This window comes from uncultured Cyclobacterium sp. (assembly GCF_963977555.1).
Classification (GTDB): domain Bacteria; phylum Bacteroidota; class Bacteroidia; order Cytophagales; family Cyclobacteriaceae; genus Cyclobacterium.
On the sequence record NZ_CAXBPD010000003.1, the window covers coordinates 1 to 57,671 of the forward strand.

Genomic DNA, 57,671 nt, shown 5'->3' on the forward strand with positions numbered 1-57,671 from the left:
GTTAATTGTTAATTGTTAATTGTTAATTGTTAATTGTTAATTGTTAATTGTTTTTTAAGGTTTATACTTCAAGAATCTACTACCGGCGTTTAAGCTTTTTAAAGCGCCAGTACCTGAGCTTGTCGAAGTCACTGGAATTTTTAACCGAGAATCCAATTGTTTAATCACTTTAGTGTTCAGGCTGGGCCTGACACTAAAGTGAACTGGAAAAGTCAGGATTTAGTCTCAAAGACTAAGTATGGCTGTATATTCCCCCATTTTCTAGGCTTGCAATCGGTCAATGCAAACGTATAATTCTAACTGTCTGAAAAAGCCTAGAGGTCTTCAACAATAATAAACATGGGTGAAACCCGTGGGCTATAAGAATGCTTCTACTTGATTTTGGCGGTATTGTTGCTCTTTTCTCTGCAACAATGCTGACAAAATCATATCGCAATCAACTAATGTTTTGAAATCATCCCAATCTATTTAGATTTTGAAGGTTGTATTACAAATTTAAACATTAAGGCATAAGTTAGAGGCCATTTTAGTCATTCCAACAAGCCGAATTAGCAGAAGAATGGCATTCGAGCAAATAAGAAATTTACGGTATAAGTGAACGGAAATGCAGAAGCCTAGAGGGCTTCAACAACAATAACCACGGGTGAAACCCGTGGACTTTAGACGTGCTAGTCCTTGATTTTGGCGGTATTGTTGCTTTTTTTCTGCAACAATGCTGACAAAATCATATCGAAATCAGCAAATGGACACTTCTTTTTAATGTATTCAATCCTGTTTATACAATAATAATTAACCATTTAACAAAAAGACAACATTTTATCAAAGGGCAGACAACCTTCCACTCAACCGATTTTTATATATTTATCAATCGGGAAATACCCTTTCAAAATACGAATCTTCGCAAAAAAGCCAAGCCCCATGAGAACAACCAAGTCAACCCTGCTCCTCCTTTTATTTTCGCTGTTGTTTTCATTCAGTTGTAAGGAAAAAGCGCCTGTGGCCAAACGGGTGATCATGCTGGGCATTGATGGATTTAGCTTGGAAGGGTATCAAAAAGCAAAGACGCCAAATATCGATGCGTTATTTGCGGATGGGGTGATTTCTACCAGTACCAGAACAGTAATGCCCTCTGTTACCATGCCCAACTGGACCAGTCACCTCACCAGTGGTGGACCTGAGCAACATGGTGTATTTGGCAATGGATGGGAAAAGGAAGAACACACGATTCCTCCTCAAGAGATGGATGAAGAAGGCTATTATCCTTCTATCTTTAAAATCGTAAAGGACCATGTGCCCAACGTTAAAACCGCTTTTTATTTTAACTGGAAAAGTCTCATCAAACCTTTCAATAAGAAATACCTTGATGAACATAGGTTTGAAGAAGACGATCGCTACGATCAAAATTACCAAGCCGCTCTAGACTTTCTTATCAGGAATCAAAATGTACCGACTTTAACATTCCTTTATTCGGTACATGTAGACCATGCGGGGCATGGACACGAATGGATGTCGCCGGAATTTATTACTGCCATTGAGGAAATTGATGTGAAAATGGGTGAGTTTGTAAAAAAACTTAAAGCCGAAGGTTTGTATGAAGACAGCAATTTCTTGCTCTTCACTGATCACGGTGGTATTGGCAAAAGTCATGGTGGCACATCAGTTGACGAAATGATTGTCCCATGGATGATCAAAGGTCCTGAAATTCAAAGTGGGATTGAATTAGAATCTCCCAATTCAAATGCCAACACTTCCGCTGTAGTGGCCAGGTTGTTTGGAATTGCTGACACCCCAGAATCCTGGATTGGTAAGGTTCCTTCAGGCATATTTAGTGACAAAAATTGATGCGATTCAATTCTGCGTAAGCGGCTGCTTTTTTCCAGTGGTATTTAGGTGTTGTCGCAACTATTGATAGCCAAAAAGGAATTTCCAAGGATTTACTAAGGATATATAAATATTTTGTTGAAACCAAAATGGGTAATAAGCGGATAATCTCATTTTATAATTCTTAGATTGAAAATTGAAAACTTTCGCTATTGTTTGGTCCAAGTTACGCTTTGCTATACTTGGTCCAGACAACAGAAATAAATGATAATATGGAATGTGGCATTGTTTCTTTTTAACTTTTATAAAAAATATACATCCATGCTATAATGGGAATCTAAACAGCTTCTTGAGTTTTTAATTATGAGTTTTACCAAGAAAAGAATTTTACCTTTTGTAACGAAGCCCATTTTTTAAGTTTAGGTTTAGGGTAGGTTTCTTTTAAATTCCAAAGTAGAATAAAAACCAGCAGAACAATTAAAGCGCCGCTCCCAAGGTTTAGCCAAGTGAAAAATTCAACCCAAGAAGAGGAAGTATATAAAAATTCTTTATAGATCAGAATCCCCACACTGGCCAAATAGCCTAGCGCATCTGCCACATAAAATAAAAATCCCACCGTCCCTTTGTATTTCAAAAAGGCCATTAACCTTTCAAACAAAAGACAATGAAAAAGTATATAGGGCAGGTAAACACTGAAACCCGAACTTATCATCCAAAAAACTGGATCAATAGACCCTTGGGTAAATAGAAAAGTGGTAAGAATCATAAGTACCGCACTGACAATGGTGGCGAAAATACCTAAAAGGAAAGCTTTTTTATTGTCCAGAATCAGAATACCTAAAGAACAAATAACCAAAACCAATAAAGCGATAGGAACCTCTGTAAGGGTTATCAATTCCGGCTTTCCCGACAGGTTAAACTCGGCCCAAAATTCCACAATAAAATTATCTCTGAAATCTCTAACCACTGTCAGCACCACATAGATCAGTACAAGACCTAGAAATACTAGCCCATGTTTTTTCATAAAATCAATTCTAGCTTTCTTGTCCATTGGAAGGCGTTCTGTACGCAGTTCTTTGTCAATAACTGTGGGCCCATTGCTTTTACTCAAGCCATAAGCAGCCAGCACCAGTATTGGAAAGAAAATTAATCCTGTAACAAAAGGCATCATCAATTCACCTACATAAAAATTCTGCATCAGCCATATACCTGTTGATTTTATCAGGCCCGTCGAAAAAATAAAGGTAGCACTCAATCCTGCCACCAACAGTTCAGAATTTTTTCTGCCTTCCAAATAAACGAGTACAAGGCCAAAAATCATCCCTAAAGGCAAACCGTTCAAAAACATGGCCAAAGGTTTGAATGGTAGGGGTACATAAGCAAAAGCCAAAAGCATTAATAGCCCAAAACCTACCAAACCTACTATAGCTCCAAAACGCTTGTAAACCGGGATTTCCGGTACAAGTTTTATTCCAATGAATTTCGAAAGCATGTAACCCAATACCTGACTTATTATCAATAAGGTTTTAAAGTGAAAACCATTTAACAGCTCCATATCTTCATATTGACCTGCTAAAAAAGATTTTCTAACCGCATACATTCCTGTATAAGCCATAAATGCTGTACAAACCAGTAACACATCAGTTTTGGTAATTGAAACCCTATTGAATATGGACATAAAAAAGGAGTGATTTTAATCAGTTTGAGGGGCTTACGAAATTATCAAGTCACTTGTAAAAGTAGGTTTTAAAAGGAATTCGAAGCGAAATTCTTATGTTAATAAAAAAATAATTTTTCGTTAAGAGAAATTAATTTTTCTTATAAAGAAAATTTTTTGAATTTCGTCTTACTTACATTTACCTATATAGGTTTAAAGCCACCAAAAAAAAAGCTTGCCATCAATGGATAATTCAGCCTACCTCAACACTTGGATTGGTTCCAAAATAAAGGAGATCAGAAAATCAAAACATTTAAAATTAGGCGATTTAGCAGATAAATCCGGAATAAGCATCGCTATGCTTTCAAAAATAGAAAACGGAAGGGTATTCCCAACCTTCCCCTCATTGATCCAAGTACTCAATACCTTAAATGTAGATTTAAATGAATTTTTTGCAGGCCTACAAAGTGAAAAAGAATTTCCTGGATATCTTTTAAAAAGGAAAAACGAATATACCTCCATAAAGAAAGAAGAGGAAGCCATTGGTTTTGATTATCAATTGATACTCAATCACAAGCTAGAAAGGTCCTCTATGGAAATTTCCTTGTTGACCATTCAAAGTCAGGCACAAAGGGAGCCTGTAACTACGGATGGATACGAATACCTCTATGTATTGAATGGACAAATCAAATATGAATTGGGGGAAAATACATTTGATCTGGAACAAAGGGATTCTCTTTTATTCGATGGTAGAATTCCTCACCTCCCTATCAATATCCAGCAAACAGATGCCATTCTTTTGGTCATCTATTTCATAGAGATCAGATAAAACCCTTAAAAAATGACAAAAGAAGCTATAGCCAAGGTTTTTATGGAGCCAGAGGCACCTTTTTCTACATCCACTATTGCTTTCCCAACCTTGGCCCAAGGTGAAATTCTGGTGAAAAACAATTTTTCTACCATTTGTACAAGTGACTTACACACCTTCTATGGCCGAAGGCATTCTTGTAGCCTTAGTGTTTTAGGCCATGAAATTGTCGGTACCATTGAAGCAATGGCATCAACTGAAATGAAGGATTATTATGGTGAAAATCTCCGCATAGGCGATAGAATTACTTGGACCATATATGCACATGACCCTGATGCAGAGAATGCAAAAAAGGGCTATCCACAAAAGTCGGAAGGATTGTATAAGTATGGCCACGAGCAAATGAACGATGCTTACCAGCTTAATGGAGGTTTTGCAAGCCACTGCCACCTTAGGAAGAACACGACCATTTTCAAATTACCTGAAAAACTAAACCAAGCAGAAGCCGCTCCATTGAACTGTACCCATGCTACCATAGCAGGGGCTTTAAGACTTGCGGGGAACATCCAAGATAAAAACGTATTGGTTAATGGGGTAGGAATGCTTGGTCTTTCTTCCTGTGCTATGGCCAAAGAATTTGGCGCTTCAAAAGTATGGGCCCGAGATATAGATAAAGCCAAAGCCGAACAGGCTTTAAAATTCGGTGCTGAGAAAGCATTTATTTTTGGCGATGCTGACCTAAAAAACATTAGCCAAAATGATGGTGGAATTGACCTTATAATCGAGACTTCCGGAAACCCAAATGCCATTGAGGATTGTTTGAAACAACTTACCATTGGTGGCACATTGGTAATGGTAGGTGCTGTATTTCCACAAAGAGACCTATCCATCAATGCCGAATACATGGTGAGGAACCTACTCTCCATAAAAGGGCTGCATAATTACAAGCCTGAGGATTTGGCCAATGCAATAAAGTTTTTGGAAAAAGTTCATGAAAAGTATCCCTTTGGAAAACTTGTAGGACTCACCTTCAATCTGGAAGCATTGGATGAGGCTTTTGCTATGGCAAATAAAGGGAATTATTACAGGGTAGGTATTCATCCATAATAACATAAAGACTTTAGATAATCTTAAAATTTAACAACCAATCATGTTTGACCTAACAATAATTGGAGGCGGTGTTTTAGGGGCTTTTCATGCCTATCATGCCCTAAATAGCGGACTAAAAGTAGCCTTGGTGGAAAAAGGCAACAGGCCCCAAGGCGCTACTATTCGCAATTTTGGTCAAGTTATACCCTCCGGAATGAATGCCAGGTGGCAATCTTATGGACGAGAAAGTTTGGCGATTTATAATGATATTATGGGTAAAATTGACCTGACGGTAAGAAAGCAGGGAACCGTTTATCTGGCCTCTGACGCTGAAGAAATGCAGCTGATAGAAGAATTACATTCAATCAACGTGTCCAGAGGCTATACTGCTGACTTGGTTTCTAAACAAAACTGCTTAAAAAAGTATTCAGGATTAAGGGCCGATTATATTGAAGGTGGTTTATTTTTTCCTGAGGAGCTCACTGTAGAACCTCGCGTCATGATTTATCGGCTATTGGATTATATGGTAAATGAATTAAGCTTGACTTATTATCCATCTACAACCGTCATCGCTTGCGAAAACAATGGATCTGTTATAACAACAACTTCTGCTTGTGGGAAAAACCTCAAGTCTGACAAAGTCATCCTATGTAATGGAAGTGAATTTAAGACCCTATATCCTTCAGTTTTTAATAAAAGTGGAATGGAAATTTCTAAATTGCAGATGATGCAAACCAAACCACAGCCGAAGTCCTATCATTTGCCTGGCTCTATATTGACCGGAGGATCCATCCGAAGATATGAGGCTTTTCAGGAATGTCCTTCCTATGGACCTATAAAAAGGAAAGAGGCCAATGATACGCTTGAGAAAAAATGGGGTGTCCATATTCTTTTCAAACAAGCAATGGACGGTTCGGTCATTATAGGAGACTCTCATCAATATGCGGACGCGAGAAATAGTGAGGAATTGGGATTTGATCTAGACATGGATATTGATCAATTTATGCTTCAAAAAGCCAAAGAGATCATTAACCTTCCAACCTATAAAATTGCCTATCGCTGGTACGGCACCTATGCCCAATGTAAAAATGGGGAATTGTATAAAAAAACAATCGATGAAAATATTCATATTGTCACCGGAATTGGTGGAAAAGGAATGACGGGAAGCCCTGCATATGCTAAAGAAAACATTGAAAAACTATTTAATTTATAAAAATGAAAAACATTAAGCTAGTGGTACTTGATATGGCTGGAACTACGGTAGATGAAGACAATGTAGTTTACAAAACCGTTCAAAAAGTAATCAATGACAAAGGTTTTAACGTTTCTTTGGAGGAGGTATTGGCACATGGAGCAGGTAAGGAGAAGCATCAGGCCATTACAGATGTTTTGAAAGCCTGCACCTCTTCTACTGATATTGTCAACATAGCCTCTGAAGCATTCGCCAATTTTAAACCTACCCTCAAGCTCACTTATGAACAACTTGAGGTGAAGTCCTTTGAGGGGGTAAAAGAAATGATGGAGGGTTTAAGGGCTCGAGGTATTTTTGTGGTACTTAATACAGGTTATGATAGAAAAACAGCTTCTTCCCTACTGTTAAAATTAGGTTGGGAAACAGGCAAAGACATTGATGGATTGGTCACTGCTGATGACGTCACCAATGGCAGACCACAACCGGACATGATTCACAAAGCCATGGAGTTATGCGGCATTACAGATCCAAAAGAGGTGCTGAAAGCTGGAGATTCTACCATTGACATTGAAGAAGGTAAAAATGCCAATTGTGGATTGACAATAGGCGTATTGACCGGAGCTCAAAAAGAAGTGCAACTAAAAACCGCTCATCCAGACTTTATTTTGCCTAGCCTGGCTTCTCTTGCAGAAGCATTAGCGAATAAACCATGATAAGGTGCTAATCCAATGAGCCTACCTCAATTTCCTTTACATTGACATGGGTAATGGGGGACATTGTCTAATAAAAAAAGTCGCTGGAGTGATTTAAAAATTTATTTTAAAGTGTAAATCAATTTTATCAGGACAAATACACTTTTTATATCGTACTGATCTTGAAACTATCATTTACTCCAACTTCTTCTTTACCATGACAAGAAACAGACTTAATTCCTTTTTAACCAGTAGGTCTCCAATCAAAAAAGCAAAGTATGTGACTCGCCTTTGGACGCTACTCCTATCTCCATTGCTCTTATTTGGCTGTTTAAATGACAATGAATTAGAGCCAGAAATCATTACTGAACCGCCCTATAGTTCTTTAATAGCTACAGATACTATTAGTTCTGGGGGTTACAAAACTTTTTCTGTAGGCTCCTCTTCTGAATCCACCTATGAAGCAGTCAATCTATTAAAGGGTGACATAGGGCTTGAATACATAAATATCGTTTCAAATATTTATGAAGGGGTAGCAGCGCTAGAAAACAAATTACCACTGTACCATTATATTTTTATGGATGAAAAAGCAGGAACTTCTTCAGGTGTACAAATAGGGATAAAAGAGGATCGCATTGCAAGCATTTTTTTAGGTAGCGGTGAGGAATTAGATAAATGGCCTAAAGATTTGTCACAATCTGCTATTAATAAAGGAGATGCCGTTGGGGTTTTGTATGATAAGCTAAAAACCATCAGCGAAAATGAAAAGTATAAAAATAAGTTTGAAGCCATTAATTTACTTACCAAAGACCTTTCAAAAATATATGACACCCAAATGGAAAAATCACCTCAATGGTACTTTGGCCATACTATAGAGACAAATAAAATGGACGTAGTCAAACTTAATTTTAAGGAAGGAATCCTTGAAAATATTGTTATCGATCACTATCAGACTTACTAAACAGTACTCAATATTTTATTAAAAAACGACAATAACCTATGGCAGCTTATTCAAGCAAGCTTACACAGGTTATTGTCGAAATATTATGAATAGGCCTTTAGGAGGCCGTCTCTGTAATGTTTTGTTTGTGCGTTACTGGATTGGCATACATTGCCAAAAAATTATGTACTGCCACTTCATTGTCCATGTCTATACCTTTAATCATTCTTTCCTTGAAGGCTTCTTTTTCCTCAACGGAATAGTGAGCAGTATATTTATTGGTATCATGCATTAGGTCCAAGGCAATATAATTGGTAGGCCATAACTGATAATTCTGGACAATTACTCGATCCAATTCCTCAGCAAGTAATTGCAATTGCTTGTTTATGGAACCATCAGCACCAAGAATCTCTCCAATTTCTTCGTCTAACACTTTTCCAACCGAAATGTGAATACGTTTTTTTTGCCCTATAATTCCACTGACTAAAGTTTTAAAGTCTTCATTTTTCTGCTTCACATAAATTTCCTCCCTGGCCTTGGCCAATAACTCAGGCATTTTGAGGACATCCGTGGGATCATTTTCGTAAGAAATAGAAACAGGAACAATTTTTAATTGCTGAAAATATTCTTTCAAAGGTGTATCTTCACTGGCCAACGCCAGCATTTTTAACATTCCCTTTTGGGTAAGGTCCATACCATCCTTGGTCCTGCCTTCTCTTTGAGCGATCCAAACGGATCTATTTTCTGTCAGTATAGCTTTCCTTATATACTCCGAATTCAGCTTGGAATTTTCAAACATTGCCTTTGGACTCAGCCCTCTAAAAACGACAAAATTACGTGTCAGCCTAGAGAGTGCTTTTAAAAATGGCTTTTTCACCAAGTTATCCCCTATAGCTGAAGTAGTCATCACCAAGTTATTTTCGAACAAAGTGGCATTCAGCAAAGAGGTATCTAGAATAATATCCCTGTGATTGGAAATAAATAAATAGGAAGTATTTGGCTTCAAGTTTTCAAACCCAGAAGTAGACAGACCATCAGAGCTTAATTCTAAAACTCTAAGTACGGCATCATATATAATTTTTGTTTGAAAGTCTCTGATTGAATGAATAGCTGAAAACACTTTCTCCCATTCGGCCTCTGATCTTTCAGGAAAAGTGAAATTCATTATGGCCTTCATCATAGGATGCTGGGCATATTCATTCAGTGCCTGATTGACTTCATTATCATAAAAAGGTCTTATCGGATCAAATTTGGACATATATTATTATTTTCTAGGGCGCAAATTACTAAAAATGCCTCAAAGGTTGGTTCCTTTTGTCAAACAATAGTAACCGAACACAAAAAAGCCCCATTGAAGGGGCTTTTTATCCAGTTTTATTGTACGAATTTTTATGCAAGTTGTTTTAAACAGCCTGCTTATAATTCTTTAACTTTAATATCTTTCCACGAAATCTTAAGGCCACCACCACTATGTATCTGAAGTGCCAACTGACCTTCGCCTTCACCAATTTTAGGATCGGAATAATCAATCATTTCTACACCATTCAACCAAGTAGTCACATGATCATCAACCACAACGATTTTAATGTCATTCCACTCACCGAATTTAAGGTTTTTGTCTTTCTCTGGGTCTGGCTTGATCAACCATCCTCTTCCGTAAGATTCATATACCCCTCCTGTATCATTGCCTGGAGGTGCTACTTCTACCTGCCAACCAGAAACTTTGGTACCTTCAAAGTTTGAACGAAAGAAAATCCCACTATTTCCGTCTTCGTCTTGCTTGAATTTAGCAGTCAATTCAAAGTTTTTGTAGTTTTTCTCTGTGCCTAAATAACCATATTCACCGTCAGGACCGCTTTCAGATACCAAAATACCATCTTCAACATACCATTTTTCAGTACCATATACCGTCCAGCCAGTAAGGTCTTTACCATTGAACAAATCAGTGCCATCAGAAGCGCATGACATAACAAGGACTGCGGCCAACATTAAGGCGCTTGTTTTAATAAGTGTTTTCATCATTGGTTTTAAATATTAGATTTAATTATACTAGTTTCATATTCCCAAGAACCTCTGCTGTTCTTTTCATTAGGACAAATAACTTACACTCAGACCCTGCAAATGCTTCAAGATGAAATTGTTTTAACATTTCCGTCACCCCAATTTGTTTAAAAATTCCGCCTGTTATTCTTCCTATTATTCTAAATTGATATGCTAAATAAGAATTAAATATAAGAAAATATTAAATCATAATTTTAAGCATCCCAATAAACTTAATATATTTTTTTATTTAATACCTAAAGACACCTACCCTTATAATCAAAAATAAGGGCCATCCTTAAAAATTAAGGTGGCCCTTGGACTCCTTCCAGAATAATTAAATGTTTAAGTACATTAGATTCTGGCGATTGTGATCATTGTAGCTATGCGCTATCAGTTTGGGTTGTTTTGCTGTGGATACCTATTGCCATTTCCGTTAGAGTTGTTGTAATTTGGATTATTTTCATCCATATATCTCTGAGCGGGCCATTGAGGAGTCAATTCCATTTCCTCAAGATTTGTTAGGGTATCGTTTTCAAAAGTCACCAATAGGTAAAATCGATCCCCATTATTGACCCTATACACTTTTTTGTCAGCACTTATTTGACTAATGACTGCGTCTTTATTCTGCCTAAGAAACTTACTTTCAGACATACCCAGCTGATATGGAATCCGTGGTTGGATGAGTGCACATGAACTCATTATAAATACCAAACTTAAAATACTTAATATCTTTTTCATATCTAAAAACTATTATGCTTACAAAGCACCGAAAATTTAACTTAATTTCTAAGAAAGTGGTATCAATAATATTGCCAGATATTTTTTTCTTTGATTATAAAGGGGTTAGAGCAGAGTGAAAAAAATATTTTGTACGTGAACCGAAATTAGTTACCTTTGTTCCAAGCGGCACGACCAGCTCCCGCTCAATCCCCCAGGTCCGGAAGGAAGCAAGGGTAGGCGGTCGTAGCGGTGCGATGCCGCTTATTTTTTTGTCCTTTTCGTACACAAGCCCCTACTTTTTGTTAATTTTGGCTTAAATTTACCGGTACAAATCAACAAACCTAAAAACAAGCATGAAATTCTTTATTGATACTGCGAATCTCAACGAAATAAAAGAGGCCTATGATCTGGGCGTATTAGATGGGGTTACTACTAATCCTTCTTTAATGGCTAAAGAGGGAATCAGTGGTGACGAAAATGTCATCAACCATTATAAGGCGATCTGCAACATAGTAGATGCCAATGTAAGTGCAGAAGTAATTGCTACAGATTTTGAAGGAATCATTAAAGAAGGTATGGAACTGGCCAAGCTTGACGACAAAATCGTTGTAAAAGTTCCAATGATCAAAGATGGAATCAAAGCCATTAAATATTTCTCAAGCGAAGGAATCCGTACCAATTGTACTTTGGTCTTTTCTGCAGGGCAAGCGATTTTAGCGGCCAAAGCGGGTGCGTCATACCTTTCCCCTTTTATTGGAAGACTTGATGACATAGGTTTTGACGGATTAGACTTGATCGGTCAAATCGTACATATTTATCAAAATTATGGCTACGAAACTGAAGTCCTTGCGGCCTCTGTTCGCCACACAATGCACTTGATAAAATGTGCTGAACTTGGTGCTGATGTGGTAACTTGTCCACTTAAAGTGATTACAAGTGTATTGAACCACCCACTTACAGACAAAGGATTGGCTCAATTTTTGGCAGACCATGCCAAGGCTAGCAAATAAATTTCAATGGGGCAAGCTTGAATACTTGCCCCGTTTTGAAAACTATTGCCCAGCTATAAGGTTTTCATTTAAAAACTACCGGATATGTACATTATCAAAGTGAAGGGAAAGGCAAAAATCCCTGATTATATACAGATCAGGGATGAGAATTTTGTACTTGTGGCTTATTTCAGGGCAGACAGGCCACTTAAAAAAATTGAAAAATTTGGCTTAGGCGGTAAAGAAGAAGCCCTTGAAAAGCTCATCAAAGAACTTCCTTTCGGTAAACTTAAAAAATTAGATCTCTGATATGGTTTTTTCCAATGAGCCTGTGGTCAAGGTAGAAGACGCTTGTATTTTTCAAGGCATCAATACCATTTTGAAAAATGTAAACTTCGGCATTGAAAAAGGGGAATTTGTATTTTTAATTGGGCGAACTGGAAGTGGTAAAAGTTCTCTGTTGAAGACACTTTATGCAGATTTGCCATTGATTATGGGAAAAGCCTCAGTTGCTGGCTACCCTATCCAAGACATCAATAAAAAAGACATCCCGTTCCTAAGAAGAAAATTGGGTATCGTTTTTCAGGATTTTCAACTTTTCCCTGATAGAACAGTAGCCGAAAACCTCTATTTTGTATTGCGGGCCACTGGCTGGAAGGACAAACTCAAAATGAAAAACCGAATGATAGAGGTTTTAATGGGTGTAGGTCTTGGGGGTGCAGCTACTAAAATGCCTCACCAACTTTCAGGTGGTGAACAACAGCGTGTGGTTATCGCCAGAGCACTATTAAACGAACCCTCTATTCTTTTGGCAGATGAACCTACTGGAAATTTAGACCCAGATGTTTCAGACGGTATTTTCAAACTTTTTCAGGAAATCAATAAAAGAGGTACAGCCATTCTGATGGCAACACATAATTATGAACTGCTAAAGAAATACCCTTACCGCATTCTTAAATGTGAAAAAGCGGAAGTTTTGGATAGCAAAAACGCGCCAATATCACTTTCAGGAAGCGGCCTGTAAGTCAAACCCCAACTTTTGTGCAATACTTCTCTAATTGCTTCTTCAAAGGATTTGCCTACCAATAACCATCATTCTATATTCCACAACATTAATCTTTACTTTGAAATCAGAACGAATCACAGTGATTTAGGGCGTTGTGTATAAACTCCATTTCAAAAGAAGATCGTTTTAATCAAAAAATGCCATTTTTTACTTATTGCTATGAATAAGCTTTTGCACTTAGCCTTAAGTGCTCTCTTGTAATCAAACAAATTAAATAGATTCCTCAAAACACAACTTTGTGAAATCAATTTCGCTATAACTGATAGAACCAATACTGATTCACTATGGAATTAGAACATTATTTCCAATGCCCCTATTGCCTGGCAGAGATCTCAATGCTTTTGGATCCTAGTATAGCTGAGCAAAATTATATCGAAGACTGCGAAGTTTGTTGCAACCCCATACAGATTAGCTATCAAATTCGAGAAGGTGAATTGGAAAGCTTTGAGGCTAGCGACATAGAACAGTAAAATTTCCGGCTATTTAACTTGAATTTTCTGTACTAAAACCTATTTTAGCTGTTAAATAAAATAGGTTATGGTTAAGAATTTTTTATGCTATCTTTTTGTATGTGCTTCTCAATTTACCTTGACGGCAGAAGCACAGGTTAAAGGAGAAATTAAAACAGCAGGGCAAATATATGCTTACGCTCAAATTCAGGGAGATTACGAAATCCTTTTGGATTTCACCTACCCCAAATTAATAGAAAGGGCTGGCGGCCGTATCGCCATGAAAAACATCCTCAAGCAAATTCAGGATACTAAAATTAACAAAGGGCAAAAGCTTACAGCCTTGGAATTTGGAGATGACATTCAATTCACCACCAATGCTACAGAAGTTCATGCTGTAGTGCCTTTCATTACAGTAACAAAAGTTCCTGGAGGAACGATTACCTCCGAGAGCAATCTCATAGCCGTGGGTACGGAAAGCAGGGACAATTGGTACTTCATTGAAACCACCTCCATTAATGAGGAAAACATAAGTAAAGTACTTCCTTCATGGGACAATAGTCTGGAATTGCCCTATAAAAAGCCGCCAGTTTATAAAGAAGATCCACTTCAATAAATCATTTCAAATCCATCTAATTTCTAAGTTTGAGAAAGCGCACTTGGCCTCATTCCTTTTATTCAGCGCATTACTTTTTCTTTCTTTTTTCCTCCATAGCATCCCACCACTCTGGTTTGATAGCCCTGAAGCCATTAAACTGTCCAGCCCCCTGCAACCACTCTCCGCCATCAATGGTGATTATTTCCCCATTGATATAGGAAGAAAAAGGAGATACCAGGTATGCTGCCAGATTGGCCAGTTCTTGGTGCACCCCGACCCTTCCAAGAGGGACTCTTCGGGATGGATCAAATTTTTCTGCCAATTCACCAGGCAGCAAACGTTCCCAGGCCCCAGCAGTTGGGAAAGGCCCCGGTGCGATGGCATTGGATCGGATACCATGAGGAGCCCACTCTACCGCTAAAGACCGAGTCATCGCTAATACACCTGCTTTGGCAGCAGCGCTTGGCACTACATAAGCAGATCCAGTGAAAGCATATGTAGTAACTATGTTTAAAAACGTGCCAGCAGTCTTTTCTTTGATCCAATTTTTCCCTGCAATTAGCGTCAAGTTGGCTGTACCTTTCAATACAATGTCTAGGATTGTATGAAAAGCATTTGGCGATAACCTGTCTGTAGGGCTGATAAAGTTGGCTGCGGCGTTGTTGACCACAGCGTCTATTCTACCAAAGTGAGCTAAAGCCTGTTCATACATTTTCTCCACCTGATCATAGTCCCTCAAATCACAAGCTATAGGAAAAACCTCTCCTCCAGTTTCTTTCTCCATTTCGCTGGCAGCATTTTTCAAAACCGAATAATTCCTGCTACATATCACCAATTTGGCACCAAGGGTTAAAAAGTACCTGCCCATGGCGGCTCCTAAGCCAGTACCACCTCCAGATATCATAACGACATGACCTTTTAAAGCATCAGCAACGAGCATACCTTCTTGATATTTCATTTTTTTCAGTTATTGTTATCTAATATATTTCAAAGTACATAAATTTCAAAGGATTGAAATGTTTGGGAGAAAGTTTATTTATCTTTGATTAATTTAACGGGAACAATGTAAATAACGCATAAAATGAAGCAATATATCCCACTGGTTTTTTTGATTTGTCTTTTCTCCTGCAACCTTGATACTAACAAGGATTTGCAGATTGACCAATCTTTCGAAGGCGAGGAAGCTTACTGGGTTTCAAAGACCTTAGACGAACATTTTTACCTGGCATTCTACAATGCTTCAGTCTTTTCCAATGCTGCTTTTACAGATAGCCTTCCTGGATGTCCTAAAGTTACTGTCGGTGGGGACAATCTTACGGTGACCCTGGATTATGATAGCCCAAAATGCGAAGCAGCATCCACTGACCGTAAGGGAAAACTAATGCTCCAATACAGCAGCAGTTCCAGCAACGTCGAAGATTCAATAAAAATCTCTTATGACAATTATCAATACGATAACAGTAAATTTGAAGGACATAGGTTGTTCTATGTAGCGCAAAAAATTAGCTCTAGTATACTTTTAGAGGAATTTTCTGACTCGCTTCTATTAATAGATGAAAATGAATCAAGCACAAGACTTGTCATGGATTTAGAACATCAGGCCAAAATCCAATCGCAAATACTTACTGAAATAAGTAGCACCGGAACAATGACAGGAAGAAACTGGGGCGGAAACCAATTGGAAGCGGTGATTTCAAAACCTAAAATCATAAACACTCAATGTTTATCTTTATTGAAATTCAGACCTGTTTCTGGTGAAGAAAGCTGGACGATCCAGCGAACTGGAGAATCCCCTGTAACTCATCTGCTCACTTACTCTAATGCTGAAGGATGTGACACTAAAACCACTATTAAATTGAGCGAAGGAGTAATCATGATCAAACAACCTTAGCCCTACCAATTCCCATCAGGCTAGCCCTCTTTTATCCATAATAAAGGGCGGCCTAATGGGTATTAGAGCATTGATAAGATTCACCCTCCTCCTACTAATTCGGTAAACTTTCTTCCATTTGTGATTTTCCTATGTGAACAAGTGCGTCTCCTGCATTCACTACAGGCAAGTTATTAATACCTATTATGTATCCTGAAGCTGATGCTTTTACAGGCACTTTCACCTGACCATATGGATCGGAGATTTTAGCAAGCATCTGCCCTTTTTTCACTTCCTCTCCCAAAGAGACGGACGAATTAAAAATGCCTGAAACCTTTGCACGAACCCAGCTACTTTCTTCAATTTTATGTGTTTTGGTCTTAGGATAATCCCCTTCAATCATCTCAAGGTGTTTCAACAACCTGCCGGTTCCAGCAATCCCCTCCTGAATCACGTGGTCATCCAACCGCATGGACTCTCCTCCTTCAAAAACCAAAATATGCTTGTTGTTTTTGAAAGCCTCCTTACGAAAGGATTTGTCGATATGGCCCGAGTTCACAGTGAAGTTTGCGCCGAATACTTCGGCGAGTTTCAAGCCTTTTTTATCTTTGAAATCAACGCGGATCTGAGGATGGTTAGACAACATCCTACCCCCAGTATGAAAATCTATACCATAATCTATTTGAGGAATAATTTCCCTGGTAAGAATTTGAGCAATTTGGGATGCTAATGAACCTTTGTTATTCCCTGGAAAACTTCTATTTAAGTCTCTACCATCTGGAAATGTGCGGGAATTACTCAAAAAGCCATACACATTTACCAAGGGAATAAATATTAGGGTCCCCTTTATGGGTTCGAAAATATTTTCTTCCAACATCCTTTTAACCGTAACAATACCGTTAATCTCATCCCCATGAACCCCTCCACTAATAAGTACAGTGGGGCCAGGAATATTGGAACTCCTTATAAATACAGGTAAATCAATAAGTGTATGTGTAGGAAGTCGGGCTATAGCAATTTCTATATTCAAGGATTGCCCAGGCCTAACCCTGATCCCGTTGATTACCATTTCTTTCATAATTAAATCTTTTAAGTGAAATATCGCTTGGATTTTCAGCAGCAAGAGCCTTTTGGTTAGCCACGATTATCTTTTATGCTTATTAATTATAAAGCGCTTATTTCTTAAAAACTTTCCAATTTGATTAAATAATCTTTTAATTCGTGATTTGAATTAGACAATGAAGATACAGGAAAATATTTCTTTAAAGGCCTACAATACGTTTGGAATTGATGTAAAGGCAAGTTTCTTTGCAGAGGCAATAAGCAAGGAGGACATTCTCGAAGCCCTTAACTTTGCCAGAATAAAAAAGGTACCCATCCTCATCTTAGGGGGCGGAAGCAATGTGCTTTTCACTGAAGAGCTGAATGCGATGGTGTTAAAAATAAATCTCACTGGCATTAAAGAGATAAAGTCATGTGACAAAACTGTATTGCTAGAAGTTGGTTCAGGGGTCATTTGGCATGAATTTGTACTTCACAGTCTTGAAAAAGGCCTCAGTGGAATTGAAAACCTTTCTTTGATACCTGGCACAGTTGGGGCAGCACCCATGCAAAATATTGGCGCCTATGGGGTTGAAATAAAAGCTGTTTTTCATAGCCTTGAAGCCATTGAAATCAGTACAGGCCTTACAAAAACTTTCCATGCCTCCGAGGTGAAATTTGGTTACAGAGAGAGTGTGTTTAAAACTTCCCTGAAAGGAAAATACATCATTTGCAAGGTTTATTTCAATCTTTCAAAAGTCCATTCACCCAATATAAGCTATGGAGACATCCAGACTGTCTTGGATCAAATGGACCAGGCCACAGCTACTGCAAAAAACATAAGCAAAGCGATAATCAGCATCCGCCAATCTAAGCTTCCCGATCCCAAAGTAATTGGCAATGCAGGAAGTTTTTTCAAAAACCCAGTAATTCCTGCTCATGTATTTAATGAATTAAAGCAAAAATTCCCAACCCTTCCAGGCTATCCAAATGCAACTCATGTTAAAGTTCCGGCCGCGTGGTTAATCGAAAATGCCGGGTGGAAAGGAAAAAGAATTGGAGAGGTAGGGGTGGATCAAAAACAACCCTTGGTTTTGGTGAATTATGGAAATGGAAAAGGAGAAGAAATTCTAGCATTGAGCCGCCAAATTCAGACCGAGGTAAAAGCGAAATTCGGTATTTTATTAGAAAGAGAAGTGAATGCCATTAATTCAAAAAATCTAATTCAACTCTAGATTAAATCGTCTCCACTCTTTATCGTCTTGGGGTATTTGGATATTATCACACCAAATTTTTCCAAAAACTCAAGCCCTTCATCCACACCAATTCCCTTGTATTCCGCATAAGAATTGAGAAAAATTACTTTGGTTATTCCCATGGAATAAATAATTCTGGCACAAGGCAAGCATGGTGCTAAAGTAACAAACAAAGTAGATCCTTCTACAGAAGCTTTATTTTTTACTGCATATAAAATGGCATTTTGTTCTGCGTGTAATGCTAAAGAACAACTCCCTTTGCTATCTCGTCTACAACCCTCCACAGGGAATTCTTCATCACAATTGTGTGTACCAGGAGGTGGGCCATTATAGCCTATAGAAATAATTCGGGTGTCTTTGGTAAGTACTGCACCCACATGTTTCTTTATACAATGGGAACGTTGGGCCAAGTTTACCGCCAATTCCATAAAAATGTCATCAAAATCAGGCTTGTTCATTTTATAATCTATTAATTCTGCGTTCAAACTTTAAATGGGCCATTTCAATTCTTAATTGTTTCTAATTTTAAAGTCAATATCCAGTTCCTAAACCTTACCTCTTTAAAGAAATTAAATAGTCGTTTTTTAAAGCCTATATCTTGCCTTTCAATTATAGTAACTCCAAAGTATTCTTAGACCATCTAACTCGAAACTTAGTCCATTTTGAAGCCTCAAGTTAGAACGGATAGATAAACAAACTAAGATTTGCTACAAAAACAACATAAGCAACTGACTATAAATAATTTGATGCTATATTTTTAATAATGCTATCGGATTATTATTTCCCATTTTTCTTAAAATTAAGATCAATTCTTCTGACTTTTAGAAGAGTTGACAAAGGTAGTTTTTTAATGCTTCAATACAATCCTGCGACCATTTCCATAATAAAGTAATACAATATTAGCCTAAAAAAAATAATTAATTAAAAAGAAATATGTAAAAAAAACAACATTTATTCTATTAATGAGATTATTTTTACTAATTTTATAATATAATAAATGCGTTTTACCATCTGTTTTTTGTAATTAAATGATAAAGATAGTCTTAATTGATGATGACCCTATCAGTATATTTGTAACAGAAAAACTGATTTCAAGGAATCTTTTGGAGCCGTTCAAGGTATTTTCTTTCAGAAGCGCTGCTGCTGCATTAAAAGACATATATAAAATCCGGCCTGATTATTTGTTTCTAGATATTAACATGCCAGAAATGAATGGGTGGGATTTCTTGGAGACATTTAAGCCCGTTAAGAAGGATCCCGAAATCTACATTTTGAGTAGTTCCATTGATGAAATGGATATTACTAAAGCTGGTCAATATAAAAAGGTTAAAAATTATTTAACTAAACCATTGATAAAACAATATATCAAGTTGATATTCAGCAGTCAAATCTCCCAAGGTAATCAGCCAAGCTAGTCAATCTGCCTCTTTCATATTACGACCTCAATTACATTACAAGCTTCTGATTGCTACTTTAATTAAGCAAGGTTATTCAACCCTAAGGTATAATAGTTACCAAAATTGCCCCAAATACTTCATTTCCCACCCTGACTTAAAGGATTTCATCCTTGAAATTTAACGGTATAATAATGTAAAAATTTATTTTTTTAAGTGTGTTGAGAATTGCTGATTTTTTCATTATTTAGCATCAATTATTACTGTTTTATTTCAACTTTATAATTATGAATGAGGATTTTGAAGATGAATTCGAAGACGAATTCAATGATGAAAAATACGACATGGAAGATGATGTGTTTTTGGATGATGATGAGGAGAATGATTTCGAATTAAATCTAAATGAACTGGAGGAAGATGAATTCATGGATGACCTTTTTGATGAAGATGATGATTTTGATTAAATCGTTCATTTAGCTTCTCCAATATTTTTTTGGATTGAGAATTTAGATTGAGAGTATTAACTTTTCGTGACAAACTCCAGCCTTAGCCTCTACCTACTCATTAGAATTCAGTCGTTTATACGGATGATTTGGCCATGATGCAACTTTAGAACGAAGGAACCTGAATGGGATGAGCGTACTGTAATTGTGATTAATAGTTTGAACAAAACAACCGCTATCAGAAAAAGAAAGTTTTGGAATAGCGTAGGCTTTGGCTTTTAAAGGCGCTAATAAATTGGAAGCAAAAAACCTATTCCCTAGGACGAACTTTGTTGAAAATACCCTACTAATCTGGTTTAAGCCTACCCTCTGCCCATTTAATTATTAGGCTGGTCATTGGCCCATCATTTAAAATGAGCTTTAGATAATGGGGCTTTTTAAAATTATACTTTGTAATCCCCATTTTGAATGTTAAATTGCAAGCAAATTTGACATTTAAAACCATCACATCATGTTATTAGATATATTTAGTGCCCCTATAGCATCTGGAGCTCAAACTTTCTGGTTGATCGTTGCAATTTTGGTAGGTTTAGGAGCAGGAATTACTGCTGTTGACTTTAGGAGCTCTGTTTTTAAGAAAGATAGCAAAAAAGACTAAAAAAATGCTGGCAATTAATTGCCAGCATTTTTTTATTTTTCACATTATCCCTCAATTTTTCACGAATTCTTTGGCTCAATCTTGGACTTCACCCCAAACCAAATGATACTTTTTATTTTTTAATGAAAATTAGGCATACTAATCTCTGACAGGAGTTTAAAAAGATCAATGCACATTACCCATTAGCTTGCGTATAGGCTTGGCCAAGACCATCAACACAGCGCCTGCTCCTACCACTATATAAACAATTAGTAAGTACTGATTAGGCATTTGGGCCAAAGCTTCAGCAGTGCCTCCACTTACGCCTCCAGCAACCCTTCCTGCAATAAGACTTCCCATGGCTATGGACAAAAACCACATACCCATCATTTGCCCAACAAATTTCTTAGGTGCCAGCTTGGTTGTTAAACTTAAACCAACAGGACTAAGGCTAAGCTCCCCGAAAGTATGGAAGAGGTACGTGATTACCAACCAAGATGGGGCTGCCAAATCACCCGAAGCAGCGATCTTTGCCGCAAAATACATGACCAAAAACCCCATACCCAACAACACTAACCCAAAAGCAAACTTAAGTGGTGAACTTGGTTCCAGGTTTCTTTTTGCCAGGGCAACCCACATGGCCCCGAAAAAAGGTGCCAGGAGAATAATAAATATACTATTGATGGATTGAAAGTACCCTGCAGGTATCTCCCATCCAAAAACCTCTCTATCGGTGAATCTATCTGCGAATAAATTTAGGGAGGACCCTGCTTGTTCAAATCCAGACCAAAAAATGGATGAAAAAACAAACAAGATCATCACCACAACAACTTTTTTCTTTTCGTCAGGCGTTAATCCGCCTAAAAACAAAACATACAAAAAGAATAACAAAGCTACAATTCCAATAAGTGTATTAGAAATAGCGGCAATTCCAACTGGATCTATGGAAAAAACCTCTAAAAAGAAGAGGGAAATAATTACTCCGATTAATGCTATTGCTATCCATAACCCTTTAATTAATTTCCCATGTTGCTGCCTTTCCATTTCATTAGCAGGCAAAACGGGATCTCCTACTCCCTCCAAGTATTTCCCTGTCAACTTATATTGAATTAAGCCCATTAGCATCCCAAAGCCGGCCAGACCGAATCCCAAATGCCAATCATAGATGGCCAACGTACTGCAGGCAATGGGGGCTAAGAAGGCACCTACATTGATACCCATATAGAAAATGGAGAAACCAGCATCTCTTTTCGAGCTATTTTCAGGGTACAATTGACCCACAATAGAACTTATGTTGGGCTTTAATAGCCCTGTGCCTAACACGATTAAAATTAGCCCTAGGAAAAAGGAATAAAGATCCACACCTGAGAGTTCGCCCTTAGGTTCATGATTGCCTGAAATCAATGCCAATAATCCCGGCAAGGCCATGGTAAAGTGCCCTAGGGTAATGATGATCCCGCCATACCAAACAGACTTTTTAAGCCCTATAATTCGATCTGCAATCCACCCTCCAGGAAGTGCCAAAAGATATACAAACATGGAGTATAAGCCATAAATGGCACCCGAAGTCTGATCGTCAAACCCAAGGCCGCCGGTGGCTATAGGGGCTGTCATAAATAGAATAAGCAATGCCCGCATTCCATAATAACTAAACCTTTCCCACATTTCAGTAAAAAAAAGAGTCATTAACCCTTTAGGATGTCCAAACAATTGTGGACCCGTAATTTCCAAATTTCCTTTAGGAGCATTGTGCTTGCCTAAAAATTGGTCTTCTTTTTTCAAAAGCAAATCATTTAAATAGGTAATAAAATTATATTCCTTTTAAGGCTTATGGGCCCAAATATTGCATGATACTACCATAATTTCTGTATTATTGCAAAAAAACAAACTATAGCTTTATGAAAACAGGAGAAATTCATACAGATAAGGGCATTATGAAAGTTGAATTTTACGATCAGGATGCACCTAAGGCAGTAGCTAATTTTATTGATTTAGCTAACAAAGGGTTTTACGATGGACTTGGATTCCACCGTGTAATACCAAACTTTATGATTCAGGGTGGATGTCCTAAAGGCAATGGAACTGGTGGCCCGGGATACACTATTGATTGTGAGTTAGACGGTGAACTTCAGTATCATGACAAAGGTGTTCTTTCAATGGCACATGCAGGTAGAAACACCGGAGGCTCGCAGTTTTTTATCTGTCACAACAGAGAAAACACTCAACACCTAGATAGAAATCACACCTGTTTTGGTAAAGTGACTGAAGGATTAGATCTTGTCGATCAGATCAAACAAGGGGATAAAATCGTCAAAGTTGTAATCAACGATTAATTTTCACTAATTCCACTTTTGATTTACTCAGAAAATTAAAATAGTGCCCCGGCAATGGTGGCTGTCATTAAACAGGCTATAGTAGCTGCTAATAATGCACGCATCCCTAGTCTTGATAAATTTCCCTGTTGCCCGGGCGCTATGCTTCCTATCCCTCCTACTTGAATAGCGATTGAGCTAAAGTTAGAAAAGCCGCAAAGCGCATAAGTCGCAATTACGATTGATTTTGGTGAAAGTGAACCAGCTTCTTTCATGTCTGCCAATCCCAAATAAGCTACAAACTCATTGATAACAGTTTTTTGGCCTAATAAAGAACCTACGGCAAGCGTATCCTTCCATTCCACTCCTATTACCCAGGCAAAAAGCCTGAAGACTTGGCCTAGCAGGTACTCTAAAGAAAAGCCTGAAAAAGTGTCGTTGGTACTACTTGTTACCAGGGCATTTAAGCCGAGAAATTCACCGATAATACCAGACAACAAATAATTTATAGCTGCGATTACTGCAATAAAAGCCAAAAGCATAGCACCTACATTTAAGGCAAGTCTTAGTCCCTCAGATGCACCTCGTGACATGGCATCTATTAGATTTACATCTGGCACTTCCCCACTTATGTCCAAATGAGCATCTATTTTTCGGTCTTTTTCTTCCGGAATAATAATTTTCGAAATTACTATTGCTGCAGGGGCATTCATTATGCTTGCCCCCAAAAGGTAGGTGGCAAATCGGGTCTTTTCAACAGGGTCATCTCCTCCTAAAAAAGCTACATATCCTGCTAAAACCCCTCCAGCTATAGTAGCCATTCCACCTGTCATCAGACACATTAGTTCTGACCTAGACATTGTAGGAATAAACGGCTTTACCAATAGCGGTGCTTCGGTCTGCCCCAAGAAAATATTACCAGCAGCAGACAAGCTTTCAGGACCTGATAGCCTCATGGTCCTAGACATTATCCAAGCAATACCAAAAACAACTTTTTGAAGAACTCCCAAATAGTATAAACCTGCTGAAACAGTAGAAAAAAAGATAATTGTCGGCAACACCTGAAAGGCGAAAATAAAACCAAATGAGTTGGTTGCAAGATCTCCAAATATAAATTGTGCTCCTTGCTCAGAAAAGCTCAGAAACTTAACAAATCCAGCGCTAATCTGTGAAAAAACACCTGCAACAAAACTAACTTTAGTGATCAGAACACCAAAAATGGCTTGCAATAAAATACCTATTCCTACCAATCTCCAATCAATCTGTTTCCTATTTGAAGAAAAAATAGTGGCAAAAATTACCAATACTAAGATTCCAAAAAATCCCCTTAAGTAGTCCATCTAAGCATGTGTTTTTTATATCCTGGATTTTTTAAAAGGAATAATTTTGAATGTTACTACTATTCATTATAAATAGTGAATTTTTCGTTTTAGCTACCCGTACTTATTAAAAGAGCTATTACCTCCTAGTAAGACTACTAATTAATTTTTAAGGCACAAATCAAAATATTTCAGACGACCATGAAAAATCAAATATCCTTTTTAATTTCTTCGGTTTATTTCATCCCTTAATCTGGCAGCTTTTTCATAATCTTCATTTCCGATCGCCTTGTCTAGCATTTGGTTGAGTTTGTCTAAGCTAAAGTCCTTGAGTGATGCCTCTTGTGATTTACCACGCTCAGAAGATTTACCTTTACCCGATTTAGAAATGCCAGAGGCTTCCTGTTCTCTTTTCTCATCCTCCTCTGAAAATTCTATGGCTGCTTCTGACATGACCGAGTTGGCACAATAGATCGGCGCATCAAATCTTACTGCGATAGCAATAGCATCTGATGGCCTTGCATCAATCTCTACCTTTTTAAAAGAATTTTGACAAATTATTTTGGCATAAAACACTCCTTCTCTCATATCTGATATCAGGATATGATCTATTGAAAATTCAAAATTAGAAGAAAAAGATTTAAACAGGTCATGTGTCATTGGCCTGTTAGGTATAATTTTCTCTATTTCAATAGCGATCGCTTGGGCCTCAAACATACCAATAACTATAGGCAACTTGCGCTTGCCTTCGGATTCACCCAAAACGAGGGTAAAAGAACCAGACTGTGTGCTATTGGAAGATAGCCCTAAGATTTCTAACTCAACTGTATTGTCCACGATTAATTATTTTAATGCTTTAATTGCTTGTGTCAATTTAGGGACCACATCAAAAGCATCACCTACAATCCCATAATCTGCTGCCTTAAAGAAAGGTGCATCCGGATCATTATTTATGACTACAATATACTTCGAAGCATTTACTCCTGCAAGGTGTTGTATAGCACCTGATATCCCTATGGCAATATACAAGGTAGGTGCCACTTTTACACCGGTTTGTCCTACATGTTCATGATGTGGGCGCCAGCCTAAATCAGAGACGGGTTTAGAGCATCCCTTCGCAGCATGTAAACTGTCGGCAAGTTCTTCAATCATATTCCAATTTTCAGATCCTTTAAGGCCTCTTCCTCCAGATACAACTATATCTGCTTCCGGTAATAAAATTTCACCTTCTGCTTTTTCCGCCCCGGTTATTTTGGCTGTAAACTTTTCATCTGAAATGGTCAAATCCAAGGGTTCAACATCTATCACTTCACCATCCGTCTTGATTGGGTGAATATTCTTTTTGACAGCTAAGATCTTCTTTTCAGCGCTTATGGTAGTTTCTGCAAAAGCCTTCCCAGTGAAAATACTTCGTTTTACCACAAACCCATTGCTCAAATCAGGTAAGCCGACCACGTTGGACACAAGTCCTGCATCAAGTTTTATCGCCAACCTTGCAGCAACAGCATCTCCTAAGGAAGATTTAGCCAAAACAAGTGTGGATGCGGCGACTTTATCAAACACCTGTGCGATAGCATCGGCATGGGCTTGAATTACCCCTTGGTCCAAACGTTTGTCTTCTAAATGAAAGATGGCATTGGCTCCAGCAAGACCAACCTGATCCCAGCCTTCACTTGCTATAGACCCCAGCCCTATAACATTGACCTTTACCTCTTGTAATTGAGCAAGTCCTGCAGCATAGGATACAGCCTCCAAAGAGGAAGTTTTAATTTTGCCTTGATCTTGTTCTATATATACTAATATTGACATGCTAATTTGGTTTAAAGAATTTTGGCGTCGTTTTTCAATAAATCTACCAGTTGATCCACATTGTCAACAAGCTTAACAGCTCCTTTTGCAGGTGGCAGCTCATAGGATTTCACAGCTGTTGTAGCCGAATCGTCCACAGGATCTTTTACGGTAAGTGGTTTTGTCCTGGCTGACATTATTCCACGCATATTAGGAATTTTCCATTCCGCAATAGGCTCTTGACAACCAGCAACGAAAGGTAAATCTACCTCGATAAATTCTTTTCCACCCTCAATTTCCCTAGAAAGTTTACCTTTACCTCCTTCGATCTCTAATTTCATAACAGGTGATAAGGAGGGAATACCTAGTAATTCACCTACCATACCGTGAACCATTCCTCCATTAAAGTCAATGGATTCTCTCCCCATAAGAATTAAATCAAAACCATTTTCTTTTGAAAAAGTGGCAATTTGTTTGGCCACAAAATGGGCATCCTTGGGAAATGCATTTATTCTAACAGCCTCATCAGCTCCGATAGCCAAGGCTTTGCGAAGAGTTGGCTCCGTTTCCGCTTCTCCTACATTAAGAACAGTGATACTTCCATTGCTTTCTGCTTTCAATTCTACAGCTCTCGCCAAGGCATAATCATCATATGGCCCTATAATGAATTGGACTCCATTTTTATCAAACTGGGTATTGTTATCTGTAAATTGAATCTTTGAAGTGGTATCAGGTACATGTGTGATACAAACCAATATTTTCATGAATTTTTATTTAAATTTGTCATTAAAATAAAACGATTAAGCAAATTAATTCCACGAGCATGAAACATCTTGACAGGGTAAAAGAACTCTTAAATTACATAGAAAAAGAACCCAATGACCCTTTTAACCTTTATGCTTTGGCTTTGGAATACCAAAATCAAGACAAAGAAAAGGCTTCTTTTTATTTTAACAAACTATTAATAGAACATAAAGACTATCTCCCTACTTATTATCATGCTGCTTTGTTTTTTGCAAATGAGGAACATTTGCAAAAAACGGACAAAATCTTTACTGAAGGCATAGCATTAGCCAAAACTCAAAACAATTTGCATGCTAAAAAGGAATTGGAAAATGCTTATCTAAATTTTCAATTTGAAAATGATTAAATCTTTTTACTTTACATTAAACGCTATAAAATCCACCTTAAGAATTTCCCTTGGCACAATCAGTTAAAATGGTGCTGGTTCATTTCCGCCTGGAAAAGGATTTTCTCCTCCCTGATCACCATTTGCCTTGCTTCCCATCCTAACCATTCCTTCTTCATCAAAACCTTTTCCGGTGGCATTGCTTGGAAAACGGCTGCCATAAAGCGCTTCTTGAGGCTGTTGGTAAGGGACATTCATCTCCAAATCAGTGAATTTGGTGTATTTACCAATAAACCTCAGCTTAACATTTTCAAGGGAGCCATTTCTATGTTTGGCAATAATCACCTCTCCAACACCTGCAGTATTGTTCCCATCTTCATCTTCTGTAATGCCATAATATTCTGGACGGTACAAGAACATAACAATATCGGCATCTTGCTCTATGGCTCCAGATTCCCTCAAATCGGATAATTGAGGCCTTTTATCGCCCCCCCTTGTTTCTACTGCCCTTGACAACTGGGAAAGTGCAATTACAGGAACACTCAACTCTTTTGCAATCTGCTTCAAAGCCCTGGAAATACTTGAAATTTCTTGCTCACGGTTTCCCCCTCCTCCTTTACTGTCACCCGACATCAATTGAAGATAATCAATTACAATCATCTGAATGTCATTCTGAGCCTTTAGTCTACGACATTTGGCCCTTAATTCCAGAATGGATAAAGCGGGTGTATCATCCACAAAAAATGGTGCAGATGTGAGCTTACCTGTTTTATGTATTAATTGTTGCCATTCATAATCGGCAAGATTTCCTTTCTTTATTTTTTCAGAATCCAATTCAGCTTCCGAACTAATCAATCGATTGACGAGCTGAATGGCCGACATTTCAAGGGAGAATATGGCTACTGGTCTGTCATGGTCTACCGCAGCATTACGGAGTACTGAAAGCACAAAGGCTGTTTTACCCATTGCAGGTCTGGCGGCTATAATCACCAGATCAGATTTTTGCCATCCTGAGGTTACCCTGTCCAGTGCCGTAAATCCTGAAGGAACACCAGTAAGCCCATCTTTTTGCCCCTTTTTACCTTCCAACTCCACTATGGCTTCACGCATAATTGAACGCATATCGACATAGTTTTTCTTTATATTGCTTTCAGAGATCTCAAAAAGAGACTGCTCCATCTTGTCCAATAATTCGAAAACATCAGTCGTGTCTTCAAAGGCTTCTTTTTGAATTTCCGAAGAAATTTTAATCATATCACGCTTCATCGCCTGTTCAGTGATGACCCTGGCATGGTATTCAATATTGGAAGCAGAAGAGACTTTCGAGGTGAGCTCAGTGATGAAAATAACACCTCCAGCCAACTCCAAACTCCCATTTTTCCTAAGCTGGTTGACAACAGTAAGTAAATCTACCGGTTCTCCAGCATTAAAAAGATCAAGAATTGCCTCAAAGATCAAACTATGAGCATCCTTGTAGAAACTGCCCGGAGACAATATGTCAACTACAGTAGTCAGGGCATCCTTTTCAAGCATTAAGGCACCTAATACCGCCTCTTCCATATCAATGGCTTGAGGTGGCAATTTCCCCAAAGCAGAAAACGATTCATTTGGTCGCCTTCTATTGCTTACTTTGCGCTCTGATCTATTGCTATTATTGTCTGACATATAAACAAAAGTACCCTATTAAAATCAAAGGTTTTAAACATTTTATACACTAACTTATCCACATTTCTCTAAAGCCTACTTATACAAGCAATTAAGCGTATAGGTATTTATTTTTTATCAAAATTCCCAAAAATTAATTGCTGCTAGTTTGCTAATCAGCTGCTCCATAGAAACCTTAATGCTTATTCTATAATGATATAAGTAAGTTTTTTGATATGAAGTTCAACTGACCCCGAATGACTTCCTCCCACTATGCACAATCGAATCCTCAAGCAATCTATAATAGATGCGTGAATTCCTCCAGCCATACTTAAGTTTTAGCACCCTATTAAAAACAAAAATCTTTGACTCAGATTATGTAATGGGATCCGTGAAACCAGTCCCGTGTTTCCGTAAAGTGCATCAATGGAAAGAAAATCAGGCTGTTTGGAGATTTTAGAATAACATGGCTAAGGTGAGATTGGAAACTGCAACGAAGTGGCGAATATTGTCCGCCGCGAGGGATCAACAAGTTATAGATGTCTATTGCATAATTCAGGTTATGGCCATTAACACATAAAGTAATGCTCACAGACACCTTAAATTCCAAAGATTTCGTTATTCATAGAAATCCTGTAAAAAAGCAATAACCGAATAGATTTCTGGCTGATCACTAAAAGAACAAACAAAAGAGCTTTTCTTTAAAAATACTTGGATGATTTGACGGTCAAAGCGTTAGATCACTTAAAAATAATTATTTATAAAAATTAGGTCAACTTAAAAACGGAGGCCTAAATAAACAACAATTAAAATCTAGAAATCTAAATGCTTAAAAAATCACTATATTTGCACCTAATAATTACCCAAGGAGAATTAAAATTTAGATTGCATTCGATTGCTGCCTAATGCAGTGATTTTCCCGATAATTTTTAATTAAAATAATTTTTCACGTTACTAAATTAAACGAATAAAATGGATTTGAATATCAAAACTCCCATTGCATTTTTTGATCTTGAAGCTACAGGAATTAACATTTCTACGGATAGAATTGTTGAAATTTCAATTTTAAAAATACTTCCTGATTCAACACAGGAATTAAAAACTTTAAAAATCAATCCTACCGTACCGATCCCCTTAGAAACATCACTTATACACGGTATTTATGACAAGGATGTGGTAGACGCTCCTACCTTTAAAGATGTGGCAAGGGAATTGTTCCGGTTTTTTGAGGGTACTGACCTTGCTGGGTTTAATGTCTTAAAATATGACATTCCCTTATTGGTTGAGGAGTTTTTAAGGGCAGGAATAGATTTTGACATTGAAAAAAGGAATCTTTTAGACGCCCAGAAAATCTTTTTTATGATGGAAAAAAGAAACCTTTCTTCTGCTTATAAATTCTACTGCGGGAAGACTTTAGAAAATGCTCACAGTGCAGAGGCTGATACCGTTGCCACTTACGAAGTTTTCAAGTCTCAAATCGAAAGATACATGGGCCAAGAACTTGAAGATCTTCAAGGCAATAAGATTGGAATTATGGAGAATGACATGAAAAAGATCCATAATCTGATCAATGAAAAAATGGTCGACTTAGCTGGTCGGTTTGTTTTTAATGATAAAGGAGAAGAATGCTTTAACTTTGGAAAACAGAAAGGGAAACCAATTGCACAAGTGCTTAAAGAAGAACCAGGATATTATGACTGGATGATGAAAGGCGACTTCCCTCTTGATACCAAAAGAAAGCTGACACAGGTAAAATTGAGAGGCTTTAACCTATAACTTATTAAAAGAAATATCTATATCAAATGAACGAAATCCCTCCTGAAACATTTTCAGGAGGGATTTTCTTATCAAAGCCCCTGCTATTATTCTAAAAAAGGATCAAGTCATCAGCCGTTTGGTGCTAGTATCTTTATCTTTTGTTATATATAAATATTAATGCAGATTTAGGTCTCAGATTATAATAGTCATTCATCAGCTAAAAATAAAAATGCTAAAAATCAACAAAGCGACTGTTCAAGATGTCCCAGAAATTCAAAGCATTGCCAAAACTACTTGGCCAGTAGCATTTGATGGTATTTTAAGTCAACCTCAGTTGGCTTACATGATGAGATTGATGTACAATAGCCAAGAACTGACCTCCCAAATAGAAAAAGGTAAAATTGTTTTCTGGCTTGCCCAAATTGAAAAGCAATCTTTAGGGTTTATGGCTTACGAATCCCAATTACCTGATCTTCCCCAAATTAAAATCCATAAATTATATATTCTTCCTGCTGCTCAAGGCAAAGGTGTAGGTAAAGGTTTACTAAATAATCTAGAAGACTATGGTAGGTCCAATGGATTTGAAACATTAACCTTGAATGTAAACAAGTACAATTCTCCTGCTATAAAGTTTTATGAAAAGTGGGGTTTTGCAAAAATCAAAGCTGAAATAATCCCCATAGGAAATGACTTTATAATGGATGACTATGTGTTCACAAAAAAAATATAAAAAGTGCGTTAAGAGTCAATATTTTCGACTTTTTTAGCTTTGTTATTGATATCTCTAATCACATCATCCAGTTCAACTGCTGAATTGTTAATATGGTTTAATACGTCCCTCTGATCATCAGTCAGTTTCCCTATCATCACCTCAAGTAGGTGTACCAGACCCATAAGCCTTGCAAGAGGGGCACGTACCACGTGTGATTGTACCCAAGATATTTCTTTTAATCGCCCATTTTGCTTTTCTATGGTTTTTAAATGGGCATGCTTGTGGGTCACATCAATGGCCAAGATTAATTTCATTTTTTTTCCATTGTAATTAATGGTATTAAAACTTGTCTCTACAGTAATAATTTCTCCATTCTTCTTTTTATGGAGGAAGGTACCTGCAGCATCTTCGCTCTGAAAATCCCCGCTCTCTACTTTTGAATACTCACCAATTGAATTAATATTTTCAATCTGAACATCAGTTATGGTCATCTGCAGAAATTCTTCTAAAGAAAAACCGTAGTTCATTACTGCAGCATCATTTGCATTTAAAAAGGTATTGTTATTCTGATCCATCACCCACATCGGCATGGGATTAAATTGAAAAAGTTCTTTGTACCTAAGTTCTGATTCTTCTAGTTTGTTAAATACCTTTTTCCTTTCAATACTGTAAGTAATGCTTTTAAATAAAATTTCAGGTTGCAATTCATCCTTGATTAAATAATCAGACATGCCCAACCCGATGGTTTTCACAGCAAATTCTTTATTAGAATACCCTGTCAAGACCACAATAGGAATCTTGGAAGCTTTCTTTTTAATACCCTTTATTAGGCTTTCTCCACTCATATCACCTAAACTTAGGTCAAGTAAAATGATATCGTAACCGTTGGGAATGGTTTCTACGGCAGATTTGTACGATTTTGCCCAATCGATTGTTGCAAAGGGAAATTTCTCATCAATAGATTCGGAGACCAAAACAAAGTCTCCCTCATTGTCTTCAATTATTAAAATTCTCAACGCTTCAACTTCAGCACTCATTTATTTATATTTTGGAAGGCAATTCTACAAGTGATAGCCAAAAAAGTTGGACCCTATGGAGGATTTCATGATAACCCCCAGACCCAAATGGCTTTACAATATAGCTATTGGCGTGATTTGTATATGAATCGTTAATGTCTTTTTGATTAGAGGAGGTGGTTAGCATAATTACAGGTAATCGCCGCAAACTATCAGACTCTTTTATAAATTTGAGCACCTCCAATCCATTTTTAAAAGGCAGGTTAATGTCCAATAATACCAAATCTGGCGTTGGATTACTACCAAACTTTTGACAAGTATTTAAAAACTCTATTGCTGCTCTACCGTCCTTTGCGAAGCTAATTTGCAATGGTAAGTTCAATTCTTCCAGCGCTTCTGAAATCAAGAAGATATCTCCCTCATTGTCTTCAACCAAAAGTATATTTAACCTATCCATATCTAAAATTAATGGGTCACTTTAGAAAAATCAATAAAGCAAACCTGAAGCAAAGCCTCTGATTTAGAAAAAACCCTTTCTAGGACCAAAATCAAAAGTACATTTTTTTTATCTCCTTACACAGGGCAATTGAATATTTATAAATTTTGTCATTTTATTTATAAGAATACAAATTAATTTTAATATCAAGGAAATGCAATGACTTTAAAGATAAAAATTGGGTTTGAAGTAAAAATGTTGGTGAAATAATGCAAATACACAAGTAAGTTTAATGCTGTAAAAACCTAGACACTATTTCTTTTTCAGCTGCACATAAAACACACTACCCGATCCCAATGTAGACTCAACCCATATTTTCCCACCTGAGCCCTCCACTATCTTTTTGCAGATAGCCAGCCCCATGCCAGATCCGCGTTTAACAAATCCATAATCATACCGTTTGAGGATATAAAAAACACTTTCAAGATTTTCAGGGGGTATTCCGCGGCCATTATCTTTCACCTCTAAGGTACAAAACTCATCCGATACTGTAGAAGATATTTCAATATTCAAAGGTCTTGTAGCGTCTTTAAACTTGATGGCGTTAGCTATCAATTGGTCAAACAATTGTATAAGCTGCTTGAAATCCCCCATCACCTCAAGTAATGGTTCAATTTTTAATTCCAGACTTCCTTCCTTTATCTTTTTGGAATTTAGGTGAACAACTTTTTCAAAAACCTCTTCCATGTTTACCAATTCCTGTTTGTGAGGATTTTCAGAGAGTTGGGAAAATGTCACAAGGTCACTTAAAACTGCCTTAATCTTCAAGAAATTATCCAAAGTGAGTTGCAGAAAGTCTATGGAGTTTTGGGGCAACTTATCTTTATTTTTTCGAATAAAAAGCTCTAAAAACCCATGGCTTTGTCTGACAGGATCAGCTAAATCAAATGAAGCAACTAGAATAAATTGGTCCAATTGTTTTTTGGCATTGTCAGATTGTACACGCTCTTCTTCGAGGGTTTGATTGACTTTTTCAAGCTCCTGTACCTTATCTCCCAAGTATTTGTATTGTCTTTGGATCAGAAAATACAGCAAGGCCCCCGTAATCAATACAAACACTACACCATCTATGGACTTAATAAAATCGATGGAATCCTTAGAATAATTAGCAAAAAAGTATTCAGCAAATTCATTGCTCCAAACAATCCAGATAATCCCTGCTAAAACATAGATTAATGTAATTTTAAAGCTTGCCATCATATATATGTGCTATATAAAATCATAATTTGCCAGCAATACATTGTTATTTATAAAAGTCCACAAATTACTAAACAAAAATGTCTACTTTATGAATCTAAGAGAAAAATATTTTACCAAATAAAGTGATAGCTTGTTTTCCATTGGATGGCTAATCCGTATTACTTTGACCTTGATTTTTACTAATTGAAACCCATACTAGAAAAAGAACTTTAAAACTCAAAATTGAAAGCTAAAATAGGAAATTTGGATATTGGAAATTAAATGGTTTTTTTACTTAAATTTAAAACGCCATTTAAACCTGAATTCCATCCTGAATATTAGTCTTTTCTCTAAAAAAATAAGCTTTTAATTCATAACAAAAATATAGTTCAGATGCACAAAAATATATTCAAGCTACTCCCTTTATTATTTTTCTGCCTATTATCTCATTCGCTTTTCGCACAATCTGACACGCTTAAAGTCCTTAGTTACAATATCTGGAATGGTTTTGACTGGGGCAATGACCTCGAGAGAAAACAAAAAATGACAGCATGGCTAAAAGAAGTAAATCCAGATGTTATTGGTTTTCAAGAACTCAACGATTTTACAGCTGAAGATTTAAAAATATGGGCAAATGAATTTGGTCATGGCTATTCTGTATTGCTAAAAGAACATGGCTACCCAATAGGCATTACCTCAAAAGAACCCATCCATTTAAAAACAAAAATGCAAGGTGGACTTTGGCATGGAATGCTACATGCAGAAACTTTTGGAATTGATTTTATCGCAGTCCACTTAAGCCCACATGACTGGGAATTTAGAAGGAGAGAGGCTGAAATGATCTGCGAATATGCTGAAAAAGCCATTTTGAATACTCCTAATAAACAATTGATGATTCTCGGAGACTTTAATTCCCACTCCCCTTTTGATTGGAAATTCGACAATGAAAACCCTTTTTCCTTAAAAAGAAATCAGCTTTCAGACAGTTTAAGAAGGGTTCAGAATGGACCAAATGCATACCAAACGTTAAGAGATGGTACAATAGATTACAGTGTGATTTCAAGATTTCTTTCCCTCCCATTGATCGACACCATTCAGAAAAAAATTGCTGCTGGGGAGAAAAAAACATTTCCAACACCAATGGTAGGACAAGACATCTCTAAGTCGGATTTTGAAAAATACAGGAACAGAATAGATTATATTTTAGTAAGTTCAAATCTAGAATCCGCCCTACTAGAGGCTAAAATACTGAACCAAGGGACCCCTGACATCCTTTCGGATCACTACCCCGTGTTGGCTTCTTTTTTGCATAAAACAGCCAAATAATTCTATAGCGCTTTGGTTTCTTTTTTTAGATAGAAATAAGAGATGATTGCTGCTCCAGTATCGGCTAAAGGAAATGAGTACCAAATACCTTCTAGTCCAAAAAAGGCTGGCATTATTATCACCAGTGGGATAAGGAATATGCCTTGTTTGCTTAGTGCCAACAACAAGGCGGGTTTTGCCTTGCCTACAGCTTGAAAATAGGCGCTCCCTATCAAGCTAAAGGCAAGCAATGGGGTGGCTAAAAAGGATTTTCGCATGGCTGGTATGCTAGCCCTAATTAAATTTTGATCCGCTGTAAAAACAGAAACCAAAGGCCCCGTAAAGATCAAAATCAGAATAAATATCATAAAAGCCACAAGTGTAGATGACCTAAGGGCCAATCTAATGGTCGCGTGCACTCTATTTTGCAGTTTAGCACCGTGGTTATAGCCTGCTATAGGGACAAAACCTTGGGTAATACCCAAAACAGGAAAATTAGCAAACATCATCACCCTACTAATCACCCCATACATAGACAGTCCCATTTCCCCACCATATTTGAAAAGCTCATTGTTTAATACTATTGCTAAGACACTAACTGTACCCTGTCTGGCAAATGTAACAGCACCAAGGGAAGCAATCTCATTAGTAATTTTTAAGTTCGGTTTGATCCTGCCAATACTCATTTTCATGGAAGACTTTCCAAAAATAAAAAACCATAGAGAATAGCCAGCGCTGGCCATATAAGAGATTGTAGTGGCCCAAGCTGCCCCTTCTAAGCCCATGTCAAACCATACGATTAGAATGGGATCCAATATAATATTAAAAACAGCAGGAACGATTAACGTATACATGGCCACTTTAGGATAGCCTTCCGCCCGTATCACATTGTTACACATCATGGCCCAAGCCATAAAAGGTATTCCAATTAAAATAATATTGAAGTAGTCTTTAGCCGGTTCAAGTACATCCCCTTTACCTCCAAATAACTTCAGTATTTCCTCAGAAAAAACATAGCCAATGGCAACAAAAAAGAGTGCCAAAGTAAGCGTCATGCCGATTTGATTACCAAAAGTATGGTACGCTCTTTCATCATCCGCATCTCCAAAGGCCCGAGAAATAATAGAAGCTCCTCCTACCCCTATAGACATTCCTATGCTGGCGATTAGAAAAGAGATGGGTAATACCACCGTTACAGTAGCGATCCCTAGAGAACTAACAAATCGCCCCACAAAAATAGTATCTACGATTCCGTAAATAGACAAAACCAATATCCCTACTGCTGCCGGGAGTGCTTGTTGAAGTAATAACTTACCTATTGGGGCTTGACCGAATGAATGGTTTTTGTTTTCCATAAAAATGTGATACCCCTAGGAACGACCCAATTGGCAAAATGTTTAGCTAAATAAGCTTTCTTAACTTTGATTATTATAATTCCATCTCAACTGCAGCATTAGAATGACTTTTTTAAAACCATGTAATCCACAGGATAAAAATCTTGTATTTCATGCCAAAACTTGCAAAGTATTTAGGCCTTTCAAAAACTAAAACCCCTTCAATCTAAGGTAATTAATCGTTTTTTTCACCGGAAAGGAATAAGCAATACTCATTTCATAGAATGTAAAATTACTTACTTAAAAAAGGGAGGGTATTACCCAATTAAAAAGACTTAGTGAATTTTATTTTGAGTTTTAGTTGAAGGTCCCTGATTACTTTAAATATTTCTTTAATTGTAACCAGCTGAACTTGGGTAAGTTGACTTATTTTTATGTAGTTTAAGGGAGGATTTCCTTCATATATAATTGCTCCTGCCTGCTTTTCCAAGCGAAGCCCCATTAGGTAATAATAGGCTTGGTACAACTCTTTGGATTCTCTAGGGCTAAAAACTTTAAGCTCAGTTAAAATTTGTAACCTTTTTCCAGTATTGGTTTCAAAAACCCTATTCGCTAAAGCATAAAGTCTCATGGCATTTACCATTGGCGTCATTGCACGCTTTATGTCAAACACCTCCTCCTGATCTACTTTAAAAGTTTTAATGTTCTTTAACCAGGTCAACTGTGTATCATATTGAAGTGCATTTTGGGCCATATTAAAGAAAAACCTTTCAAGGGGAAAATGTAATTGCTCGTCCATAAAAGATTTCAAGTTATCCAATAAAGAAAAATCACCATAAATGGCCCTACAATCAAAGAAAGTACCATAACTCAAAACAGTTTCCATGGATGATTCCTGAAACCAGGTCTCATAATTTTTCTTCCAGTGAGACAAAGAATGGGTCCATTTAGAATTGCTGGCCATGAATCCACCCTTACAATAATCAAATCCTATCTCATTCAAGTGATCCGAAACCGTGTTAGCAAAATCAAGAAAATAATTTCGCACCAATTCCCTTTGCTCATTGGCTTTGTCCTCATAAATGATGGCATTGTCTTGGTCCGTTTTGAGGGTTTGTTCTTTTCTTCCTTCACTCCCCAATACAAAGAAAACAAAGCGGGCAGGTGGCTCTCCCTTTTTCTTTATGACTTGCTCAATTACCCTCAAGGCAATGATATCAGCTATCGCTGAGATAACTTGGTTTATGATCTCAGATCTTACTCCCCTTTGGATCATCTGCTCCACCATGCCAGGTACCTGTTCCCATTTTAATTTTAATTCCGCTTCGTCAAGTGCTTGTTTAACGGACTGAATAAACACGAAAGGCGAAAGTGACTGAACAGTTAATATTTTGTTTCTACTTGTAACCCCTACAAAATGTCCCGCATCTTCTACCAGTAAATAACGGGTTTTGGTCCTGAACATAAGCAATAGCGCTTCATATACCAATGCATCTTTAGAGATGGAAACCAATTTGGTATCCATGATCTCTTTTATCGGACTTTCTAAAGATCCTTCTACTGCCATCACATTGTCACGCAATGTTATGTCAGTGATTACTCCATGAATGTCCTCTAAGTTATTCCCCACAAACAAACAGCTGGATTTCTCATCCCTCATGATTTGAGCTGCCCTGAAGACTGGAGTATCAGGCTTGCAGAAAAGCACTTTTTTAAGTGTGATCTCACTTAATGTTTTAATATAAAAATCATCGATGGGCGTCAGATGCTCCGGAACCATGGGCGTTTTTTTTTACAAAGATCACCAATCATTTTGAAGAAAAGAAAAGTATTTTTGAATAACTGTTTGCAATTAGAAAAAACTACCTTACATTTGCACAAGCTTTTGAAAAAGCACAGAGAAACGGGCTGAAAAGCCTGTTTCTTTTTAACAAAAAAAGGTCCTGTAGCTCAACTGGATAGAGCAACTGCCTTCTAAGCAGTAGGTTTCAGGTTCGAGTCCTGACAGGATCACAATGTTAAAATTTTCAAAAGTATCAAGGGTAAAAAGTTACTTTTGAGTTAATTACCGATTCTGTAGCTCAGCTGGTAGAGCATAACACTTTTAATGTTAGGGTCCTGGGTTCGAACCCCAGCGGGATCACCAAAAAAAAGCCTGTTTTTTTAAACAGGCTTTTTTTTATGCTTTTAAAAAGGCCAACGCTTTCAATATTCTTGAATTCTGCGCTGGCCTTTTTTGTTTATAGGTTTTAGGCTTTTAGAAATTGCCTAAGCACATAATGAAGAATCCCTCCATTTTTATAGTATTCAATTTCAATTAAAGAATCAAGACGGGCAATAACTTCAAAGTTTATTTCGCTCCCATCTTCAGTTTTAGCTTTGGCTTTCAAAACCTTCAAAGGAGATAAGCCTTCCTCAATTCCTTCGATAGAAATTTGCTCTTTACCAGTAAGCCCCAATGAAGCGGCAGATTGCCCTTCCGAAAATTGCATAGGCAGAACTCCCATACCTACAAGATTCGACCTGTGTATCCTTTCATAACTTTCGGCAATCACTCCTTTAATCCCCAACAGGGTGGTTCCTTTTGCAGCCCAATCCCTTGAAGACCCACTTCCGTATTCTTTACCCGCTAGGACCAATAAAGGGACGCTGTCGCCGATGTATTTACGCGAGGCATCAAACACAGTCATTTCTTCTCCGGAAGGCATATGGGTAGTATACCCGCCCTCTTGTGTGGCCAATTGATTCTTAATTCTTACATTGGCAAATGTTCCTCTTACCATTACTTCGTCATTGCCCCTTCTGGACCCGTAGGAGTTAAACATTACCTGCTCCACTCCTTTATCAAGCAAATATTTACCCGCTGGTGATTTGGCAGAAAAAGAACCCGCTGGCGAAATATGGTCTGTCGTGATTGAGTCACCAAGTTTTAGCAAAACGCGAGCATTAATGATTTCGCTAGGATTATCTACTTGCTCGGAGATCCCATTAAAAAACGGTGCTTCTTTAATGTAACTAGAATTATCCGACCATTGGTACACTTTATCCTCAGGAGCCTTTAAAGCCCGCCACTGATCATTTCCTTCAAAAATCTCCCCGTAACTTTTTTTATAATCACCTGGAGAAAGTACCTGGTTAGCCACCTCGAAAATCTCCTCATTGGTGGGCCACAAATCTTTTAAATAAACCGGTTCCAGGTTAGGGTCATACCCTAGTGGCTCATTATTTAAATCAACGTCCACCCTACCAGCAAGTGCAAAAGCAACCACTAGCATAGGTGACATTAAGTAATTCATTTTCACCTGGGGATGTACTCTTGCTTCAAAATTCCTGTTACCAGACAATACTGATGCTACGATAAGGTCATTTTCTTCAACCGCTTTGGCGATATGGGATGGCAAAGGACCTGAATTACCTATACAACTTGTGCAACCATAACCCACCACATGGAAGCGCAGGGCTTCTAAATCCTCTAGCAATCCAGCATGTTGGAGATAGTCCGTCACTACCTTGGAGCCTGGAGCCAAAGATGTCTTTACCCAGGGCTTAACATCTATACCTCTTTCTCTCGCCTTCCGGGCAATAAGGCCTGCCCCTATCATTACGCTTGGGTTTGAAGTATTCGTACAGGAAGTAATGGCTGCAATAACGACCGAACCATCATAAAGTGCGAACTCTTCATTATTCAATTTTACAGCTACGGTTTTAAGACCATTTTTTACTTTTGTTTCTATCTCAAGATCCCGATCTAGCTGTTTTTTTCCACTTTCCACCGGCTGATTCCCTCCACCTTCATCAAGCCATCTACCTACTTCTCTTTTTTCAATGGGGATGTATTCTCTTCCATGGACCTCCTTAAGTAAGGAACCAAATTTATTTTTAAACTCTCTCAAAAGAATCTTATCCTGTGGTCTTTTTGGCCCTGAAACAGTAGGCTCAACAGTACTAAGGTCTAATTCTACAACCGAGGAATAATCGATTTCGTCCTCTTTTTCTCTCCAAAGCATATTTGCTTTGGCGTAATTTTCCACAAGTTTGATTTGCTCGGGAGCCCTATTGGTCCTACCCATATAATCGAGGGTCCGATCATCTATAGGAAAATAAGTAACCGTACAACCAAACTCTGGAGACATATTAGAAATGGTCGCCCTGTCTGGAACGGATAAACCATCTAGACCCGGACCAAAGACCTCAACAAATTTACCCACTACACTCTGCCTTCTCAGAAGCTCCGTAATGGTCAAAACCATATCTGTAGCAGTAGTACCCATTGGCAAAGTGCCAGTAAGCCTTAAACCAACCACCTCAGGCATTATGAAGTAGATAGGCTGACCCAATATGGCAGCTTCTGCTTCGATCCCTCCTACACCCCAACCAACTACACCGATCCCATTTACCATAGGCGTATGAGAATCTGTTCCTACCAAAGTATCGGGAAAAACATTTCCATCCCTTGCAATTACTCCCTGGGCAAGGTATTCTAAATTAACTTGATGGCATATCCCCATTCCCGGAGGAACTACAGAGAAGTTATCAAACGATTTTTGAGCCCACTTTAAAAATTCGTAACGTTCACCATTTCTTTTGTACTCTACGTCTACATTTTTTTTGTAAGCGTATTCCGTCCCAAAATAATCTACTTGTACGGAATGATCCACTACTAAATCAACGGGGATTAAAGGGTTGATTTTTTCTGGATTTTTACCTTTTCTAACAGCTTCAGAGCGAAGAGATGCTATATCTACCACCGCAGGTACCCCTGTAAAATCCTGCATTAAAACCCTTGCTGGTTTGTATGGAATATCTTTTTCTGAAGGCTCCGGTTTCCAATTGAGCAGTGTTTTAATGTTTTCTTTTGTAATCGCAAAATCATCAAAATTTCTCAGCGTATTCTCTAAAAGTACCCTGATCGAAAAAGGGAGTTTATTTATTTGATATCCTTGCTTCTGTAATTCCTCCAAACTCCAGTAATTAAGATCACCTTGAGCTGATGGAAGTTTCTTTATGATTTTATACGGATCTTTTGTCATAAAATAAGTAGGTTTATTAATAAAAGGGATATTAATTGCGAATTTTAAATATAATCTAATATAGCAATATAAGGTATTCCAATCAATTATGGGGCCATAAAAAAAGCGGAAACAAGTTCCGCTTTTTTAAATGCTATTATTTTTCTGATTCAGCCTGTGCTTCATCACTTTTTCTAAAAGACCTCCTAAAGAACCAATGGTATCTCAAAGCCTCGAGTGTTTCGTTCATTCGCACAGCACCTGTATCCAAACTACTCATCGTACTTTTCAAGTAGTTTGCAAATGCCTCATCATTTAAAAGCATACCGATGGCATTGTCTGATTGATTTAGATTTTCGCTGACTTTACTGAAATTTTGAGCCGCATCACTGGCTTCAGCCGAAGTATTTTCGAGACTTTTCGCAGTAGTTTTTAAACTCGCAAACAATGTTGTGTCGTTCAACATATTGTCAACTAATCCTCCCTTTTGGTTAAGCTCATTAGAGAATTTAGACAACTCAGCAGTCATTCTATTGCTATTCACAGCGGTTCTTTCCAAGTTTACCATGATTGACTTAAAGTTTTTAACCAGCATGCTGTCTGTCAAAACAGCCCCAACTATACCTTCTCCGCTGGAAATTTTATGCGTGAGAATCTTCAAGTCCTCCGTAATGGATACGAGGTTATTATTGTTTACTTGCAATGTTTCCATCATTTTGTCCGTATCCAAGGGCATCTCAGCGGTAAGTTTGTCACCGTCTTCGATAGACGGTCCTTGACCTGTTCCACCATATATCACGATGATTTTATTACCAATAAGCCCATCAGAGCTAATGGTAGCTTTGGAATTCTTCTTTATGTAATCCTTAGAGGAAGATTCAATATTCATTTCAATTTCCACTTGAGAATCTCCATAAAAATTAATTTTCTTTACTGTTCCAATTTTCACGCCAGAGAACCAAACATTATTCCCAGTTTGTAAACCTCCCACATCATCAAAAACCGAGGTGACCCTGATACTTTTGACGAAAGCTTTCTGTTGTGCTCCAAGGGTAAGGATGCCTACAATCAGTATTGCGATCCCAACTAGCACAAATATGCCAACTGTTACAGATCTTTTATTATCATTTCTCATTGTTCGATGAAATTATAGTCATAAAATGATTTTACTCTGCCATCAACGGCATGTTCAAATACCTCTTCAAATTTACCTGTGTTACCAAAATGCCCATCCAAAAGCACAGCCATTCTGTCTCCTGTTACCTTGGCACATGTCAAATCATGAGTGATAATGATTGAGGTAGTTTTATATTCTTCATTAACCTGATTTATCAGATTGTTTATATCCATACAGGTAATCGGATCCAAGCCAGCAGTTGGTTCATCGTAAAGCATAATGGCAGGTTTAAGAATAAGTGTTCTGGCTATCCCTATCCTTTTTCTTTGCCCTCCTGATAATTCCGAAGGCATTTGATTTATGGCTTGGATAAGCCCGACTCCTTCTAATACTTCCTCCACTAATTTATCTTTGTCTGTTTTGCTGAGGTTTTTTACATTCCTTACCAGTGGAAACTCCAAATTCTCCCTCACAGTCATACTGTCGTACAAAGCACTTGCCTGAAAGGAAAACCCGATTTTCAGTCTCAATTCGTTGAGCCTTTTCGATTTTAATTGGCTCACCTCTTGCCCCAAAACAATGGCTGAACCACTGTCTTGCGTCAGTAAACCAACCATTATCTTAATCAAAACTGATTTACCACTTCCAGATTTACCTAAAACAACCAAATTTTCACCACGGTACAGGTCTAAATTGACATTTTTAAGTACGTGCATGTCTCCAAAAGACTTGGAGAGGTTTTTTATTTCAATTACTGTATCTTTCATATTATAACTGCCTAAAGAAATTGGTGATCTGTAAGGACAACAATTCTTCAATAAATATTAAAAACATGGCCATAACTACAGCTGAATTTGCTGCTTTGCCAACTCCCTCTGTTCCTTTGGTTGAATTGTACCCTTTGTAGCAACCCACAATACCAATAGTAAATCCGAATACCAGCGATTTCACCATTGAGGATGAAATGTCTAGAAATGAGATAGAGTCAAAAACCTGTACAAAGAATGTGCTAATACTAACCTTCTCATTCACATTCACATTTAAAAATGCTCCCATGAGGGCTAAAAAATCGGTATAAAGCACTAAAACCGGGATCATAAATGTACTTGCCAAAACCCTGGTAACGACAAGAAATTTAAAAGGGTTAGTAGCAGAAACTTCCATAGCATCTATTTGCTCTGTAACCTTCATAGACCCAATTTCTGCTCCAATGCTAGAACCTACCTTACCTGCTGCTATAAGAGCTGTAACCAAAGGTCCCATGGCCCTAACAACAGCAATTGAAATCAAGGCAGGTAACCATGAGGTGGCACCAAACTCAGACAGTGATGGCCTGGACTGATTGGTGAAAACTATCCCAACGATAAAGCCTGTCAGAGAAATCAATGGCAAGGAATTATAACCGATACGGTAACATTGACGAATAACTTCCTTAAACTCGTAAGGTGGCAACCATACCTCAACAAAGAATTTCTTTAGAAAATTAAACGCTCTTTCTAATCCAACAAAAAATTTATCTATTCTTGTACTAAACACTTTTTCATTTCCTTTGAGGTTTTCAGCCATATTGTTAATAAATTTAATTCAAATGCTTAAAAGGACTTCCAAAATCAACCAATAATTTTAATCGGTCAAAAGTTCCATAAAATTTTGTTCTTGTATTGGTTTAATTAAGAACCCACTAATCTGCTTAAATTCTTTGCTTTTATCCAAATCATTTGGATCAATAGATGCAGTAAGCATTTTAACATCTCCATTAATGCCTTGGTCTTCCATCCGCTTTAAAAAGTCCCACCCATCCATTTTGGGCATATTTATATCCAAAAGAATTACATCTGTGGAATTGATACTTAACCATTCTAATGCATCATAGGGATCTTCAAAAAAAACCATTTTAAAGCCCCTATTCATTTTTTCTAAAATTCGCCTGTTGATCATGTGCTGTACTTTATCATCATCAACAAATACTATTGTCATCTTGTCTTGCTCCACCTATAACTGATTTTCTAACATTTGTGTTCTTTTAATTTCTTATTCCCTTGAAATTTAATTCGTTGTACCTCTCAATAATTTCAAATCAAGAATATTTTTTTTACATTTTAAACACAATGATAACTTATAAAAATAAAGGAAATTGAAGTTCAAATTGGGTTAATTTAAAATAGGCAATATTGGAATTTTTCAATAATAAATTCATTTTCCCAAAAATCGGAAAACACTATTGGGCAAAACAATTGAAAGTTCCTATTCAAATTTGAATCCTATTTTCCCATGCTAAAATATTTGATTTTCTAATTTATTTTAAATTATTCCTACAATTAAACCGCAATATTGGATTGGATGTTCCTTAATTTTCAGAAAGATAACTCAAGCAAATTTTTAATTGGGTCGTTTTTAATAAAAAAACCAATAACTTGATTTATTAGGTTACATTACAGAAAAAATCTTGCCAATCTTTGGCGTAAATCAGAAAAATAATTTTTTTTATTTCTTTTTACAGATTAAACGCCAGTAATAGAATTAAAACTTCTTGTAAATCCTATTAAATGCAAACACCTCTTCGAAGCAGCCATACCTTGCATTGATAGATGCGTTCTTTCGCAAAAATAAGGAAAAAGACAGATTTTACCCCTTTAAGAGTAATTTTTCTAAATAATAACAAAATCAAATAAGACCATTTTTCATAAATTACCGATCATCGTGAACAGATATTCGTGAAAGGACAATACTGACATTTTTTTATGTCAGTGGTTTGATCAAAAGCTTGGTCTTTATCAAATATTTCTTCCAAGGTTTTTTTAAGCTGCCCAACATAATCATCTCTGTACACTGAGTAGTTTGTCACTTCCTCCTTTTTCCTATACCCGATTGTTTCCTGCAGATAAGGATTGAAATCTTCTTTGAAAATCTCACGTAAATTAAACAAAGCTGGTTTCAATAAGTGTTTATTATCAGGGAAATTGGCTTCATACAATAAACCATAGAAAAAAGTTTGCATTGCAGCTTTGTTCCTCTCGGAATCATCTCTGTCAAACAAACTCTCAATGCTTTTAAAATTTTTATTATCCATGCCAGATTTATAGTCAATTAAGCGGATTGTGTTACCGATACGATCCACCCTATCTATGATGCCTCCAAGTGCAACATTAACCATTCCCTCATTGGTATTTATTGGTACAAAAGCTTTGTATTTTCTCCCAGCTTCCAATGAAATAATTTCAAAGGGGGCTGACTCTTTGTCTTTTATCAAAACTCCTTGCAAATATTTTTGCAATACATCTCTTGCAATCACCAATTGACCTGTTAGTTTTTGGCTTCCTTTATCTTCCAGAAAATACTGTTGTTTGATCGCATTCATAACCGCTGGGTAGACGAAGTCCTTTAGCCCTTCAATATCCGATTCCGATACAACTTTACGCTTTTTCCTTTCTATAAAACCCATGTAAAGGTTTTCGAGAGACAAGTGAACAAGATTTCCAAAAATCGCCGGATCTACTTCTTCCTGAACCTCCTCTGGAATTTCTATCCCAGCTATATAATTAAGGTAAAATTTAAGTCTGCAATCTAGCCATACATTTAATGCAGACGGTGAAAAGGATACTGGCTTTCGGTCCCCGCTTGTAGGCTTGGTATACCTCATTAAATGAGACATAATAGCGCTATTCTTTTCTATGGTGATGGCCCTGGTTGCTGTCAGATTTACCGGGATATGGGTAATGCTATCCTCCTTTTGAATACCCTCACGATTCATTTCTATTTGAAGCTGATGAATATAACGACTTTTTTCACTTACCTGGCCTTGGTTACCAGCAGTAGTATACAGCAAATGAACGTCCTCTGCTTCATGCAAAAGCCTATAAAAAGTGTAAGCATAAATTGCATCATTTTGCTCTTGCATGGGCATTCCAAACGCTTTCCGGAGATTAAAAGGAATCATTGAATTCATAGAACTCGAAGGAGGAAAACTTCCTTCATTCATATTGCAGATGATAACTCTTTTGAAATCCAAATTTCTAGACTCTAGTACTCCCATTAATTGAAGCCCCTCAAGTGGCTCCCCCTTAAAGGGAAGTTTTATCTCACCAAAGACCTGCCGAAAGATTCTAAGAAGGAATGTAATATTGACTTCTTCCTTAATTTCTTTTTCAACAATTGCCTTGAGCCTGTTCATTTGCTTGAAACACTGGTAAAGATAGGTCCTTTCCATACTATTCTCCTCTAGTGGCCCTGCCAGCATTTGGATTAGTCCTAACATGTTATCCATTAAGTTTTCAGTGGTCATTTGCTGGAAAACTTTTGCAAACAAGGGGCCGCCAGCTTCTAAAGTTGAGGTGGAAATGTACAAAGTATTAGTCCGTGCAAAATCCTCTATTAGGTTTTTTGAAAATTCAGGAGCAGCATCATATAAATAGACCGTGGACAAAAGTTCTTTGACGGGTTTGTGATAGAACAATACCTCCTCGTTTACAACCCGTAAGAATCTCTGCAGGTCCACAACGGCCTCCAGAAAGGTAAAAACAGGGGTATGCTTTACTGGATATCCCATGGTAACATTCACCTTACTTACTTTGTCTGGCAAAAGATTTAATACAGGAAAAAGAAGCTGTTCGTCAGGTAAAATAACTACTGTTTCTTCCCAATTTTGTTCTATTTCAGGAATGGCCTCTAGGATTGCACCTACCATGTTTGCCTGGTTAATTTTTAATGGTACAGCATAGGTTTGAACCTTCCTTTTATTTTCGTCGATGCGTTTTGGAGTCGTATCAGGAAATGTTGGTCCTAGTATCTTGTCTTTCCTGTAATCTCTAAAAAACATACCCGCCTCTTGGTTTAGTGTGTCCAGGTAATATTGATCAATGTCCCAAAAAACTTCAGCACCATAATTTTTGACATAGTGCTTAATAAGCCTCTCCTCAGCTCCAGTAAACGCATTAAAACCAACGAAAACATGCCTAATTTCCGATGACTCTTCTTTTTCCAAACTTTCTGCCACTTCACGGTAAATACCACCACCATAAGCCAATCCTAAAGTCTTAAGTGAGCTGTTAAACTGATTGTACAATGGAAATAAAACATCCCAAAACTTCAGAAACTTCTCTTGATGAAACCTATCCCTGCTTTCGAAAGAAGCCCAAAATGCCTGTATTAATTCAATTTGAGTTGTTGAAAGAAAACTCCAATCGCTCTCCAATATTTTTTGTTCTCTGAGGTTAATGAATAATTTCTCAGGGTTAACCATAAATTGATCAAGATCATTAAAGTCCCTAAGAATCATTTCTCCCCAAAAATAAAACCGGTCAAAACTTTCGTTACTACCAGAAAGTGATTTAAAGACTTTATATAACTCATAAATTAACGTCAGCTTATCAGCAGGCCGCTTACCGGCAATATCATAGAAAAAGTCTTCAATGGTTATGACCTTGGGCATATAAGTCGGCTGGGTAATCAGCTGTCCCAGGTACTTTGTAAAGAATAAACCAGCCCTTCTGTTTGGCAGTATTACTTGAATATTTTTAAGGTCAATCCCCCTCTGCAATAAATCTGCGGCAGTGCGCTTTAAGAACCCATCCATTTAAACAACTTTTACTATTGAACCACTTTCGATATAACAGATAAACCCTCTGACGACCTTCATCTTTTCAATACTTTTCACCAGCGCTACATAATTCAATACTTGTTTTTTATGAGTTGGTCTTTCTTCACCTGTTTTGAAATCGACCACTTCAATACCATGCGGATAGTAAATAATCCTATCTGGTCGCTTAAATTCTCCTCCTGAAAGAAAAATCCCCTGCTCGGTAAGGACTTTTCCTGAACCATCAAACCAAGAATTAAATGTGGCATCTTGGCAAAGTTTATCAAACTGGATTTCTAAGGATTTCTTTTCCTCATCGGTTACAGCTCCATCAAAATACATCGTTTGAAGCTCAAGTAAGAAGTCCGTTTTGGTTTGGGATTTTTCAATTATCCGGTGCACCAATACGCCAAATTCTCTCTTAGAAACGATATCAGAGGATTCAAATTCACCAAATACTTGCTTGACCTTCAAGGATTTCTCCCATGGTCTATATTTCCATACCATTGCTTGGGCAGGAGTATCAGCAGCTTGTTTTGCTATGTTTGGATGCCAATCTCCTAGTTCAAATTCCAATTTTTCACTGCTGTAAAAGGTCTCAAAGTTCAATAATCCTTCTCCTTGAACCTCGAAATTCATGATTTCTCGCAATAGATCTGCTACAGTAGTCAATTTTCTGGTGTTGCTAGGTTTATTAAAAGGGACCATCCCTAGAAGAACCTCCTCTGCCCTAGTGAATGCTACATATAGCATATTAAGTGAGTCAAGATGATGCAGGAGATTTTCCTCCAAATAAGCTTTTGAGAAAGCCGAATCATGAAGTTGCGACCTTAACGTGAGGGGAATAATAGCAGGGGGCAACGTTTCATCCCAATCGTATTTTGTCCAAATGATATTTTCTTTACCTGTATCAAATAACTTCCAATCCAGATAAGGTAATAGAACAACCTTGTACTGAAGCCCTTTGGATTTGTGGATCGTTTGAATGCGAATAGCATTAAACTCTTCAGGAATTTTCACGGTCCTTTTGTAGCCTTGCTGCTCCCACCAATTGAGAAACCCGCCGAGATCAGCCCTATTTTTGGCAATAAAATCAAATACAGCTTCCTTAAACCCAGACAAATAAGCAAGTTCACCATTACCCTCATTCAATCCTATGAGGTCAATTAAAGCTTCTAGAAGATCCATTAAAGGTAACTTCCTAAAGGCTGGAAGTTCGCTAAAAAGCTTTTCTTTTAATCCTTGGAGGGCTTCTGGCAGGCTATCTTGCTTAAATAAAACATGGTTAAAAGCTAGATTTCTAATCCTTGCCAATTGGATCCAAAAGGTTTTTTCAGCAAGAGAATCTTCTGCATCATTTACTATTTGCAATGCGGCCAAAAGACATTTCACTACCGTCGCCCGGGTAAGGAACAATGCTTCATCTGAAAGTACATCATAACTGTAATTGTTGCCTTTATTGTTCTCCGCATAAGCCATAAAAGCATCCGCAATCTGAGCGGCCTGCCCATTTTTTCTTACAAGAATAGCGATGTCTTTCAATTGATAGCCTTGATCCAATAAGCGTTCTACCTGACCAGGCAACAGCCTCAGTATTTCATCCTCATATTTGGTTTCTTTATCTGTCTCTACAAACTTCAACATCACTTTTCCATTGATCCCTTTCGCTTTTTGTTTAGGCGCAACGTTTTGTAAGATATCAGCATAGGCCTGCTCTATCATTTCCATTGTTGGATCTCCCAGTGTTGACTTTAGGTGCTCACTTAAAAATTTAGACAGTTTTAAAAATAATGTATTGTTAAAAGCAACAATATTGGGTAGACTCCGGAAATTGGTATCCAACTTTTTCACATTGAGCCCAAAATGCCCGAGATCCATTTCTACCTGCTCCATAAGCAAGCGCATTTCTCCACCTCTCCAGCGATAGATAGATTGTTTTACGTCTCCTACTACCAAATTGGTTTTACCCATCGATAGGGTATTGAGCAAAAGAGGACGGAAACTGGCCCACTGAAAACCAGAGGTATCCTGAAACTCATCCAGCAGAAAATGTTGATAGCGATTGCCTACTTTTTCATATATAAAAGGAGCATCATTGTCACTGGTAATTGACTTAAGAAAGTCATTGGTTTCTGAAATCAAAAGCATGTTTTCTTCCTCCTTCAGTTCTTTCAATTCCCGAAGAAGGTAACCAAATAGGCCAAAAGTGTACAGGTTCTTAGAGATCGCATCCAAGGTGTTCCAATGCTTTTTCATTGGTTCAAATTGATGCATTATCTCCCCTAGACCTTCATAATAAGCTGACTCAATTGCGGCTTTCGACTTGCTTGTTTTGGTATACCATCCCTCTGGACCAAGCAACAGTTTTTCTTGAGGACCAGTGAGTGTAGGCACAGGCTCATTATGATCCCCTAATTGGTCAAATTTTTTACTAAATGATCTGGTTCCTCCAGAAAAATCTTCCCATACCAGTCCGTTTTTATTCCTAATCGTTTGAGCAGATGACTTTAACTCTAAGGTTTTGTCAATAATCACTTGCTTTTGTTCAAAAATAAAGTTCTTGAAAGTTTTAAACGTTTCAGGATTCTCTAAAAACACATTGACCTCCTTTTGAACCATTTTAAAATCCTCCAGAAAGATCTTCTTCCCAAGATCTTCTACAGATTTTCTTACATCCCATGACTTGCCTTCGGTAATCTTACTTATGGAAAATTCAACCATCCATTTATGCAGTTCAGGATCATCTGCCACACGAAGCATTAACCTATCCACCATTCGCGCCATTACACCATCAAGATCCATTTCTACATCAAATTTGGCTTGAAGGTCAATTTCTCTTGCAAAGGCCCTGATTACTTTCTGGAAAAAACTATCAATGGTGCTCACAGAAAAAGATCCGAAATCATGAAGGATTGCCGAAAGGACTTCTCCAGCCCTCTTAGACAACTCATTAGGTTTTAGCTGCCACTTTTCCAAAAGCTCTTTGTCCATAGTCTCAGACTCATCCACACCATTTTTAAGTCTTTTCAGCTCATTGATGATTCGGTCCTTCATCTCCTGTGTTGCCTTATTGGTAAAAGTGACTGCCAGAATTCGCTTAAATGCCATTGGAGATTCAAGGGCTAATTTGAGGTAGGAGGTAGTAAGGGTATAGGTTTTACCCGACCCAGCGGATGATTTATAGATTTGTAAGGGCGTTTCTGTGATCATTTAACTCAATCTTTTAAGGAATTTATGACACAAAATTGACACTTTACCATTTCGTGCTAAGTGAAGTTATGAAGAAAAGTTTCAGACTATAGCTAAATAATGAATATTTTTGGGTTTGAAATCTAGGTGAAGTTCCCTTTTTCATACCCAAATCGAAAATAAAATGTTTTTTTATATTTCTCAGCTATTCAGTTTTTTAATAATGCCCTTTAACATCTGTCTGATTCTTATTGTATTAGGCTATTTTTTTATGAAAAAATCTTGGGGAAAGAATACAATGCTAGCTGGTATAGTATTGCTTCTGTTTTTTTCAAATTCCTATTTGTCCAATCTGATAATTTACAATTGGGAACCAGAGGTGAAGGATTTTGCATCCTTGCCTAATTATCAATTAGGGGTAGTCCTTACTGGGGTTACACATATAGATAAACTACCCAAGGACCGTACTTATTTTTCACGAGGTGCTGATAGGGCTACACATACAGTACAACTGTACAAGATGGGAAAAATTAAGAAAATTTTGATTTCTGGAGGACTTGGTTTTAATCCGGTTCATCCACTTTCAGAAGCAGAATCCTTAAGGGATTTTATGATTTGGGCAGGTGTAGAAGCAAGGGATATAATCGTAGAAACTAAGGCGGTCAATACCTATGAAAACGCATTATTTAGTGAAGAAATAATTACATCAGGTGAAATTGATTTGGGCCAGACCAACCAATTTTTACTAATAACATCGGCTTTTCACATGAAAAGGGCGGAAGCATGCTTTAACAAGGTAGGCCTTCATCCTGATACTTTTCCAGTAGATTTTTATGGAAAAAAACCAAATGCCAATTTTAAATCGATTGTTCAGCCTGGGCTGGAAGGCATTATGGTATGGCACAAATTGACAAAAGAATGGGTGGGAATAGTGGTCTATTCTCTGGTTGGATATATTTAGCTCTAATAAAAGCAATAACCCTTCCGTAACTTGAGACAATCAGTGCCTCAGGAAGGGTTAATTAATTTTAATTTATGTTAGGTTATATTTTCAATTCCAAAACTGCTGCTTCTTCTACCAAGTAGAAGCCTTTAACTTGGGCATGGCCCTTACAATATCACTAACACTTATTTGACCTATAATTTTATCGTCTTTGACTACTGGAAATCTTCTTATTTTCATCGTCAAAAACCTATCTGCAGCATCAAATATTGAAATGTCAGGAGGTAGAGTAAATACTTGCGTTGTCATGTGCTCAGATACAGCGGCAGGAAATTTAGGGGTATTGGTGTATTGACCTTTAATTATTTCTTTAAGACAATCACCCTCTGAAATCATACCCACTAACCTCCCATCGGCATCCACCACCGGAGCACCTGAAATTCTTTTTCTGGTGAGAACAGTGATCACATGATCTATGGTATCCTCCGGCCTGAAAGTAATTAAATTCGCTGTCATGAAATCCTGTACCAAAAATGGCTGGTCACTGATTTTTGTTGGGGCCATTCTTACCCCCTGGAAACTTTTTACCATGTTTTTATAGGGTTTATTGAGGGTTTAATATATCATTTAAATCCCAAAAAAACAAATTATTAGCCCTTTAAAAACCCAAGTAATAAAATAAAACAATGGTTATGTGAATTATCTAGTACAAGATAATTGGGCCGCTTATGACGCTTTATTTAACCAGATAAAACATTTCAGAGAAATCTATCAGAGCGGAAATAATGGCTCAGTAGATTATTTGAGTTGATATTTAGCTGGATTTAGCAATAAAAATCACCCTTCAACTACGATAAAAATTAGCGCCAGAAAACTAAATTGCTCCAAAATCGAATAGAATTTAAAAAGCATCAGTCATTTCTTTAGATTAAAGCTTTCTAAGAAAGCCTACAACCTCTTTCATTAATTCAGTATCCACCGTCAGCACCATTCCTTCGGTTTCTTCCACTTGAGAAAGTTTTAAATGTCCATTCGCATTCTTCATGGAAGATGGACGAAATTTCTTACAAGAAACATGAATTTCTTTCAGCCTCCCTTCCTTACTTAAATGGGAAATATCGTTCAACATCAAACCACCACCAGGAAGTATAATTATCCTATCATTTGCCTTATCGAGTAACTCAAGCAATACAGGCAATCCTTCCTTTACCCTATTTTCTCCACCTGATGTCAGTATTCTTTTAAAGCCCAACGCTACAATCTCCTCTAAGGCAGTGACTTTATCTTGAACAAGATCGAAAGCCCTGTGGAAAGTACATGGCTTGCCACCTGCAACTTGGATTAAATTTTGACATTCGGAAGAATTTATTTTACCCTGTTTATCCAAGATTCCAAAAACAAAACCATCGGCACCGTGCTCCAAAAAAGCCTTGATGTCTTCTTTCATGACCTCGATTTCTGATTTACTATAGACAAAATCTCCACCCCTGGGTCTGATCATCACAACCACAGGTACTGTGACTTTCCTTTTTATTACTTTAAATAAACCTAAACTTGGAGTAGTACCCCCTTCCCCAAAATCCGAACAAAGTTCCAGGCGATCTGCACCATTTTCAGCAGCAAGCATCGCTGCCTCTAAGGTGTAAACTGGAGATTCTAGCAAAATATTTTTTTTATTCATAACAGTGATTGTTAAAACCAACTTTTTGAATCAACAAGCGCTTGCCTATTGCTATTGTGATGAGCATAGTTAAATCCAGGTTGGATGGAGAATGCGCCGAACGCTCCCTCCTTATTTAATGCCAAGAAGCCTATTTGGATATTGTTCACATCCTTACTTTTCGCTACCGCACGTTTCACGGCTTCCTCACAGGCCTCTTGCGGTGTTCTACCTTGTCGCATTAATTCTACGATAAGAAATGCCCCGCATATACGAATCACATCCTCTCCCAAGCCCGTAGCAGTAGCAGCGCCAACTTCTCCATCAACGAAAAGGCCTGCCCCTATTATTGGGCTGTCTCCAACCCTTCCATGCATTTTATACCCCAACCCGCTTGTGGTACAAGATCCGGCCATTTCACCAGCAGCATCTATTCCAATCATTCCGATTGTGTCATGGTTTTCAACATTTATAATCGGTTGATATTTTGCTTTAATTTTCCATTCGTTATAAGCCTTTCTTGCTTTTAAGCTTAACACTTCTTCCTCAAGAGGCATTCCTTCTTGCAATGCAAACTGTCTAGCGCCTTCTCCCACCAATAGTACATGAGGCGTTTTCTCCATCACTTTCCTAGCAAGCGTTATGGGATGTTTAACTTGCCTTACGAAAGCCACAGCACCACAGGAACCATCTCCTTTCATTATTGAAGCATCAAGAGTTACAATACCTTCTCTATCTGGAATACCATTAAGCCCTACTGAAAATACACTTTTGTCAATTTCTGTCACTTTCACCCCTTCCTCTACTGCATCCAGAATATTTCCATTGGTAGATAAAATTTCCCAGGCCTTGTCATTTGCAGCAATACCATGGTTCCATGTTGAAATTACCTGAGGTTTAGAAATAGGCTTTTCAATGAAAGATTCGCTACTAATACCCATACCTGTTACCTTCCTTGAAAATGGGGCAAGCATCAGGGAGGAGAGCAATGATTTTTGAATAAAACTCCTTCTACTTTTCATACAACTTTTTATTTCTTATTTTAACTCGCAACTAAATCGAATACAGCAATGCCAATAGGTGGGAATTATTTTCCTCAAAAGAAACTTCTCAGGCAAAACTGAACCTTGTTGCATAATCAGGATTATAAAGCAAGGAAACAAACATGATTATTTTTTTTCGAAAAATAGCTTGGCTTTAGTTAATTTATAAATAATTTGAATTTCAAAAAAACTATTAAAAAATGGTTAAATGTCTATTCCTCACTTTATATTGAGAAATATTGACAGAGAGTAACCGCTAACATTATTACGATCTTATTTGAAAATGTAGATTTTTTTAAATAAGTTGCCTTAATTAATTAAAATTTTTATTATTTTGCATCAAATTTTATCCCATGAATTTAATAGACCCGAAAATAGTACTGGATAAGAAGGAAGGTGTAGTTGAAATTAAGAACTATATCAATAAACTTAAAATTGTTAAGGAGTTATATACTCTAGGCAATAATACTGCGAGCAATATATGCCAATTAGTGGGAATTAGTTTACCTACAGTTAATCTTTTATTGACTGACTTATTAGATGAGCAGATAATTATTAAAGAAGGGAGAGGCCAATCCCAGGGAGGAAGAAAACCTGACCTGTACGGACTTGCACCAGATTCCTTTTATATTTTGGGCATAGATTTGAATAGATTTGGAGCAAAGGCTGCCATTTATAACACTAAAAATGAAAAAGTTAGCAAAATAAGCAGTATTAAGTTATCGCTTAACAATGAATTAGAAACTTTAGATGCCATTTATGATTTTTCAATGAAAATCATAAATTCATCAGGAATTCCTGAAGAAAAAGTAATAGCCGTTGGCATAAGTATGCCAGGATTAGTAGACAGTGTTTCTGGGGTAAATCATACTTACTTGAAGTCTGGCAAAAAGACCTTAAGGGAACAATTGGAAGATAAATTTGGGCGAAAAGTATTTATTGAAAACGACGCTAGGGCAAAAACGCTTGCTGAGTTTAAGTTTGCCAATAAAGGAATCAATAAAAATGTGATGGGCATCTTTGTTGATTGGGGTATCGGTCTTGGAATCATTATAGATGAAAAACTGTATAGAGGTTATTCTGGTTTTGCTGGTGAATTTAGCCATTCACCTTTATTTGATGCAAAGGAAATAAGTTGCACTTGTGGCAAAAGAGGCTGTTTAGAATCTGTAGCTTCAGGTGGTGCAGTAGTAAGACTGGCCAAAGAAGCAATTCTACTGGACAAGGACTCTATTCTTGCTAAGCTGGCTGACGGTAAAGGAGAGAACCTTGAACCATCCACTGTGGTGGAGGCAGCGATTGCTGGAGATCAAAGGGCGATAAGTATTTTATCTGATGTGGGTTTAGATTTAGGAAGGGGAATAGCCATTTTAATTCAGTTGTTAAACCCCGAATTGATAATTTTAGGCGGAGCAATTGCAGAAGCCAAACAATACATCACTACACCTATTCAGCAGGCTTTGAATATTTATAGTATGGCCAAATTAAGAGAAAAAACTTCAATAGAACTTTCTCAATTAGGTATGGAAGTAGGGCTTAGAGGGGCCATCGCCATAGTTAATGAGCATATTTTTGAGGACACCATAAATTCACAATAGATTAAACAAATTAGATACAAGCATATGTTAGCGAATTATCCACTTTCGAAGACTGAAGAGGCTTTTTTTAAAGATTCTGATATTGAAAAGATCACCACCAAAATTCCTTACTTGGCGGTTGACAATTTCCCTAAGCTAGGCTTACTTACAGCCTGCCGCTTCTTAGAATGGGTTTCTACAAACCCTGAAGGAGTAATCAGTTTGCCCACTGGCAAAACGCCTGAGTATTTTATCAAATGGACAAAATTTCTTCTGGAGAACTGGGAGGACAAGAAAGGACTTGAAATTAGAAAAAAATATGGCTTAATTGATTGCAATAAGCCGGTATTAAAAGGCCTTCATTTTGTTCAAATAGATGAATTTTATCCGATTTCATCTTCGCAAAACAACAGTTTCCATCATTATGTAAACAAGTTTTATATTGAAGGTTTTGGTCTGGACCCTAAAAAAGCACTACTTATCAATTGTGATGAGATAATTCTTTCAGAAGGGAAAAGCTACAAGGAGGTCTTCCCTGATTCTAAAGTTGATTTGTCTTTAAGGTTTAGAGAGTATAAATCGCCACAAGAAAAATTACAGCAAGATTCTATCTATCTAATTGATCAATGGTGTGGACAGTATGAAGCGAAAATTCGTGAAAAAGGTGGAATTGGTTTCTTCGTAGGAGGAATAGGTCCTGATGGCCATATTGCATTCAATACACGTGGCTCTGACATCTTTTCTACCACCAGACTTACAGAAACAAACTTTGAAACTCAAGCTGTAGCAGCAGGTGATTTAGGTGGTATAGAAATATCTGCCAATCGTCTAGTCATTACAATAGGCTTAGATACAATTGTC

Annotated in this window: 52 protein-coding genes, 2 tRNA genes and 1 other RNA gene (1 of these 55 running past the window's edge); 27 read left to right on the top strand and 28 right to left on the bottom strand. The window is 37.4% G+C overall.

Features of this window, described 5'->3' with window-relative positions; all coding sequences use genetic code 11:
• Nucleotides 1–918 precede the first annotated feature (918 nt).
• The gene (locus AAC073_RS04075) at nt 919–1,842 is read left to right on the top strand and encodes an alkaline phosphatase family protein (protein WP_339922571.1); all 924 of its coding nucleotides are present in this window, start codon (nt 919–921) and stop codon (nt 1,840–1,842) included.
• 349 nt (nt 1,843–2,191) lie between these two features.
• Here the strand turns inward: AAC073_RS04075 and AAC073_RS04080 are convergent, their stop codons facing one another.
• Complete coding sequence (locus tag AAC073_RS04080; protein ID WP_339922572.1) at nt 2,192–3,499, bottom strand: DUF5690 family protein; 1,308 nt, start codon at nt 3,497–3,499, stop codon at nt 2,192–2,194.
• A gap of 223 nt (nt 3,500–3,722) precedes the next feature.
• Between AAC073_RS04080 and AAC073_RS04085 the strand changes: the two genes are divergently transcribed.
• The 5 genes from AAC073_RS04085 (at nt 3,723) to AAC073_RS04105 (ending at nt 8,220) form a co-directional block, all read left to right on the top strand.
• Complete coding sequence (locus AAC073_RS04085) at nt 3,723–4,307, top strand: XRE family transcriptional regulator (protein ID WP_339922573.1); 585 nt, start codon at nt 3,723–3,725, stop codon at nt 4,305–4,307.
• Between the two features lie 12 nt (nt 4,308–4,319).
• Nucleotides 4,320–5,393 (top strand): zinc-binding dehydrogenase, encoded by a 1,074-nt coding sequence (locus tag AAC073_RS04090; protein WP_339922574.1) that lies wholly within the window; start codon nt 4,320–4,322, stop codon nt 5,391–5,393.
• Nucleotides 5,394–5,436: 43 nt separating this feature from the next.
• Nucleotides 5,437–6,588, top strand: coding sequence for a TIGR03364 family FAD-dependent oxidoreductase (locus AAC073_RS04095; RefSeq protein WP_339922575.1), 1,152 nt, complete (start codon nt 5,437–5,439; stop codon nt 6,586–6,588).
• Between the two features lie 2 nt (nt 6,589–6,590).
• Entirely contained in the window at nt 6,591–7,280 is a 690-nt protein-coding gene (locus AAC073_RS04100) for a phosphonatase-like hydrolase (RefSeq protein ID WP_339922576.1), read from the top strand.
• A gap of 196 nt (nt 7,281–7,476) precedes the next feature.
• A complete protein-coding gene (locus tag AAC073_RS04105; RefSeq protein ID WP_339922577.1) occupies nt 7,477–8,220 on the top strand; it encodes a hypothetical protein in 744 nt (247 codons plus the stop codon).
• A gap of 97 nt (nt 8,221–8,317) precedes the next feature.
• On the opposite strand, the gene AAC073_RS04110 is transcribed toward AAC073_RS04105, so the two are convergent.
• The 3 genes from AAC073_RS04110 to AAC073_RS04120 form a co-directional block, all read right to left on the bottom strand.
• On the bottom strand, nt 8,318–9,457 hold the full coding sequence (locus AAC073_RS04110) for a 1-acyl-sn-glycerol-3-phosphate acyltransferase (protein WP_339922578.1): 1,140 nt from the start codon (nt 9,455–9,457) through the stop codon (nt 8,318–8,320).
• Between the two features lie 158 nt (nt 9,458–9,615).
• Nucleotides 9,616–10,218, bottom strand: a complete 603-nt coding sequence (locus AAC073_RS04115) for a DUF1080 domain-containing protein (RefSeq protein ID WP_339922876.1) — start codon at nt 10,216–10,218, stop codon at nt 9,616–9,618.
• A gap of 414 nt (nt 10,219–10,632) precedes the next feature.
• A complete protein-coding gene (locus tag AAC073_RS04120) occupies nt 10,633–10,980 on the bottom strand; it encodes a hypothetical protein (RefSeq protein WP_339922579.1) in 348 nt (115 codons plus the stop codon).
• Between the two features lie 160 nt (nt 10,981–11,140).
• On the opposite strand from AAC073_RS04120, the gene ffs reads away from it, so the two are divergent.
• From ffs to AAC073_RS04150, 6 genes are all read left to right on the top strand, one after another.
• An RNA gene (gene ffs / locus AAC073_RS04125) (signal recognition particle sRNA small type) lies at nt 11,141–11,231 on the top strand.
• A gap of 84 nt (nt 11,232–11,315) precedes the next feature.
• Complete coding sequence (gene fsa, locus AAC073_RS04130) at nt 11,316–11,972, top strand: fructose-6-phosphate aldolase (RefSeq protein ID WP_339922580.1); 657 nt, start codon at nt 11,316–11,318, stop codon at nt 11,970–11,972.
• An 84-nt stretch (nt 11,973–12,056) separates the two neighbouring features.
• On the top strand, nt 12,057–12,260 hold the full coding sequence (locus AAC073_RS04135; protein WP_020893396.1) for a hypothetical protein: 204 nt from the start codon (nt 12,057–12,059) through the stop codon (nt 12,258–12,260).
• Nucleotide 12,261: 1 nt separating this feature from the next.
• Nucleotides 12,262–12,975 carry an ATP-binding cassette domain-containing protein gene (locus tag AAC073_RS04140; RefSeq protein WP_339922581.1) on the top strand — a complete coding sequence of 238 codons (714 nt, stop codon included), beginning with the start codon at nt 12,262–12,264 and terminating at the stop codon, nt 12,973–12,975.
• Nucleotides 12,976–13,301: 326 nt separating this feature from the next.
• Nucleotides 13,302–13,487, top strand: coding sequence for a CPXCG motif-containing cysteine-rich protein (locus AAC073_RS04145; RefSeq protein ID WP_339922582.1), 186 nt, complete (start codon nt 13,302–13,304; stop codon nt 13,485–13,487).
• 67 nt (nt 13,488–13,554) lie between these two features.
• On the top strand, nt 13,555–14,082 hold the full coding sequence (locus AAC073_RS04150) for a hypothetical protein (protein ID WP_339922583.1): 528 nt from the start codon (nt 13,555–13,557) through the stop codon (nt 14,080–14,082).
• Nucleotides 14,083–14,152: 70 nt separating this feature from the next.
• Here the strand turns inward: AAC073_RS04150 and AAC073_RS04155 are convergent, their stop codons facing one another.
• Entirely contained in the window at nt 14,153–15,022 is an 870-nt protein-coding gene (locus tag AAC073_RS04155; RefSeq protein ID WP_339922584.1) for an SDR family oxidoreductase, read from the bottom strand.
• 123 nt (nt 15,023–15,145) lie between these two features.
• Between AAC073_RS04155 and AAC073_RS04160 the strand changes: the two genes are divergently transcribed.
• Nucleotides 15,146–15,955 (top strand): hypothetical protein, encoded by an 810-nt coding sequence (locus tag AAC073_RS04160; RefSeq protein WP_339922585.1) that lies wholly within the window; start codon nt 15,146–15,148, stop codon nt 15,953–15,955.
• Nucleotides 15,956–16,049: 94 nt separating this feature from the next.
• On the opposite strand, the gene AAC073_RS04165 is transcribed toward AAC073_RS04160, so the two are convergent.
• Nucleotides 16,050–17,012, bottom strand: coding sequence for a succinylglutamate desuccinylase/aspartoacylase family protein (locus tag AAC073_RS04165; protein WP_339922586.1), 963 nt, complete (start codon nt 17,010–17,012; stop codon nt 16,050–16,052).
• A 160-nt stretch (nt 17,013–17,172) separates the two neighbouring features.
• Between AAC073_RS04165 and murB the strand changes: the two genes are divergently transcribed.
• Complete coding sequence (murB, locus tag AAC073_RS04170; RefSeq protein WP_339922587.1) at nt 17,173–18,210, top strand: UDP-N-acetylmuramate dehydrogenase; 1,038 nt, start codon at nt 17,173–17,175, stop codon at nt 18,208–18,210.
• Here the strand turns inward: murB and AAC073_RS04175 are convergent.
• A complete protein-coding gene (locus AAC073_RS04175; protein ID WP_339922588.1) occupies nt 18,207–18,689 on the bottom strand; it encodes a dCMP deaminase family protein in 483 nt (160 codons plus the stop codon). The two genes, murB and AAC073_RS04175, sit on opposite strands and share 4 nt — an antisense overlap.
• 570 nt (nt 18,690–19,259) lie before the next feature.
• Here AAC073_RS04175 and AAC073_RS04180 point away from each other — a divergent pair.
• The 3 genes from AAC073_RS04180 (at nt 19,260) to AAC073_RS04190 (ending at nt 20,726) form a co-directional block, all read left to right on the top strand.
• On the top strand, nt 19,260–19,646 hold the full coding sequence (locus tag AAC073_RS04180; protein ID WP_339922589.1) for a response regulator: 387 nt from the start codon (nt 19,260–19,262) through the stop codon (nt 19,644–19,646).
• 266 nt (nt 19,647–19,912) lie between these two features.
• Entirely contained in the window at nt 19,913–20,089 is a 177-nt protein-coding gene (locus AAC073_RS04185; RefSeq protein WP_339922590.1) for a hypothetical protein, read from the top strand.
• Nucleotides 20,090–20,579: 490 nt separating this feature from the next.
• The gene (locus tag AAC073_RS04190) at nt 20,580–20,726 is read left to right on the top strand and encodes a hypothetical protein (RefSeq protein WP_020893409.1); all 147 of its coding nucleotides are present in this window, start codon (nt 20,580–20,582) and stop codon (nt 20,724–20,726) included.
• A 165-nt stretch (nt 20,727–20,891) separates the two neighbouring features.
• Here AAC073_RS04190 and AAC073_RS04195 read toward each other — a convergent pair whose 3' ends face one another.
• The gene (locus AAC073_RS04195; RefSeq protein ID WP_339922592.1) at nt 20,892–22,487 is read right to left on the bottom strand and encodes a peptide MFS transporter; all 1,596 of its coding nucleotides are present in this window, start codon (nt 22,485–22,487) and stop codon (nt 20,892–20,894) included.
• Nucleotides 22,488–22,603: 116 nt separating this feature from the next.
• On the opposite strand from AAC073_RS04195, the gene AAC073_RS04200 reads away from it, so the two are divergent.
• On the top strand, nt 22,604–23,038 hold the full coding sequence (locus tag AAC073_RS04200) for a peptidylprolyl isomerase (RefSeq protein ID WP_339922593.1): 435 nt from the start codon (nt 22,604–22,606) through the stop codon (nt 23,036–23,038).
• 35 nt (nt 23,039–23,073) lie between these two features.
• Here the strand turns inward: AAC073_RS04200 and AAC073_RS04205 are convergent, their stop codons facing one another.
• The 4 genes from AAC073_RS04205 to AAC073_RS04220 form a co-directional block, all read right to left on the bottom strand.
• Complete coding sequence (locus tag AAC073_RS04205) at nt 23,074–24,357, bottom strand: nucleoside transporter C-terminal domain-containing protein (protein WP_339922594.1); 1,284 nt, start codon at nt 24,355–24,357, stop codon at nt 23,074–23,076.
• Nucleotides 24,358–24,558: 201 nt separating this feature from the next.
• A complete protein-coding gene (locus tag AAC073_RS04210; protein ID WP_339922595.1) occupies nt 24,559–25,173 on the bottom strand; it encodes a bifunctional nuclease family protein in 615 nt (204 codons plus the stop codon).
• Nucleotides 25,174–25,179: 6 nt separating this feature from the next.
• Complete coding sequence (locus tag AAC073_RS04215; protein WP_339922596.1) at nt 25,180–26,145, bottom strand: electron transfer flavoprotein subunit alpha/FixB family protein; 966 nt, start codon at nt 26,143–26,145, stop codon at nt 25,180–25,182.
• Between the two features lie 11 nt (nt 26,146–26,156).
• Nucleotides 26,157–26,888, bottom strand: a complete 732-nt coding sequence (locus tag AAC073_RS04220) for an electron transfer flavoprotein subunit beta/FixA family protein (protein WP_339922597.1) — start codon at nt 26,886–26,888, stop codon at nt 26,157–26,159.
• Nucleotides 26,889–26,947: 59 nt separating this feature from the next.
• Here AAC073_RS04220 and AAC073_RS04225 point away from each other — a divergent pair, with 59 nt between their 5' ends.
• Nucleotides 26,948–27,274, top strand: coding sequence for a tetratricopeptide repeat protein (locus tag AAC073_RS04225; RefSeq protein ID WP_339922598.1), 327 nt, complete (start codon nt 26,948–26,950; stop codon nt 27,272–27,274).
• A 63-nt stretch (nt 27,275–27,337) separates the two neighbouring features.
• Here the strand turns inward: AAC073_RS04225 and dnaB are convergent, their stop codons facing one another.
• Nucleotides 27,338–28,918, bottom strand: coding sequence for a replicative DNA helicase (dnaB, locus tag AAC073_RS04230; RefSeq protein WP_339922599.1), 1,581 nt, complete (start codon nt 28,916–28,918; stop codon nt 27,338–27,340).
• A 951-nt stretch (nt 28,919–29,869) separates the two neighbouring features.
• Here dnaB and AAC073_RS04235 point away from each other — a divergent pair.
• Complete coding sequence (locus tag AAC073_RS04235; protein WP_339922600.1) at nt 29,870–30,673, top strand: exonuclease domain-containing protein; 804 nt, start codon at nt 29,870–29,872, stop codon at nt 30,671–30,673.
• Nucleotides 30,674–30,884: 211 nt separating this feature from the next.
• A complete protein-coding gene (locus AAC073_RS04240; protein ID WP_339922601.1) occupies nt 30,885–31,385 on the top strand; it encodes a GNAT family N-acetyltransferase in 501 nt (166 codons plus the stop codon).
• 8 nt (nt 31,386–31,393) lie between these two features.
• On the opposite strand, the gene AAC073_RS04245 is transcribed toward AAC073_RS04240, so the two are convergent.
• From AAC073_RS04245 to AAC073_RS04255, 3 genes are all read right to left on the bottom strand, one after another.
• Nucleotides 31,394–32,404: a response regulator gene (locus AAC073_RS04245; protein WP_339922602.1), complete on the bottom strand. Its 1,011-nt coding sequence runs from the start codon at nt 32,402–32,404 to the stop codon at nt 31,394–31,396.
• Between the two features lie 4 nt (nt 32,405–32,408).
• Complete coding sequence (locus tag AAC073_RS04250; protein WP_339922603.1) at nt 32,409–32,840, bottom strand: response regulator; 432 nt, start codon at nt 32,838–32,840, stop codon at nt 32,409–32,411.
• 291 nt (nt 32,841–33,131) lie between these two features.
• The gene (locus tag AAC073_RS04255) at nt 33,132–34,079 is read right to left on the bottom strand and encodes an ATP-binding protein (protein ID WP_339922604.1); all 948 of its coding nucleotides are present in this window, start codon (nt 34,077–34,079) and stop codon (nt 33,132–33,134) included.
• A 372-nt stretch (nt 34,080–34,451) separates the two neighbouring features.
• Between AAC073_RS04255 and AAC073_RS04260 the strand changes: the two genes are divergently transcribed.
• The gene (locus AAC073_RS04260; protein WP_339922605.1) at nt 34,452–35,384 is read left to right on the top strand and encodes an endonuclease/exonuclease/phosphatase family protein; all 933 of its coding nucleotides are present in this window, start codon (nt 34,452–34,454) and stop codon (nt 35,382–35,384) included.
• Nucleotides 35,385–35,386: 2 nt separating this feature from the next.
• Here AAC073_RS04260 and AAC073_RS04265 read toward each other — a convergent pair whose 3' ends face one another.
• Nucleotides 35,387–36,718, bottom strand: coding sequence for an MATE family efflux transporter (locus AAC073_RS04265; RefSeq protein ID WP_339922606.1), 1,332 nt, complete (start codon nt 36,716–36,718; stop codon nt 35,387–35,389).
• A 304-nt stretch (nt 36,719–37,022) separates the two neighbouring features.
• A complete protein-coding gene (locus AAC073_RS04270) occupies nt 37,023–38,477 on the bottom strand; it encodes a DUF294 nucleotidyltransferase-like domain-containing protein (RefSeq protein WP_339922607.1) in 1,455 nt (484 codons plus the stop codon).
• 159 nt (nt 38,478–38,636) lie between these two features.
• Between AAC073_RS04270 and AAC073_RS04275 the strand changes: the two genes are divergently transcribed.
• Nucleotides 38,637–38,710: transfer RNA gene (locus tag AAC073_RS04275), tRNA-Arg, on the top strand.
• Between the two features lie 57 nt (nt 38,711–38,767).
• Nucleotides 38,768–38,843 (top strand) — tRNA-Lys (locus AAC073_RS04280).
• Nucleotides 38,844–38,946: 103 nt separating this feature from the next.
• Here the strand turns inward: AAC073_RS04280 and AAC073_RS04285 are convergent.
• The 7 genes from AAC073_RS04285 to AAC073_RS04315 form a co-directional block, all read right to left on the bottom strand.
• Nucleotides 38,947–41,727, bottom strand: a complete 2,781-nt coding sequence (locus AAC073_RS04285) for an aconitate hydratase (protein WP_339922608.1) — start codon at nt 41,725–41,727, stop codon at nt 38,947–38,949.
• A gap of 136 nt (nt 41,728–41,863) precedes the next feature.
• Nucleotides 41,864–42,841 carry an MlaD family protein gene (locus AAC073_RS04290; protein WP_339922609.1) on the bottom strand — a complete coding sequence of 326 codons (978 nt, stop codon included), beginning with the start codon at nt 42,839–42,841 and terminating at the stop codon, nt 41,864–41,866.
• Nucleotides 42,838–43,590, bottom strand: coding sequence for an ATP-binding cassette domain-containing protein (locus tag AAC073_RS04295; protein ID WP_339922610.1), 753 nt, complete (start codon nt 43,588–43,590; stop codon nt 42,838–42,840). The genes AAC073_RS04290 and AAC073_RS04295 overlap by 4 nt, the downstream gene beginning before the upstream one ends.
• A gap of 1 nt (nt 43,591) precedes the next feature.
• Entirely contained in the window at nt 43,592–44,389 is a 798-nt protein-coding gene (locus AAC073_RS04300) for an ABC transporter permease (RefSeq protein WP_339922611.1), read from the bottom strand.
• A gap of 57 nt (nt 44,390–44,446) precedes the next feature.
• Nucleotides 44,447–44,815, bottom strand: coding sequence for a response regulator (locus tag AAC073_RS04305; RefSeq protein WP_339922612.1), 369 nt, complete (start codon nt 44,813–44,815; stop codon nt 44,447–44,449).
• Between the two features lie 703 nt (nt 44,816–45,518).
• Entirely contained in the window at nt 45,519–48,395 is a 2,877-nt protein-coding gene (locus AAC073_RS04310; protein ID WP_339922613.1) for a PD-(D/E)XK nuclease family protein, read from the bottom strand.
• Entirely contained in the window at nt 48,396–51,608 is a 3,213-nt protein-coding gene (locus tag AAC073_RS04315; RefSeq protein WP_339922614.1) for a UvrD-helicase domain-containing protein, read from the bottom strand.
• A gap of 250 nt (nt 51,609–51,858) precedes the next feature.
• On the opposite strand from AAC073_RS04315, the gene AAC073_RS04320 reads away from it, so the two are divergent.
• Entirely contained in the window at nt 51,859–52,548 is a 690-nt protein-coding gene (locus AAC073_RS04320; RefSeq protein ID WP_339922615.1) for a YdcF family protein, read from the top strand.
• 114 nt (nt 52,549–52,662) lie between these two features.
• Here the strand turns inward: AAC073_RS04320 and AAC073_RS04325 are convergent, their stop codons facing one another.
• The 3 genes from AAC073_RS04325 to AAC073_RS04335 form a co-directional block, all read right to left on the bottom strand.
• Nucleotides 52,663–53,121 (bottom strand): CBS domain-containing protein, encoded by a 459-nt coding sequence (locus AAC073_RS04325; RefSeq protein WP_339922616.1) that lies wholly within the window; start codon nt 53,119–53,121, stop codon nt 52,663–52,665.
• A gap of 337 nt (nt 53,122–53,458) precedes the next feature.
• The gene (locus AAC073_RS04330) at nt 53,459–54,211 is read right to left on the bottom strand and encodes a copper homeostasis protein CutC (RefSeq protein ID WP_339922617.1); all 753 of its coding nucleotides are present in this window, start codon (nt 54,209–54,211) and stop codon (nt 53,459–53,461) included.
• A gap of 11 nt (nt 54,212–54,222) precedes the next feature.
• Nucleotides 54,223–55,212, bottom strand: a complete 990-nt coding sequence (locus AAC073_RS04335; protein ID WP_339922618.1) for a N(4)-(beta-N-acetylglucosaminyl)-L-asparaginase — start codon at nt 55,210–55,212, stop codon at nt 54,223–54,225.
• Nucleotides 55,213–55,586: 374 nt separating this feature from the next.
• Between AAC073_RS04335 and AAC073_RS04340 the strand changes: the two genes are divergently transcribed.
• Nucleotides 55,587–56,831, top strand: a complete 1,245-nt coding sequence (locus AAC073_RS04340) for an ROK family protein (protein WP_339922619.1) — start codon at nt 55,587–55,589, stop codon at nt 56,829–56,831.
• A gap of 24 nt (nt 56,832–56,855) precedes the next feature.
• Nucleotides 56,856–57,671, top strand: the start of a protein-coding gene (locus tag AAC073_RS04345) for a glucosamine-6-phosphate isomerase (protein WP_339922620.1). 1,512 nt of this gene lie beyond the right edge of the window; 816 of the gene's 2,328 nt are visible here — the first part of the coding sequence; it begins with the start codon at nt 56,856–56,858; the stop codon falls past the right edge of the window.

Coding starts and splice junctions, on each gene's coding strand:
- AAC073_RS04075 (WP_339922571.1), top strand. CDS start 919: ATGAGAACAACCAAGTCAACCCTGCTCCTCCTTTTATTTTCGCTGTTG.
- AAC073_RS04080 (WP_339922572.1), bottom strand. CDS start 3,499: ATGTCCATATTCAATAGGGTTTCAATTACCAAAACTGATGTGTTACTG.
- AAC073_RS04085 (WP_339922573.1), top strand. CDS start 3,723: ATGGATAATTCAGCCTACCTCAACACTTGGATTGGTTCCAAAATAAAG.
- AAC073_RS04090 (WP_339922574.1), top strand. CDS start 4,320: ATGACAAAAGAAGCTATAGCCAAGGTTTTTATGGAGCCAGAGGCACCT.
- AAC073_RS04095 (WP_339922575.1), top strand. CDS start 5,437: ATGTTTGACCTAACAATAATTGGAGGCGGTGTTTTAGGGGCTTTTCAT.
- AAC073_RS04100 (WP_339922576.1), top strand. CDS start 6,591: ATGAAAAACATTAAGCTAGTGGTACTTGATATGGCTGGAACTACGGTA.
- AAC073_RS04105 (WP_339922577.1), top strand. CDS start 7,477: ATGACAAGAAACAGACTTAATTCCTTTTTAACCAGTAGGTCTCCAATC.
- AAC073_RS04110 (WP_339922578.1), bottom strand. CDS start 9,457: ATGTCCAAATTTGATCCGATAAGACCTTTTTATGATAATGAAGTCAAT.
- AAC073_RS04115 (WP_339922876.1), bottom strand. CDS start 10,218: ATGAAAACACTTATTAAAACAAGCGCCTTAATGTTGGCCGCAGTCCTT.
- AAC073_RS04120 (WP_339922579.1), bottom strand. CDS start 10,980: ATGAAAAAGATATTAAGTATTTTAAGTTTGGTATTTATAATGAGTTCA.
- fsa (WP_339922580.1), top strand. CDS start 11,316: ATGAAATTCTTTATTGATACTGCGAATCTCAACGAAATAAAAGAGGCC.
- AAC073_RS04135 (WP_020893396.1), top strand. CDS start 12,057: ATGTACATTATCAAAGTGAAGGGAAAGGCAAAAATCCCTGATTATATA.
- AAC073_RS04140 (WP_339922581.1), top strand. CDS start 12,262: ATGGTTTTTTCCAATGAGCCTGTGGTCAAGGTAGAAGACGCTTGTATT.
- AAC073_RS04145 (WP_339922582.1), top strand. CDS start 13,302: ATGGAATTAGAACATTATTTCCAATGCCCCTATTGCCTGGCAGAGATC.
- AAC073_RS04150 (WP_339922583.1), top strand. CDS start 13,555: ATGGTTAAGAATTTTTTATGCTATCTTTTTGTATGTGCTTCTCAATTT.
- AAC073_RS04155 (WP_339922584.1), bottom strand. CDS start 15,022: ATGAAATATCAAGAAGGTATGCTCGTTGCTGATGCTTTAAAAGGTCAT.
- AAC073_RS04160 (WP_339922585.1), top strand. CDS start 15,146: ATGAAGCAATATATCCCACTGGTTTTTTTGATTTGTCTTTTCTCCTGC.
- AAC073_RS04165 (WP_339922586.1), bottom strand. CDS start 17,012: ATGAAAGAAATGGTAATCAACGGGATCAGGGTTAGGCCTGGGCAATCC.
- murB (WP_339922587.1), top strand. CDS start 17,173: ATGAAGATACAGGAAAATATTTCTTTAAAGGCCTACAATACGTTTGGA.
- AAC073_RS04175 (WP_339922588.1), bottom strand. CDS start 18,689: ATGAACAAGCCTGATTTTGATGACATTTTTATGGAATTGGCGGTAAAC.
- AAC073_RS04180 (WP_339922589.1), top strand. CDS start 19,260: ATGATAAAGATAGTCTTAATTGATGATGACCCTATCAGTATATTTGTA.
- AAC073_RS04185 (WP_339922590.1), top strand. CDS start 19,913: ATGAATGAGGATTTTGAAGATGAATTCGAAGACGAATTCAATGATGAA.
- AAC073_RS04190 (WP_020893409.1), top strand. CDS start 20,580: ATGTTATTAGATATATTTAGTGCCCCTATAGCATCTGGAGCTCAAACT.
- AAC073_RS04200 (WP_339922593.1), top strand. CDS start 22,604: ATGAAAACAGGAGAAATTCATACAGATAAGGGCATTATGAAAGTTGAA.
- AAC073_RS04205 (WP_339922594.1), bottom strand. CDS start 24,357: ATGGACTACTTAAGGGGATTTTTTGGAATCTTAGTATTGGTAATTTTT.
- AAC073_RS04215 (WP_339922596.1), bottom strand. CDS start 26,145: ATGTCAATATTAGTATATATAGAACAAGATCAAGGCAAAATTAAAACT.
- AAC073_RS04220 (WP_339922597.1), bottom strand. CDS start 26,888: ATGAAAATATTGGTTTGTATCACACATGTACCTGATACCACTTCAAAG.
- AAC073_RS04225 (WP_339922598.1), top strand. CDS start 26,948: ATGAAACATCTTGACAGGGTAAAAGAACTCTTAAATTACATAGAAAAA.
- dnaB (WP_339922599.1), bottom strand. CDS start 28,918: ATGTCAGACAATAATAGCAATAGATCAGAGCGCAAAGTAAGCAATAGA.
- AAC073_RS04235 (WP_339922600.1), top strand. CDS start 29,870: ATGGATTTGAATATCAAAACTCCCATTGCATTTTTTGATCTTGAAGCT.
- AAC073_RS04240 (WP_339922601.1), top strand. CDS start 30,885: ATGCTAAAAATCAACAAAGCGACTGTTCAAGATGTCCCAGAAATTCAA.
- AAC073_RS04245 (WP_339922602.1), bottom strand. CDS start 32,404: ATGAGTGCTGAAGTTGAAGCGTTGAGAATTTTAATAATTGAAGACAAT.
- AAC073_RS04250 (WP_339922603.1), bottom strand. CDS start 32,840: ATGGATAGGTTAAATATACTTTTGGTTGAAGACAATGAGGGAGATATC.
- AAC073_RS04255 (WP_339922604.1), bottom strand. CDS start 34,079: ATGATGGCAAGCTTTAAAATTACATTAATCTATGTTTTAGCAGGGATT.
- AAC073_RS04260 (WP_339922605.1), top strand. CDS start 34,452: ATGCACAAAAATATATTCAAGCTACTCCCTTTATTATTTTTCTGCCTA.
- AAC073_RS04265 (WP_339922606.1), bottom strand. CDS start 36,718: ATGGAAAACAAAAACCATTCATTCGGTCAAGCCCCAATAGGTAAGTTA.
- AAC073_RS04270 (WP_339922607.1), bottom strand. CDS start 38,477: ATGGTTCCGGAGCATCTGACGCCCATCGATGATTTTTATATTAAAACA.
- AAC073_RS04285 (WP_339922608.1), bottom strand. CDS start 41,727: ATGACAAAAGATCCGTATAAAATCATAAAGAAACTTCCATCAGCTCAA.
- AAC073_RS04290 (WP_339922609.1), bottom strand. CDS start 42,841: ATGAGAAATGATAATAAAAGATCTGTAACAGTTGGCATATTTGTGCTA.
- AAC073_RS04295 (WP_339922610.1), bottom strand. CDS start 43,590: ATGAAAGATACAGTAATTGAAATAAAAAACCTCTCCAAGTCTTTTGGA.
- AAC073_RS04300 (WP_339922611.1), bottom strand. CDS start 44,389: ATGGCTGAAAACCTCAAAGGAAATGAAAAAGTGTTTAGTACAAGAATA.
- AAC073_RS04310 (WP_339922613.1), bottom strand. CDS start 48,395: ATGGATGGGTTCTTAAAGCGCACTGCCGCAGATTTATTGCAGAGGGGG.
- AAC073_RS04315 (WP_339922614.1), bottom strand. CDS start 51,608: ATGATCACAGAAACGCCCTTACAAATCTATAAATCATCCGCTGGGTCG.
- AAC073_RS04320 (WP_339922615.1), top strand. CDS start 51,859: ATGAAAAAATCTTGGGGAAAGAATACAATGCTAGCTGGTATAGTATTG.
- AAC073_RS04325 (WP_339922616.1), bottom strand. CDS start 53,121: ATGGTAAAAAGTTTCCAGGGGGTAAGAATGGCCCCAACAAAAATCAGT.
- AAC073_RS04330 (WP_339922617.1), bottom strand. CDS start 54,211: ATGAATAAAAAAAATATTTTGCTAGAATCTCCAGTTTACACCTTAGAG.
- AAC073_RS04335 (WP_339922618.1), bottom strand. CDS start 55,212: ATGAAAAGTAGAAGGAGTTTTATTCAAAAATCATTGCTCTCCTCCCTG.
- AAC073_RS04340 (WP_339922619.1), top strand. CDS start 55,587: ATGAATTTAATAGACCCGAAAATAGTACTGGATAAGAAGGAAGGTGTA.